Source organism: Kutzneria kofuensis, from assembly GCF_014203355.1.
GTDB lineage: Bacteria > Actinomycetota > Actinomycetes > Mycobacteriales > Pseudonocardiaceae > Kutzneria > Kutzneria kofuensis.
Map to the genome: position 1 here is coordinate 4,056,496 of NZ_JACHIR010000001.1, position 54,693 is coordinate 4,111,188.

Annotated in this window: 61 protein-coding genes, 1 tRNA gene and 1 pseudogene (2 of these 63 cut by a window edge); 28 read left to right on the forward strand and 35 right to left on the reverse strand. The window is 70.4% G+C overall.

Going from position 1 to position 54,693, the window contains the following annotated elements; genetic code table 11:
- Together BJ998_RS18690 and BJ998_RS18695 are read right to left on the reverse strand one after the other, a co-directional pair.
- On the reverse strand, positions 1-1,425 hold the 5' portion of the coding sequence (locus tag BJ998_RS18690; protein WP_184863392.1) for a gamma-glutamyltransferase family protein. Its footprint begins 372 nt before the window's first position; 1,425 of the gene's 1,797 nt are visible here — the first part of the coding sequence; the start codon lies at positions 1,423-1,425; its stop codon lies off the left edge, out of view.
- A 7-nt stretch (positions 1,426-1,432) separates the two neighbouring features.
- Entirely contained in the window at positions 1,433-2,746 is a 1,314-nt protein-coding gene (locus BJ998_RS18695; protein ID WP_184863394.1) for a UDP-glucose dehydrogenase family protein, read from the reverse strand.
- Between the two features lie 133 nt (positions 2,747-2,879).
- Here BJ998_RS18695 and BJ998_RS18700 point away from each other — a divergent pair, with 133 nt between their 5' ends.
- Together BJ998_RS18700 and BJ998_RS18705 are read left to right on the forward strand one after the other, a co-directional pair.
- Positions 2,880-3,842 (forward strand): aldo/keto reductase, encoded by a 963-nt coding sequence (locus BJ998_RS18700; protein ID WP_184863396.1) that lies wholly within the window; start codon positions 2,880-2,882, stop codon positions 3,840-3,842.
- 228 nt (positions 3,843-4,070) lie between these two features.
- Entirely contained in the window at positions 4,071-4,829 is a 759-nt protein-coding gene (locus BJ998_RS18705; RefSeq protein WP_184863398.1) for an SDR family NAD(P)-dependent oxidoreductase, read from the forward strand.
- Between the two features lie 68 nt (positions 4,830-4,897).
- On the opposite strand, the gene BJ998_RS18710 is transcribed toward BJ998_RS18705, so the two are convergent.
- The gene (locus BJ998_RS18710; protein WP_184863400.1) at positions 4,898-6,535 is read right to left on the reverse strand and encodes a TM0106 family RecB-like putative nuclease; all 1,638 of its coding nucleotides are present in this window, start codon (positions 6,533-6,535) and stop codon (positions 4,898-4,900) included.
- 78 nt (positions 6,536-6,613) lie between these two features.
- Here BJ998_RS18710 and BJ998_RS18715 point away from each other — a divergent pair, with 78 nt between their 5' ends.
- Positions 6,614-7,051 carry a DUF6474 family protein gene (locus BJ998_RS18715; protein ID WP_184863402.1) on the forward strand — a complete coding sequence of 146 codons (438 nt, stop codon included), beginning with the start codon at positions 6,614-6,616 and terminating at the stop codon, positions 7,049-7,051.
- Here the strand turns inward: BJ998_RS18715 and BJ998_RS18720 are convergent.
- Positions 7,048-7,482, reverse strand: coding sequence for a DUF6069 family protein (locus BJ998_RS18720; RefSeq protein WP_221338054.1), 435 nt, complete (start codon positions 7,480-7,482; stop codon positions 7,048-7,050). The genes BJ998_RS18715 and BJ998_RS18720 overlap by 4 nt on opposite strands.
- 120 nt (positions 7,483-7,602) lie before the next feature.
- Between BJ998_RS18720 and BJ998_RS18725 the strand changes: the two genes are divergently transcribed.
- Positions 7,603-8,259 carry a TetR/AcrR family transcriptional regulator gene (locus BJ998_RS18725; RefSeq protein ID WP_184863404.1) on the forward strand — a complete coding sequence of 219 codons (657 nt, stop codon included), beginning with the start codon at positions 7,603-7,605 and terminating at the stop codon, positions 8,257-8,259.
- Here the strand turns inward: BJ998_RS18725 and BJ998_RS18730 are convergent.
- The 4 genes from BJ998_RS18730 to BJ998_RS18745 are packed head-to-tail and all read right to left on the reverse strand — an operon-like array spanning position 8,256 to position 11,718.
- A complete protein-coding gene (locus BJ998_RS18730; protein WP_184863406.1) occupies positions 8,256-9,218 on the reverse strand; it encodes a glycine betaine ABC transporter substrate-binding protein in 963 nt (320 codons plus the stop codon). The two genes, BJ998_RS18725 and BJ998_RS18730, sit on opposite strands and share 4 nt — an antisense overlap.
- The gene (locus BJ998_RS18735) at positions 9,215-9,952 is read right to left on the reverse strand and encodes an ABC transporter permease (protein ID WP_184863408.1); all 738 of its coding nucleotides are present in this window, start codon (positions 9,950-9,952) and stop codon (positions 9,215-9,217) included. The genes BJ998_RS18730 and BJ998_RS18735 overlap by 4 nt, the downstream gene beginning before the upstream one ends.
- Entirely contained in the window at positions 9,945-11,078 is a 1,134-nt protein-coding gene (locus BJ998_RS18740; protein ID WP_312890193.1) for an ABC transporter ATP-binding protein, read from the reverse strand. Before BJ998_RS18740 ends, BJ998_RS18735 begins: the two co-directional genes overlap by 8 nt.
- Positions 11,071-11,718, reverse strand: a complete 648-nt coding sequence (locus tag BJ998_RS18745; RefSeq protein WP_184863410.1) for an ABC transporter permease — start codon at positions 11,716-11,718, stop codon at positions 11,071-11,073. The genes BJ998_RS18740 and BJ998_RS18745 overlap by 8 nt, the downstream gene beginning before the upstream one ends.
- A 77-nt stretch (positions 11,719-11,795) precedes the next feature.
- Here BJ998_RS18745 and BJ998_RS18750 point away from each other — a divergent pair, with 77 nt between their 5' ends.
- The 4 genes from BJ998_RS18750 to BJ998_RS18765 are packed head-to-tail and all read left to right on the forward strand — an operon-like array spanning position 11,796 to position 14,709.
- Positions 11,796-12,317 (forward strand): hypothetical protein, encoded by a 522-nt coding sequence (locus BJ998_RS18750; RefSeq protein WP_312890194.1) that lies wholly within the window; start codon positions 11,796-11,798, stop codon positions 12,315-12,317.
- Positions 12,318-12,362: 45 nt separating this feature from the next.
- Complete coding sequence (locus BJ998_RS18755; RefSeq protein ID WP_184863412.1) at positions 12,363-13,142, forward strand: YcnI family copper-binding membrane protein; 780 nt, start codon at positions 12,363-12,365, stop codon at positions 13,140-13,142.
- Positions 13,139-13,678 (forward strand): copper resistance CopC family protein, encoded by a 540-nt coding sequence (locus BJ998_RS18760; protein ID WP_184863414.1) that lies wholly within the window; start codon positions 13,139-13,141, stop codon positions 13,676-13,678. The genes BJ998_RS18755 and BJ998_RS18760 overlap by 4 nt, the downstream gene beginning before the upstream one ends.
- Positions 13,675-14,709, forward strand: a complete 1,035-nt coding sequence (locus BJ998_RS18765; protein ID WP_184863416.1) for a CopD family protein — start codon at positions 13,675-13,677, stop codon at positions 14,707-14,709. The genes BJ998_RS18760 and BJ998_RS18765 overlap by 4 nt, the downstream gene beginning before the upstream one ends.
- On the opposite strand, the gene BJ998_RS18770 is transcribed toward BJ998_RS18765, so the two are convergent.
- Positions 14,687-15,010: a tetratricopeptide repeat protein gene (locus BJ998_RS18770; RefSeq protein WP_184863418.1), complete on the reverse strand. Its 324-nt coding sequence runs from the start codon at positions 15,008-15,010 to the stop codon at positions 14,687-14,689. The genes BJ998_RS18765 and BJ998_RS18770 overlap by 23 nt on opposite strands.
- Positions 15,011-15,097: 87 nt before the next feature.
- Positions 15,098-15,877, reverse strand: coding sequence for an alpha/beta fold hydrolase (locus BJ998_RS18775; protein ID WP_221338055.1), 780 nt, complete (start codon positions 15,875-15,877; stop codon positions 15,098-15,100).
- Between the two features lie 80 nt (positions 15,878-15,957).
- On the opposite strand from BJ998_RS18775, the gene BJ998_RS18780 reads away from it, so the two are divergent.
- Positions 15,958-16,800, forward strand: a complete 843-nt coding sequence (locus BJ998_RS18780; RefSeq protein ID WP_184863420.1) for a macrolide 2'-phosphotransferase — start codon at positions 15,958-15,960, stop codon at positions 16,798-16,800.
- On the opposite strand, the gene BJ998_RS18785 is transcribed toward BJ998_RS18780, so the two are convergent.
- From BJ998_RS18785 to BJ998_RS18795, 3 genes are all read right to left on the reverse strand, one after another.
- A complete protein-coding gene (locus BJ998_RS18785; protein ID WP_312890195.1) occupies positions 16,784-17,095 on the reverse strand; it encodes a hypothetical protein in 312 nt (103 codons plus the stop codon). The genes BJ998_RS18780 and BJ998_RS18785 overlap by 17 nt on opposite strands.
- Before the next feature lie 82 nt (positions 17,096-17,177).
- On the reverse strand, positions 17,178-18,083 hold the full coding sequence (locus BJ998_RS18790) for a phosphotransferase (RefSeq protein WP_312890196.1): 906 nt from the start codon (positions 18,081-18,083) through the stop codon (positions 17,178-17,180).
- 4 nt (positions 18,084-18,087) lie between these two features.
- A complete protein-coding gene (locus tag BJ998_RS18795; protein WP_512699328.1) occupies positions 18,088-19,464 on the reverse strand; it encodes an NsdA family TPR-like regulatory protein in 1,377 nt (458 codons plus the stop codon).
- Between the two features lie 215 nt (positions 19,465-19,679).
- Here BJ998_RS18795 and BJ998_RS18800 point away from each other — a divergent pair, with 215 nt between their 5' ends.
- Complete coding sequence (locus BJ998_RS18800; protein ID WP_312890197.1) at positions 19,680-19,937, forward strand: hypothetical protein; 258 nt, start codon at positions 19,680-19,682, stop codon at positions 19,935-19,937.
- A 13-nt stretch (positions 19,938-19,950) separates the two neighbouring features.
- Positions 19,951-20,319 carry a hypothetical protein gene (locus BJ998_RS18805; protein WP_184863422.1) on the forward strand — a complete coding sequence of 123 codons (369 nt, stop codon included), beginning with the start codon at positions 19,951-19,953 and terminating at the stop codon, positions 20,317-20,319.
- 297 nt (positions 20,320-20,616) lie between these two features.
- Here BJ998_RS18805 and BJ998_RS18810 read toward each other — a convergent pair whose 3' ends face one another.
- Both BJ998_RS18810 and BJ998_RS18815 read right to left on the reverse strand, forming a co-directional pair.
- Positions 20,617-21,897: an MFS transporter gene (locus BJ998_RS18810; RefSeq protein ID WP_184863423.1), complete on the reverse strand. Its 1,281-nt coding sequence runs from the start codon at positions 21,895-21,897 to the stop codon at positions 20,617-20,619.
- Positions 21,897-23,210, reverse strand: a complete 1,314-nt coding sequence (locus BJ998_RS18815; RefSeq protein ID WP_184863425.1) for a GH1 family beta-glucosidase — start codon at positions 23,208-23,210, stop codon at positions 21,897-21,899. Before BJ998_RS18815 ends, BJ998_RS18810 begins: the two co-directional genes overlap by 1 nt.
- Positions 23,211-23,318: 108 nt before the next feature.
- On the opposite strand from BJ998_RS18815, the gene BJ998_RS18820 reads away from it, so the two are divergent.
- Positions 23,319-23,987 (forward strand): TetR/AcrR family transcriptional regulator, encoded by a 669-nt coding sequence (locus BJ998_RS18820; RefSeq protein ID WP_184863427.1) that lies wholly within the window; start codon positions 23,319-23,321, stop codon positions 23,985-23,987.
- A 1-nt stretch (position 23,988) separates the two neighbouring features.
- Here the strand turns inward: BJ998_RS18820 and BJ998_RS18825 are convergent, their stop codons facing one another.
- Positions 23,989-25,194 (reverse strand): amino acid deaminase/aldolase, encoded by a 1,206-nt coding sequence (locus BJ998_RS18825; RefSeq protein ID WP_184863429.1) that lies wholly within the window; start codon positions 25,192-25,194, stop codon positions 23,989-23,991.
- Between the two features lie 88 nt (positions 25,195-25,282).
- On the opposite strand from BJ998_RS18825, the gene BJ998_RS18830 reads away from it, so the two are divergent.
- Positions 25,283-26,626 (forward strand): D-arabinono-1,4-lactone oxidase, encoded by a 1,344-nt coding sequence (locus BJ998_RS18830; protein WP_184863431.1) that lies wholly within the window; start codon positions 25,283-25,285, stop codon positions 26,624-26,626.
- 227 nt (positions 26,627-26,853) lie between these two features.
- On the opposite strand, the gene BJ998_RS18835 is transcribed toward BJ998_RS18830, so the two are convergent.
- Positions 26,854-27,513, reverse strand: coding sequence for an NAD(P)H-binding protein (locus BJ998_RS18835; protein ID WP_184863433.1), 660 nt, complete (start codon positions 27,511-27,513; stop codon positions 26,854-26,856).
- A gap of 16 nt (positions 27,514-27,529) precedes the next feature.
- Positions 27,530-28,150: a hypothetical protein gene (locus BJ998_RS18840; RefSeq protein WP_184863435.1), complete on the reverse strand. Its 621-nt coding sequence runs from the start codon at positions 28,148-28,150 to the stop codon at positions 27,530-27,532.
- A 592-nt stretch (positions 28,151-28,742) separates the two neighbouring features.
- Here BJ998_RS18840 and BJ998_RS18845 point away from each other — a divergent pair.
- Positions 28,743-29,867, forward strand: coding sequence for a hypothetical protein (locus BJ998_RS18845; RefSeq protein WP_184863437.1), 1,125 nt, complete (start codon positions 28,743-28,745; stop codon positions 29,865-29,867).
- Between the two features lie 290 nt (positions 29,868-30,157).
- Here BJ998_RS18845 and BJ998_RS18850 read toward each other — a convergent pair.
- Positions 30,158-30,240 (reverse strand) — tRNA-Leu (locus BJ998_RS18850).
- Positions 30,241-30,355: 115 nt separating this feature from the next.
- On the opposite strand from BJ998_RS18850, the gene BJ998_RS18855 reads away from it, so the two are divergent.
- Genes BJ998_RS18855 through pknB form a run of 7 tightly spaced genes read left to right on the forward strand, consistent with a single transcriptional unit; the run spans position 30,356 to position 39,706 of the window.
- Positions 30,356-31,531, forward strand: coding sequence for an FHA domain-containing protein (locus tag BJ998_RS18855; RefSeq protein ID WP_184863439.1), 1,176 nt, complete (start codon positions 30,356-30,358; stop codon positions 31,529-31,531).
- 46 nt (positions 31,532-31,577) lie between these two features.
- Complete coding sequence (locus BJ998_RS18860) at positions 31,578-32,039, forward strand: FHA domain-containing protein FhaB/FipA (protein ID WP_184863441.1); 462 nt, start codon at positions 31,578-31,580, stop codon at positions 32,037-32,039.
- Positions 32,036-33,448, forward strand: coding sequence for a PP2C family protein-serine/threonine phosphatase (locus BJ998_RS18865; protein WP_184863443.1), 1,413 nt, complete (start codon positions 32,036-32,038; stop codon positions 33,446-33,448). Before BJ998_RS18860 ends, BJ998_RS18865 begins: the two co-directional genes overlap by 4 nt.
- Positions 33,448-34,899, forward strand: coding sequence for an FtsW/RodA/SpoVE family cell cycle protein (locus tag BJ998_RS18870; RefSeq protein WP_184863445.1), 1,452 nt, complete (start codon positions 33,448-33,450; stop codon positions 34,897-34,899). The genes BJ998_RS18865 and BJ998_RS18870 overlap by 1 nt, the downstream gene beginning before the upstream one ends.
- Complete coding sequence (locus BJ998_RS18875) at positions 34,896-36,386, forward strand: peptidoglycan D,D-transpeptidase FtsI family protein (RefSeq protein WP_184863447.1); 1,491 nt, start codon at positions 34,896-34,898, stop codon at positions 36,384-36,386. The genes BJ998_RS18870 and BJ998_RS18875 overlap by 4 nt, the downstream gene beginning before the upstream one ends.
- A 2-nt stretch (positions 36,387-36,388) precedes the next feature.
- The gene (locus BJ998_RS18880) at positions 36,389-37,624 is read left to right on the forward strand and encodes a serine/threonine-protein kinase (RefSeq protein ID WP_184863449.1); all 1,236 of its coding nucleotides are present in this window, start codon (positions 36,389-36,391) and stop codon (positions 37,622-37,624) included.
- A 57-nt stretch (positions 37,625-37,681) separates the two neighbouring features.
- Complete coding sequence (gene pknB, locus BJ998_RS18885) at positions 37,682-39,706, forward strand: Stk1 family PASTA domain-containing Ser/Thr kinase (RefSeq protein ID WP_184863451.1); 2,025 nt, start codon at positions 37,682-37,684, stop codon at positions 39,704-39,706.
- A 53-nt stretch (positions 39,707-39,759) separates the two neighbouring features.
- Here the strand turns inward: pknB and BJ998_RS18890 are convergent, their stop codons facing one another.
- From BJ998_RS18890 to BJ998_RS18900, 3 genes are read right to left on the reverse strand one after another with little or no spacing between them, the layout of a single operon-like run.
- A complete protein-coding gene (locus tag BJ998_RS18890) occupies positions 39,760-40,404 on the reverse strand; it encodes an aminodeoxychorismate/anthranilate synthase component II (protein WP_184863453.1) in 645 nt (214 codons plus the stop codon).
- 9 nt (positions 40,405-40,413) lie between these two features.
- Positions 40,414-40,569: a hypothetical protein gene (locus tag BJ998_RS18895; protein WP_184863455.1), complete on the reverse strand. Its 156-nt coding sequence runs from the start codon at positions 40,567-40,569 to the stop codon at positions 40,414-40,416.
- Position 40,570: 1 nt separating this feature from the next.
- A complete protein-coding gene (locus tag BJ998_RS18900; protein WP_376775873.1) occupies positions 40,571-41,572 on the reverse strand; it encodes a class E sortase in 1,002 nt (333 codons plus the stop codon).
- 132 nt (positions 41,573-41,704) lie between these two features.
- Between BJ998_RS18900 and crgA the strand changes: the two genes are divergently transcribed.
- Positions 41,705-41,971, forward strand: coding sequence for a cell division protein CrgA (gene crgA, locus BJ998_RS18905; protein ID WP_184863457.1), 267 nt, complete (start codon positions 41,705-41,707; stop codon positions 41,969-41,971).
- Positions 41,972-42,148: 177 nt separating this feature from the next.
- Positions 42,149-42,583: a PH domain-containing protein gene (locus BJ998_RS18910; protein ID WP_184863459.1), complete on the forward strand. Its 435-nt coding sequence runs from the start codon at positions 42,149-42,151 to the stop codon at positions 42,581-42,583.
- Here the strand turns inward: BJ998_RS18910 and BJ998_RS18915 are convergent.
- Positions 42,560-43,438, reverse strand: coding sequence for a rhomboid family intramembrane serine protease (locus BJ998_RS18915; protein WP_184863461.1), 879 nt, complete (start codon positions 43,436-43,438; stop codon positions 42,560-42,562). The two genes, BJ998_RS18910 and BJ998_RS18915, sit on opposite strands and share 24 nt — an antisense overlap.
- Before the next feature lies 1 nt (position 43,439).
- On the reverse strand, positions 43,440-43,970 hold the full coding sequence (locus BJ998_RS18920) for a peptidylprolyl isomerase (RefSeq protein ID WP_184863463.1): 531 nt from the start codon (positions 43,968-43,970) through the stop codon (positions 43,440-43,442).
- A 92-nt stretch (positions 43,971-44,062) separates the two neighbouring features.
- On the opposite strand from BJ998_RS18920, the gene BJ998_RS18925 reads away from it, so the two are divergent.
- From BJ998_RS18925 to BJ998_RS18935, 3 genes are all read left to right on the forward strand, one after another.
- Positions 44,063-44,602 (forward strand): hypothetical protein, encoded by a 540-nt coding sequence (locus BJ998_RS18925; RefSeq protein WP_184863465.1) that lies wholly within the window; start codon positions 44,063-44,065, stop codon positions 44,600-44,602.
- Between the two features lie 163 nt (positions 44,603-44,765).
- Positions 44,766-45,116 (forward strand): DUF485 domain-containing protein, encoded by a 351-nt coding sequence (locus tag BJ998_RS18930; RefSeq protein WP_184863467.1) that lies wholly within the window; start codon positions 44,766-44,768, stop codon positions 45,114-45,116.
- Positions 45,113-46,732, forward strand: a complete 1,620-nt coding sequence (locus BJ998_RS18935; protein WP_184863469.1) for a monocarboxylic acid transporter — start codon at positions 45,113-45,115, stop codon at positions 46,730-46,732. The genes BJ998_RS18930 and BJ998_RS18935 overlap by 4 nt, the downstream gene beginning before the upstream one ends.
- A 28-nt stretch (positions 46,733-46,760) precedes the next feature.
- On the opposite strand, the gene BJ998_RS18940 is transcribed toward BJ998_RS18935, so the two are convergent.
- Positions 46,761-47,267 carry a DUF2020 domain-containing protein gene (locus tag BJ998_RS18940; RefSeq protein WP_312890199.1) on the reverse strand — a complete coding sequence of 169 codons (507 nt, stop codon included), beginning with the start codon at positions 47,265-47,267 and terminating at the stop codon, positions 46,761-46,763.
- Positions 47,268-48,329: 1,062 nt separating this feature from the next.
- Between BJ998_RS18940 and tcmP the strand changes: the two genes are divergently transcribed.
- Positions 48,330-49,733 (forward strand): three-Cys-motif partner protein TcmP, encoded by a 1,404-nt coding sequence (gene tcmP, locus BJ998_RS18945; protein WP_221338058.1) that lies wholly within the window; start codon positions 48,330-48,332, stop codon positions 49,731-49,733.
- On the opposite strand, the gene BJ998_RS18950 is transcribed toward tcmP, so the two are convergent.
- From BJ998_RS18950 to BJ998_RS18990, 9 genes and pseudogenes are all read right to left on the reverse strand, one after another.
- Positions 49,688-50,470 carry a DUF5131 family protein gene (locus tag BJ998_RS18950; protein WP_184863473.1) on the reverse strand — a complete coding sequence of 261 codons (783 nt, stop codon included), beginning with the start codon at positions 50,468-50,470 and terminating at the stop codon, positions 49,688-49,690. The two genes, tcmP and BJ998_RS18950, sit on opposite strands and share 46 nt — an antisense overlap.
- Positions 50,471-50,654: 184 nt before the next feature.
- Positions 50,655-50,888, reverse strand: a complete 234-nt coding sequence (locus BJ998_RS18955) for a hypothetical protein (RefSeq protein ID WP_184863475.1) — start codon at positions 50,886-50,888, stop codon at positions 50,655-50,657.
- 20 nt (positions 50,889-50,908) lie between these two features.
- A complete protein-coding gene (locus BJ998_RS18960; protein WP_184863477.1) occupies positions 50,909-51,091 on the reverse strand; it encodes a hypothetical protein in 183 nt (60 codons plus the stop codon).
- Positions 51,092-51,113: 22 nt separating this feature from the next.
- Positions 51,114-51,269: a hypothetical protein gene (locus tag BJ998_RS18965; protein WP_184863479.1), complete on the reverse strand. Its 156-nt coding sequence runs from the start codon at positions 51,267-51,269 to the stop codon at positions 51,114-51,116.
- A 126-nt stretch (positions 51,270-51,395) separates the two neighbouring features.
- Entirely contained in the window at positions 51,396-52,163 is a 768-nt protein-coding gene (locus tag BJ998_RS18970) for a hypothetical protein (RefSeq protein WP_184863480.1), read from the reverse strand.
- Positions 52,164-52,397: 234 nt separating this feature from the next.
- Positions 52,398-52,586: pseudogene (locus BJ998_RS47575) on the reverse strand (WhiB family transcriptional regulator); the annotation flags it as partial.
- Between the two features lie 20 nt (positions 52,587-52,606).
- Complete coding sequence (locus BJ998_RS18980) at positions 52,607-52,960, reverse strand: hypothetical protein (protein ID WP_184863484.1); 354 nt, start codon at positions 52,958-52,960, stop codon at positions 52,607-52,609.
- A 67-nt stretch (positions 52,961-53,027) separates the two neighbouring features.
- Positions 53,028-53,321, reverse strand: a complete 294-nt coding sequence (locus BJ998_RS18985) for a hypothetical protein (RefSeq protein WP_184863486.1) — start codon at positions 53,319-53,321, stop codon at positions 53,028-53,030.
- A 20-nt stretch (positions 53,322-53,341) separates the two neighbouring features.
- Positions 53,342-53,596 carry a hypothetical protein gene (locus BJ998_RS18990; protein ID WP_184863488.1) on the reverse strand — a complete coding sequence of 85 codons (255 nt, stop codon included), beginning with the start codon at positions 53,594-53,596 and terminating at the stop codon, positions 53,342-53,344.
- Positions 53,597-53,945: 349 nt separating this feature from the next.
- Here BJ998_RS18990 and BJ998_RS18995 point away from each other — a divergent pair, with 349 nt between their 5' ends.
- Positions 53,946-54,581, forward strand: coding sequence for a hypothetical protein (locus tag BJ998_RS18995; RefSeq protein ID WP_184863490.1), 636 nt, complete (start codon positions 53,946-53,948; stop codon positions 54,579-54,581).
- Between the two features lie 34 nt (positions 54,582-54,615).
- Here the strand turns inward: BJ998_RS18995 and mobF are convergent, their stop codons facing one another.
- On the reverse strand, positions 54,616-54,693 hold the end of the coding sequence (gene mobF, locus BJ998_RS19000; protein ID WP_312890200.1) for a MobF family relaxase. The gene runs 4,383 nt beyond the window's last position; the window shows 78 of its 4,461 coding nt (coding positions 4,384-4,461); its start codon lies beyond the right edge, outside the window — the gene reads right to left on this strand; the stop codon is at positions 54,616-54,618.

The window sequence follows — 54,693 nt, forward strand, 5'->3', positions numbered from 1 at the left end:
CGCCAGCGACGGGCTCAACGTGGTGCGCGGCCGGCGACCGGGCACGAGCGACGCCGGCAGGTTCTCCTCCAGCCAGAACATCTGAGCCCGGCTGCCGAGGGCGAAGCCGAGCGACGGGATCGTCGGCGAGGACTGGAGCCAGCCGCCGGACGGCGTCGCGGAGATGACGTTGCCCCAACGGTCCACCACGTCGATGTGCACGGTGTCGCCCCGCATCTGGCCCTCGCGGGTGACCGTCGGCTCGCCGACCGCCGCGTTCATCGGCGAGTCGTCTCCGCCGATGCCCCGGCCCTCGGCGATGTACGCCGGCAGCCGCGGCGCACGGCCGCCGGGCGAGCCCGGCCGCAGCTCCAGCGACGCCCGGTCGTCGATCAACGCCAGCCGCGAAGCGGTGTACTCGGCGGAAAGCAGGTCCGCCATCGGCACATCGGCACTGTCGCCGTACCAGGCCTCGCGGTCGGCGAAGGCCAGCTTGGCGACCTCGATGGCCAGGTGCACCGTCTCGGCGGTCGGCACGCCGTCCACGTACGCGAGCCGGTCGCGCAGCTCGTGCAGCATCAGGGCCTGCTGGGCCAGGGTCGGGCCCTGGCTCCACGGCCCGCACTTGGCCAACGTCCAGTCCCCGACCTGCACGGTCACCGGGTCCTCGTACGTTGCCGACCAGGAAGCCATGTCCTGCCCGGTCAACACGCCGGCGTGGTCGCGGCCGGAGTCGTCCCGGTGCGGCTTGCGGCTGAACGCCTCGATCTCCGCGGCGACGAACCCCTGGTACCACGCCTTCCGGGCCGCCTCGATCTGCGCTTCCCGGTCGCTGCCAACGGATTCCGCCTCGCGCAGCAGCCGCTCCCAGGTGTCGGCCAGCACCGGGTTGGGGAAGAGGGTGCCGGCCTTGGGCACCTCGCCGCCGGGCAGCCACAGCTCGGCCGATGTGGGCCAGTGTTCTGTGAACAGCTGCCGGACGCCCTCGATCGTGGTCGGGATCCGTTCCACCAGAGGGAAACCGTTGCGGGCGTAGCCGATCGCGTAGTCCAGCACCTCGCGCAGCGACTTGGTGCCGTGATCGCGCAGCAGCGTCAGCCAGCCGTCCCACGCGCCCGGCACCACCGCGGCCAGCAAACCGCTGCCCGGAACCAGGTCCAGGCCGAGATCGCGATAGTGCTCGATGGTCGCCCCGGCCGGCGCGACCCCCTGGCCGCACAGCACTCGCGGCGTCGGATCGGCCGCCGTCGAGAAGATCGCCGGCATGTCGCCGCCCGGGCCGACCAGGTGCGGCTCCACCACCTGCAGCACGAAACCGGCCGCCGTGGCGGCGTCGAACGCGTTGCCGCCGGATTCCAGCACCGCCATGCCGGCGGCGGACGCGAGCCAGTGGGTGGACGCAACCATGCCGACCGTGCCGGTCAGCTCCGGGCGAGTGGTGAACATGACCCCATCAGATCACGGCGGCGAGGCTCTGGCCCACGTCCAGGTGCCCGCGGCCGACGCCCCACCAGGTCAGGCCGTGCCGGCCCAGCGCGTCGGGGTCCAGGTGGTTGCGGGTGTCGACGACAACGCAGCCGGCGGCCAGCTCGCGGATCCGGGACCAGTCCAGGCCGCGGAACTCCGGCCATTCGGTCAGCACCACGACGGTGTCGGCGTCCTTGGCCGCCTCGTACGCGTCCGACACCACCCGGATGCCGTCGACGTCGTGGTCGATGCCCGGGTCGTAGCCGGTGAGCTCCGCGCCTTCGGCCCGCAGCAGCGCCGCGACGGCGAGCGCCGGCGAGTCGCGCAGGTCGTTCGTGCCGGCCTTGAACGCCAGGCCCAGCAGTCCGATCCGACGTCCGCGCAGCCGGCCACCGGCGGCCTCGCGGATCTTGGCCACGATCAGCTGCCGCTGGTGGCTGTTGGTCTCGATGGTGGCCTGCAGCAACGAGAAGTCGTAGCCGACGGCGGCCGCGACCTGCAGCAGCGCCTGCGTGTCCTTGGGCAGGCACGAACCGCCCCAGCCGGGGCCGGGCTGCAGGAACGACTGGCCGATGCGGCGGTCGTAGCCCATGCCCTCGGTGACGTCAGCGACGTCAGCGCCCAGGCGTTCGCACAGCTCGGCGATCGCGTTGACGTAGGACAGCTTCATCGCCAGGAAGCAGTTCGCGGCGTACTTGACCATCTCGGCGCTGGCCGCGTCGGTGAGCACGGTCGGCGCGCCCAGGCGCGCGTACAGGGCGGCGACCCGCTCGGCCGCGTCCTGGATGTCGCAGCCGACGACGATCCGGTCCGGGTTCAGGAAGTCGTGCACCGCGGTGCCTTCGCGGAGGAACTCCGGGTTCGACACCACCGGCACGTCCTTGCGCTTGAGCAGGCCCGACACCCGGGCCGCGGTGCCCACCGGCACCGTCGACTTGTTCACGACGATGCTGCCGACCGGCAGGATCGTGCGCACCTCGGAGATCACCGACTCGACCGCGGCGAGGTCGGCCGCGCCGCCCTGGCCCATCGGCGTCGGCACGCACAGGAACACCACCTCGGCGTCGCCGACCGCGGCCGACGCGCCCACCACGAACTCCAGCCGGCCGCCGGCCATCCCCTCCGCGACCAGCTCGGCCAGCCCCGGCTCCAGGATCGTCACCTTGCCGGCGCGCAGCCGTTCCACCTTGGCCACGTCCACGTCCGCGCACACCACGTGGTGCCCGAGCGAGGCCAGACAGGCCCCCGTGGTCAGACCCACGTACCCGGTCCCGATCACCGCGATTCGACGAGCGAACACCTCGCACCACCCCGACCTGGTCGCAGGAGCTTCCGGTCCCGACGGTCGCAGGCGGAGTTGACGGGCCCGCTGGCTTAGGCCGTACAGGTGGTGAACACCCGGTGGCGCTACCCGAGGTTTAGGGTTTCCGCCCGTGGAGCAACGTCGCCTGGGTGATTCCGGTCTTGTCGTCAGCGCGGTCGGCCTGGGGTGCAACAACCTCGGCCGGCCCGGCACCTCGACGGAGACGCTGGCCGGCGCCCGTGCCGTGGTGGAATCCGCGCTGGACAACGGGATCACGTTCTTCGACGTCGCGGACGTGTACGGCGCGCCGCGCGGCCGCAGCGAGGAGCTGCTCGGGCAAGCGCTCTCCGGGCGTCGCGAACACGCCGTGATCGCCACCAAGTTCGGCGTGGACATGCAGGGCGTCAACGGTCCCGACTTCGGCGCCCGCGGGTCCCGGCGGTACGTGCGGCGGGCCGTCGAGTCGTCGCTGCGCCGGCTCAACACCGACTGGATCGACCTGTACCAGCTGCACCGGCCGGATCCGCGGACGCCGCTGGCGGAGACGCTGTCCGTGCTGGACGACCTCGTGCACGAGGGCAAGATCCGCTACGTCGGGCACTGCAACCTGGCCGGCTGGCAGATCGCCGACGCGGCGTGGACGGCCCAGACCGAGCACGTGGCCGCGCCGGTGTCCGCGCAGAACCACTACTCGCTGCTGGAGCGGGAGGTGGAGCGCGAGGTCCTGCCGGCGTGCCACCGGTTCGGGCTCGGGCTGCTGCCGTACTTCCCGCTGGCCAACGGCTTGCTGACGGGCAAGTACCGGCAGGACGCCGAGCCGCCGATCGGGTCCCGGCTGTCCGGCCGGGAGCGGCTGCTGTCCGAGGCGCCGTGGGACCGGATCGAGAAGCTGCGGGCGTTCGCCGAGGAGCGGGACGTGCCGATGGTGCGGCTGGCGATCGGCTGGCTGGCCGCGCAGCCCTCGGTGGCGTCGGTGATCTGCGGCGCGACGAGCCCCGAGCAGGTGCGGACCAACGCCCGCGCCGGCGAGCTCACGCTCACCCCCGCCGACCTGGACCTGCTGGACGAAATATGTCCGCCGGGTCGTCGCTGAGTGTGATGCTCGTCATCCCCCGGTAGGAGGCCGGAACAGCACCTGCGGCCGACGCGGGATCCGACCGCCGGCGCGCACCCTGGTTGACATGGAACTTCTGCAGATCGCGGGACTGTTCGTGGGTGGCGCGCTGGTGGTGTCCCTGCCGCTGCTGGTGATGCTGCGCCTGTTGCAGGACCCCTCGGACCGACACGACGTCTGATCGATCCAGCAGGTTAGCCTCGCCGGATGCAGATCTCTGACAACGCGGCGATCGTGACCGGTGGGGCGTCGGGGCTGGGCGGGGCGACCGCGCGGGCGCTGGCCGCCCGGGGCGCCAAGGTGTTCGCCCTCGACCTGCCCAAGGCCGTCGCCAACGCCGATGCCGTCGACGGCGTGACCTACGTCGAGGCGGACGTCACCAGCGCCGAGCAGGTGCAGGCCGCGGTGGACACCGTGGTCGCCGCCGGCGCGCCGCTGCGCATCACCGTGAACTGCGCGGGGGTGGGCACCGCCGGCCGGATCGTCGGCAAGAACGGCCCGCACGACCTGGACACGTACCGGAAGGTCATCGAGGTCAACCTGATCGGCACGTTCAACGTGCTGCGGCTGGCCGCCGACGCCATCGCCAAGACGCCCGCGCTGGACGACGGGCAGCGCGGCGTTGTGATCAACACGGCGTCGGTCGCCGCGTTCGACGGCCAGATCGGGCAGGCGGCGTACTCGTCGTCCAAGGGCGGCGTCGTCGGCCTGACCCTGCCGGCCGCCCGCGAGCTGGCCTCCTCCGGCATCCGCGTGATGACGATCGCGCCCGGCATCATCGACACCCCGATGCTGGCCGGCGTCTCCGAGGACTTCCGCGCCGGCCTCGCCGCCGGCGTTCCGTTCCCGAAGCGCCTCGGCCGTCCCGAGGAGTACGCACAGCTGGCCGTCGCCATCGTCGAGCACGACTACCTCAACGGCGAGGTCATCCGCATGGACGGCGCCCTGCGCATGGCGCCGCGCTAGTCAACCCCCCAACGCTCGGAAAGGACCATTCCACGCGTTCAACGTCAGGAATGGTCCTTTCACGCAGCTCAGAGGTCGCCGGCGAAGGGCAGCTCGTCCATCGCCGGCGAGCTCATCCACTCCCGCAACGCCAGCGTGGCGCGGACGTCGTCCTCGTTGTACTCGAGCAGCCGCTGCCGCTGGGACACCTCGGCGGGCGCGCCGTCCATGCCGACCGCGTCGCGGTACCAGCGCATCGAGTTCTCGCCGCCCGCCTCCGGGTCGCGCCAGTGGAAGCCGGCGACCGGCGCGATGATCTTCAGGCCCTTGCCGTGCGCGCACAGGAACTGGTCCCGGACCACACCGAACACGTCCACCCAGGCGGGGTCGCGGATGAAGGCGTTCACCTGCGCGACGGTCGGCACGCCCGGCTTGCCGGCGAAGCGCTCGGCCGAGGACAGCAGCCAGCGGTTCTCGGCCAGCTCGTTGTAGCAGTAGGCGCGGAAGGTCAGGCCGTGCGCGAGCGCCTTGTCCCGGATCCGCATCAGCCACGTCCAGAACTCGCCGAAGGACCGCGCCTCGTCGTCGTCCGGCAGCGGCTCCCAGCTGACGAACGGCCGGTAGCCCTGCCGCTCGCCGATGTCCTTGCCGGTCAGCAGGCAGCCCCACATGTACGCGCCGGCGTCGCCGAAGCTCTCCATGTCGATGTCGACCTCGACGTCCGCGCGCGGCACGCGGACCTTGCGCACCCGGCGGACCACGGTCAGGTCGCGCAGCCAGGCCCGGGCCAGCACCACGGCGTCCGACAGCGGCATGCCCACCAGCGGCGTCGCCAGCTTCGTCGCCGGATCCATCGCCGCAAGCTCGTCCACCGTGGACACGCCCAGCTTGCGCAGCGCGAAGGCATCCTCGCCGCGGACCACCAGGCTCACGTCGCGGGCCTCGTTCAGGGCCACGTCGCAGACCGGCCACCACGGGCAGCTGCGGCATTCGACGATCCGGGACGGCCTGGCCAGCGGCTCGGCGCCGGAGGCCGCCGCGTTCGCCACGGCCAGCCGGTCAGCGAAGCGCATGTCGTACTCGGACAACGCGGTCCGCGCACCCGGCCAGGTCGGGGCGTCGAGGTCGTGCCAGAGGACGACATCGGCGTCCATGCCGACCACGCCGCCGTAGGACCGACCGCTCGCGGCGAAGCCGCTCGACTGCAGCATCCGCTGGGCGTGGGCGAGCCGGAGCTGGTCACGGGGCTGCGGGCGGACCTTGCGCAGCGGGTCCGAGCGGATCCCCATCGGCGTCGGCTCGCTCAGCGGCGACGTCCGGGCGCCCGTGCCGGGGTCGGTCACCTTGTGCCGGACCACCAGCACCGGGACGTATCCCGTGCTCACGCGGACCAGCAGGTCGATGCCGCCGCGCCGGCCACCGGCTGGATCCCGCGGCAGCTGCGGCGCCCACACGAACGGCGCGCCCGCCGAGAGGGCAGCCACCGTCGCCCGCTCCCGGTCGGCCGTCTTGGCGTCGAGCGGGATCTCCGTCCAGGCCGAGCCGGCCATCGTGGCCATCCGGTCGGCGACGGCCCGGCGGTGCGCCATCGCGTCGGCGCGGCGCTGCTCGCCGGTCGGGTCCGGCGGCGCCTTGGGCGCGTCCGCCATGGCCGGGTCGTTCTCCAGGTGCACGCGCCGCCGGCAGCGGGTCACCACACCGGCGTCGAGCAGCACCGAAGACGTCACGATGAGCAGCCTAGTTCCGCCCGTCGGGCTGCGTGTCGACGGCCGGTGGATCTCCACCGGCCGGACTAGAGTCCACCTGTGGCACGCAACCGGTCGAAGCCTCGGCTCACTCCCGCTCGCGCCAAGAACCTGATCGGCCTGGCCAAGGTGGTCGGCCCGGCTGTCGTGCCCGTCGTCGCGCCCTACGCGCTGCGCGCCGCCTCGATGGCGCGGGACGCCGTGGACAAGATGCGCGCCCGCCGCCTCGGTGTCGAGGTGAAAGACCTCGCCACCTACTCCGGCCGCGGCGGCGCACTGCACGCCCGCATCGCCGGCGCCGCGCAGGCGGCCGCCGACCTGCGCGCTTCCGACGCCGCGTTCGCCGACGCGAGCGAAGCTCGGCTCACCCAGCTCGCCGCCGCCGTACGGGCCGCCGAGCGGATGCCGAATGCCCGTCGCAAGGCGGCGCACAAGGCCGTCAGCCTGGAGCTGGACCGGCTGGAAGAGGACATGCTCCGCCGGCTCGGCCTGAACTAGACCGTCCTGCGGTAGCCCACGAGCGGCAGGACCCGGCTGACTGCCGTCACGGTGACGGCCGCGACGACCACGTGCATCACCAGCAGGCCGGCGACGTTGATCGCGTCCGCCGCCCCGGTGAGCAGCAGCACGATGTCGGGGATGAACGTCAGGACCGTGACGACCGGCACCAGCACCCGCAGGGTGGCCCGCGCCCGGGCCGCGTAGCGGCGGACCGCCGCCCAGCCGATCGTGCCGGCGAGGACTCCGATCACCGTCAGCGGCGCGTATGCCACCAGGTCGAGGCCGGTTCGGGTGCCGTTCGGGTCCAGGGCGAGCGCGCCGAGCGCGACCACGGTGTTCACGGCGATCGAGACGACCGCCGCGGCGGCGATGCCGAGCGTGACGCGGGCCGCCGAGGTGTCGGCATGCGGGTGGGCATGTGTGCTCATGATCGAACTCCCTAGAAGTGGATAGCTCTGCTCCGTTTCCCCACCCGACGGTAGCAGCGAAAACGGATACGAGCTATCCACATGGACAACTCTGATCCGTTTGACAGCTACGATGAGCCCATGGTCGGGTCGAAACCACTGCGCCGGGACGCCGAGCGCAACCGGCAGCGCATCCTCGCCGCCGCGAACGCGCTGGTCGCCGAGGTCGGCCTGGACATCACCCACAACGACATCGCCCGCGCCGCCGAGGTCGGCGTCGGCACCGTCTACCGGCGCTTCCCGGACCGGCAGGAGCTCATCGACGAGCTGTTCGACGAGCGGGTGGACCGGATCATCGCCCTCGTCGACGAGGCTCGTCGGATCGAGGACCCGTGGCAGGCCCTGTGCGCGTTCGTCACCGGCAATCTCGAACTCCAGGCCGGCGACCGGGGCCTGAAGGACCTGATGGTCGGCAACGGCCGGGCCACCGAGCTGGCCAAGCGGGCCCAGCGCCGGATCGGCCCGGCGGTGCGGGAACTGGTCAAGCGAGCGCACGCCGCCGGGCAGCTGCGCCCCGACGTGGGCGTCGAGGACTTCCCGCTGATCCAGGAGATGGTCGGCGCGGTGATGGAAGCCGCCCGCCACATCGACCCCGACCTGTGGCGGCGGGCGCTGGCGCTGGTCCTGGACGGCTATCGGGCGGACGCCCGGCAGCGGGAGCCGCTGCCGGGCGCCACGCCCACGCCGGAGCAGATCGAGCAGGTGCTGACCCACTCCCGCCCGGCGCCCCGCCGCTAGGCGTTGCTGTCCGGCACGTCCCTGCTGGTCACGAAGCCTTCCCGGACCAGCCAGTCCCGAGCCACGTCGGCCGGGTCCCTGCCCTGCACGTCCACCTGGGCGTTCAGCTTCTGCATGGTCTCGTTGTCCAGCTTCGCCGACACCGGCTCGAGCACCTGCTCGATCTGCGGGTGCTCGGCCAGCACGCTGGACCGAACCGTCAACGCCGCGTTGTACTGCGGGAAGAAGTGCTGGTCGTCGTCGAGCACCTGCAGGTTCAGCGACAGGATCCGGGCGTCGGTGGTGAACACCTCGCCCCAGTTGCACGCCTTCGCGTCCTTGGTCGCCTGGTAGACCGCGCCGACGCCGAGGATCTTCACGTTGTCCGACGGGATGCCGTACTTCTTCACCATGCCCGGGAAGCCGTCGTTGCGGCTGGCGAACTCGGTCTCCAGGCAGAACGTCACCGCGGCCGGGTCGAGCCTGGCCAGCTGCGACAGCGTGTGCACGCCGTACTTCTTGATCACGTCGGTGTTGGCGGCGATGGCGTACTTGTCGTTGACCGGGGACATCGCGATCCAGCTGACGCCGTTGGCCTTGTCGGCGTCGCGCACCTTGTCGAACTGCTCCCGCGGATCCACGATCACGTCGTTGTGGCCGAGGTAGCTGATCCACGCCGTACCGGTGTACTCCCAGGACAGGTCGATCTGCCCGGCCAGCATCGCGTTGCGGGCCGAGTTGGAGCCCTGGATGTTGGTCAGGTCGCTGACCTGCGCACCGGCCGCGGACAGCGCCAGCTCGGCGATGTAGCCCAGCACGATGTTCTCGGTGAAGTCCTTGGACCCGACGGCCAGGTGCACGCCGGACAGCACGGGTTTGATCGATCCCGGTCCGACCGCGACCGGCACGGTCGAGCCGGAGCTCAGGCCGCATCCCGTGAGCAGCGTCCCGACCAGGGCCAACGCCACCAGCTTCCTCATCGCAGCCCCTTCGGTCCGAGAAACTCCTCCGCCAGCCCGCCGAGCCAGTCGACGAGCAGTGCCAGCGCCATCGCCAGCACCGCGCCGACCACCAGCACCGAGTAGCGGGCCAGCTTGTCGCCGGTGTCGATCAGCACGCCGAGGCCGCCGCCGGCGACGAAAAACGCCAGCGTCGCGGTGCCCACCGCCAGCACGAGCGAGGTGCGCAGGCCGGCCAGGATCAGCGGCACGGCCAGCGGCAGCTCGATCCGGCGCAGCACCGCCGAAGCCGACATGCCGATGCCGCGGCCGGCCTCGATCAGCGCCGGGTCGACCTGCCGGATGCCGACGATGGTGTTGCGCAGCACCGGAAGCAGCGAGTACAGCGCGATCGGCAGCGCCGCGACCCAGAACCCGGTGCTGGCGGTGGCCAGGAAGAACAGCACCAGCACGCCGATCGCCGGCGCCGCCTGCCCGATGTTGGCCAGCGTCAGCACGACCGGGGCGGCGAACCGGGCCCAGCGCCTGGTCAGCACGACGCCGAGCGGCACGCCGATCAGCACCACGATGGCCGTGACGGCGACCGCCAGCAGCAGGTGCTGCCAGGTGAGGTCCAGCAGCGTCGAGAGGTTGAGGTTGCGCTGCTCGATGTCGTCCAGCCGCCGGGTGGCCGCCCACACCAGCACGCCGGCGACCACCACGAGCACCACCACCGGCTGCGCGAACATCCGGATCCGGTCGGAGCGGTCAGCCATGCTCGTGCTCCTCGCGCAGCTTGCGGACGGTGTCCATCACGGTGTCGATGCCGACCGCGCCGACGTACTCGCCGCGCGTGCCGACGACCGGCACCGAGCCGCCCTCGGCGAGGATCGCCTCCAGCGCGTCCTGCACCGTGGACTGCCGGGTGACCAGGTCGTTCACCGGGCGGCCGACCGTGCCCAGCGACCCGTCGTTGAGGTCCCGGAGGTGCACCCAGCGCTTCGGCCGGCGCCGGCTGTCCAGCACGAGCGCGTACTTCCGGTTCTTCGCGTCCAGCCGAGCCCGCACGTCCTCGGGCCGCTCGTCGATGATCGCGGTCTCGGTCTCGTCCAGCTCGATGTCCCGAACCCGCAGCAATGTCAGCTGCTTGAGCGACGCGCCGGCGCCGACGAAGCCGGCCACGGTGTCGTTGGCCGGGGCGGCCAGGATGGCTTCCGGGGTGTCGAACTGAAGGATGCTCGACCGCGGCCCCAGCACCGCGATCCGGTCGCCCAGCTTCACGGCCTCGTCGAAGTCGTGGGTGACGAACACGATCGTCTTGTGCAGCTCGGACTGCAGCGACAGCAGCTCGTCCTGCAGGTTGCCGCGGGTGATCGGGTCGACCGCGCCGAACGGCTCGTCCATCAGCAGCACCGGTGGATCGGCGGCCAGTGCCCGCGCGACGCCGACACGCTGCTGCTGGCCGCCGGACAGCTGCCGCGGGAACCGGTCGTGGAACTCGCCCGCGTCCAGCCCGACCAGCTCCAGCATCTCGTCCACCCGCGCGGACGTCTTCGCCTTCGGCCAGCCGAGCAGGCCCGGCACCAGGCCGATGTTCTGCCCGACGGTCAGGTGCGGGAACAGCCCCGCCTGCTGGATCGCGTAGCCGATGCCGCGGCGCAGCTCGTCCGCGTCGAGCGAGAGCGCGTCCTGGCCGCCGATGGTGATCCGGCCGGACGAGGGCTCGATCAGCCGGTTGATCATCTTCATGGTGGTGGTCTTGCCGCAGCCGGACGGTCCCACGAACACCACGATCTCGCCGGCCGCGATGTTCATGCTGAAGTCCTCGACCGCCGCCTTCCCGGCGCCCGGGTAGCGCTTGGTCACGTGTTCGAGCTGGATGTCGACGGCCTGGTCAGTCACGGATGCCCCTCGATGTGGTCAGCCGGCCGACGAGCACGTAGACGCCGTCCAGCAGCAGTGCGATCACGATCACGCCGACGGTGCCGACCAGCGCGAGGTCGACGGCGTTGGCGCTGCCCACCCGGGACAGCCCGCTGAAGATCAGGTTGCCGAGCCCGGGACCCTTCACGTACGCGGCGATGGCCGCGATGCCCATCAGCAGCTGGGTGCTGACCCGCATGCCGGCGAGGATCGCCGGCCAGGCCAGCCGCAGTTCGACGCCGGTCAGCACGCGCAGCCGACCCATGCCGATGCCGCGCGCCGCGTCCACCACGGCCGGGTCGACCCCGTTCAGCCCGACGACCGTGTTCCGCACGATCGGCAGCAGCGCGTACAGGACGAGCGCGACCATCGTCGGCGGCACGCCCAACCCCAGCACCGGGATGAGCAGGCCCAGCAGCGCGAACGACGGGATTGTCAGGATCGCGCTGGTCAGCGCCGTCGCCACCGCGGAGCCGACGGGACTTCGGTAGACGGCGACGCCCAGCCCGACCCCGAGCACGGTCGCGAGCAGTGTGGCCTGAACCACGGCACTGGCGTGCAGGTAGGAGTCCATCAGCAAGGCCTGCCAGCGTGCGGTCACGTACGTCCACAGAGCCATGACATGACGGGTACCCAAATGGAGTAGTGGTAAACCACCATTCGGAACGAAGCCGAGGAGCCCTTACGCTCACCCACGTGTCCCGACGGCAGCAACTCACCGGCCCCGTGCGCGTGCTGCGCGGCGCCATGCTGGCCGTCAGTTCGACCACCCTGGCGGTGACCGCGCACGGCGTCGCGGGCGGGGGCTGGCCGGAAACGCTGCCGGTGCTGCCGTTGAGCCTGCTCATCGCGCTGGCCGGCACCGCACTCGCGGACCGCTGGCGCAGCAGCTGGACGATCATCGGCGCGCTCGGCGCCACCGAGTTGGCCCAGCACGTGTTGTTGTCCGTGATGCACGGTGAATCGCTGTTCGGCTCCGGCCTGATGACGTCCGCACACGGGGTCGCGCTGGTGCTGACCGCCGTGCTGCTGGCCAAGGCCGACGCCGCGATCGTCGCGGTCGCGGGCGCGGTGCGCCGGCTGCTGCCGGTCGTGCCGTCCTTCCCGCATCCCGACCGGATCGCCGCCGCGCCGGTGCCTGCCCTGCCGGCCGGTCACGTCCTCGACGTGCTGCTGCGCCGGGCGCTCGGCCGCCGCGGTCCCCCGGTTCTCTCCTGAATCCCCTACACCCCAGTCATTTCCCATTCAGGAGAGAACACAGCCATGTCCACAACTCGCTTCGCGCTGCGTGTCGGCGGCGTGCTCGCCGCCGCCGCGGTGGTCGCGCTGGCCGGCGCCCCGGGCGCGTCCGCGCACGTCACCGCCAACGTCACGACCGCCGTCCAGGGCAGCTACGCCAAGATCACCTTCCGGGTCCCCAACGAGGAGGACAACGCCGGCACCGTGAAGGTGCAGGTCACCTTCCCCGACTCGTACCCGATCCCGGGCGCGTCGGTGAAGCCGGTGCCCGGCTGGAAGTCGCAGATCGACGTCGAGCCGCTGGCCAAGCCGGTCAAGGAGAACAACTCCGACGTGAAGAACGCGGTCAAGACGATCACCTGGACCGCCGACCCCGGCACCCGGGTCAACCCCGGCGAGTTCCAGGAGTTCGACGTGTCGGCCGGGCCGATGCCCGACGACACCGACGAGCTGCTGTTCCCGGCCGTGCAGACCTACGACAACGGCGTCGTCGTGAACTGGACCGACCAGCCGGCGGCGGCCGGTCAGCCCAAGCCCGAGCACCCGGCGCCGTCGATCAAGCTGCAGACCAAGCCGAACGCTCCCGGCGCGATGGACATGTCGTCCATGGGATCGACCGGCGGCGTCACCGACACCGCGTCCAGCACGACCGTCTCCGACAACACCGCCCGCTGGCTCGGCGGCGCCGGCCTGCTGGTCGGCGCGATCGGCGTCGGTTTCGGCGTCGGCGCCGTGCTGCGCAGCCGTCGCCCGGCGACGGCGTCCGTGGCCACCCCCAAGGAAGACGGAGGCAAGTCGGAGTGAAGCGGCTGCTGGCGTGCCTGCTGCTGGCGGCAGGCGGCATGCTCGGGCTGGCCGGGCCCGCGTTCGCGCACAACGTCCTGGTCGGCAGCGACCCGAAGGACGGCGCGTCGGTCGAGGTCGGGCCGTCGACCGTGAGCCTGACCTTCGACCTGCCGATCCAGCAGGGTGACTTCGACGTGATCACCGTCAACGGGCCGGACAACACCCGCTGGGAGGCGGGGTCGGCCAAGGTGGACAGCAACGTGATCACCGCGCCGGTGCGGCCGCTCGGCGCGGCCGGCGTGTACACCATCGGCTACCGGATCCTGTCGGCCGACGGGCATCCGGTGTCCGGCTCGGTGAAGTTCACCCTGACCAAGGCCGGCAACGGCACGCCGGCAACGCCCACCGCCGCGCCCGGTCCGCAGTCGTCGGGCGGCTCCGGCGACGGATCCGTGCCGGTGTGGCCGTGGATCGTCGGCGGCGTCCTGCTGCTCGGCCTCGGCGTCTTCGTGGCGCTGCGGATGGGTCGGGTGCCGGAGGACAGCTCGAAGTGACCACTCCCCGGACCATCGCGCGGCACAACTACGGGCTCGCCGTCGGCCTGCTGCTCGCGGCCGTCGCCGGCGCGCTGATCGGGACCTCGCTCACCGGCGAGGCCGCGGCGCCCGGTGTTGTCGAGCCCGGCGCGATGGTCCGGTTCGGGCTGCCCGTCGTTCGGGTGCTGCTGGACGTGTCGTCCCTGGTGACGGTCGGGCTGAGCCTGCTGCCCATGCTGCTCGGCTTCGACCGTCCCAAGCAGACCGAACCCGTCCTCGACGTCGCTCGGCGGGCGGCCGTCGTCAGCTCCGCCGCCTGGGCCGTCACCGCCCTGCTGTCGCTGGTGTTCGCCGCCGCCGACCTTCGTCCCGGCGAGATCCCCACCGTCGGCGCCATCGTCGAGTACGTCTCGTCCATCGGCGCCGGCCAGGCTCTGGTGATCAGCGCCCTGATCGCCCTCGTCTACCTGTTCTTCGCCTTCTTGGCCCTGCGCCACGGCGAGAAGGTCCCCGCCGAGCTTCGGATCGTGCTCTCCGTCTTCGGCCTGCTCCCCATCCCCGTCACCGGCCACGCCTCCAACTTCGGCCTGGCCTGGGGCGGCCATGGCCTGACCATGGTGTCCATGGAGCTGCACGTCATGGGCGCCGCCGGCTGGACCGGTGGTCTCCTCGCACTCGGCGTGCTCGTGCTCACCAACCGGTCGCTACTCGCTCGCGCCCTGCCCAAGTTCTCCCGGCTCGCCACGGTCTGCCTCATCGCCGTCGGCCTCACCGGCCTGGTCAACGGGGCCATCACCCTCGTCGAGACCCCCGGCGTCAGCATCTGGACCGGCCTGTTCGTCACCCACTACGGCTGGATCGTCCTCGGCAAGATCCTCTGCTTCGCCGCCCTGGGCCTGCTCGGCGCCAACATCCGCTTCCGCCTCATGCCCCAGGTCGTCCAGCACCAGCGGGTCCCCGCCCTGCTCGGCTGGTTCACCTTCGAGATCGCCGTGATGGGACTCGCCTACGGCCTGGCCGTCGTCCTCACCCGCGCCCCGGTCGCATGACCTCGGCGGCTTCCTCGGCGCAGGCGGCGGCCTCGTCGTCCAGGCCGATTCCGGCGTAGTAGCTGCTCAGGGTGGTCAAAGCGTCGGCGAGCTCGGAGCGGTGGTCGGCGACGAGGCGCCAGGTCTCGACGGCTTCCTCGGCGGTCGCCACGGCGTCGGGGTATTCGCCGTGGTCGTTGTAGGCGACGCCGAGCCGGGTCAAGGCCGTGGCCAGGTCGGTGCGACGCGAGGGGTCCTCGGCCGCGCGGGCACGACACTTCTCGACCGTCTCCTGCAACGCCGCGACCGTCTCCGCACTCATGCCGGCCTCCCCGCGACGGATCATAGGGTGCGTAACCCGCCGGGCGTCCCGCAAAACCGGGGCTGGGATGTCGAATGCGTCGAAACCTCAGGCGCTGCCTTGCAGCAGGACGGCGGCGACCTGCTCGGGGTCGTCGCTCATGGGCACATGACCACAGCCGGGAAGCGACAGGTGTCGGGCGTTGGGAAGGGCCCGGCGAGCGCGTTTGGCCTGGTACGGCGGAAGCATGGCGTCCTTGCTGCCCCAGGCGACGGTGATGGGGATGTCGTCGGGGATCTGCTCGGCGAACCGCGTCCCCTCCCGCACGATGAGCTTGTACGAAGGCCAGGCGACCTTGAACGCCTCGAAGTCGCCGAGGGCCTGGGAAGGGTCGAGCCTGCTGGGGCGGGCGACGATGGCGGCGTACATCAGGCCACGGCCGGCGGTGTGGTGGACAAGGCGCGGCACGGCGGGCTCGAGGGCCCGGCCGACGCCACGCATGGTGCCGAAGACGGCCCGCGTGTAGGCGAAGTCCCAGCTGGCACGCCAGAAGCCGGCGGGCGACAGGGCGGTCACCGAGCGGACGGCGTTCAGGGCGGCCAGTTCCAGGGCCAGGCGGCCGCCGAGGGAGTTGCCGGCGACGTGCGGGCGCGGCACGCCGAGCCGGTCGAAAAGGTTGATCAACTCGTCCAGCGTCTGGGCGAGGGCGGTGCGGCCGTCGTGGGCCAGCGGGCCGGACTCGCCGTGACCGGGCAGGTCGATCAAGATCAGCTCGCGGTGCGGGGCGAGCAGGTCCACCACCGGCGCCCACGCCTGCCGGCGATGGGTGACACCGTGCAGCAGGACCAGCGGCGCGCCGGATCCGACGCGGTCGTAAGCCAGGCTCACAACACCCACCTCCCCAGAACCTACTGACAGTAAGAATACCTATCGGTAACTCGATTGCCAGACCCCGTTAGCGTGGACCCGTGCCCCCGACAGCCGAATCAATGCTCCGCGAGGCCAAGGAAAACGGCCTCGACCTGCACGATCAGCACGAGATCGACGAGTCGGGCTGGGACTTTCTGGTCCTGCACGCGACGGCGACGGACGGCACGAGGTGGATCCTCCGCGCGCCCCGCCGGCCGGGTGAACACCTCCACGCCGAGGCTGCGCTGCTCGACCACGTCCGCCCGGTGCTGCCGGTCGCGGTGCCGGACTGGCGCATCCACACCGACACGTTGATCGCCTATCCCCGGCTGCCCGGCGACCAGGCCGACGAGTCGTGGCTGCCGACCGACGACACGCTCGGCCGGTGCGTGGCGATCCTGCACAGCCTGCCGACGGAGCCGATCGAAGACCTCGGCGTCGAGGCGTTCGACCCCGACCGCCAGCGGTCCTGGCTGGCCGGCAAGCTGGCGACGGCGGTCCGCGAGTTCGACATCCCGGACGACAAGCTGCGCCGCTGGCGGGACTGGCTCGACGCGACCGACCGCTGGCCGCAGGACATGGTGCTGGTCCGCGGCGACCTGCATCCGCAGCACATGCTGGTGGACGACGGCCGGCTGGTCGGCCTGATCGACTGGGCGGACGCGACGATCAGCGATCCGTCGCTGGACTTCGTCGACCCGTACCACCACCTGTCGACGGCGGCGTTCGAACGGCTGCTCACGGACTACGAGCGGCACGGCGGCCGGGTCTGGCCGGGCATGCGGGAACACATCGCGCTGCGCGCGTCGGTCGGGCCGGTGATCGGCGCGGTGTTCGGGCTGGAGAACGGTCGGGACGACCTGGTGGCGGAGTCGCTGGCCGAGCTCAGTCGCAGTCGGTGACCTGAGCGGCGGACGGCTGGGCGCGCAGTTCGCTGAGCCGGTCGAGCACGCCGTGCCCACGGCGGTCGAGTTCGCGGCGGTCGATCCAGCCGGCGGCGTAGTGCCGGTAGGCCTGGGACAGCATGACGAGTTCGGCCAGGTAATCGGCGGAGCGTCGGCGACGGTCCTCCGGCAGCGCGGTCAGCAGCGGCAGCTGACCGTCGACGACCTCGTCGAGCAGTTGCGCCGTGCGCAGCGCGCGTCGGGTGCGCCACCCCGTCCACGCGAACATCCGCGTTCCAGCCAGGCCCTTCACCGTTGCCGCCCACCTCGCCAGCGTCAGGACACGATGCCGGTTACGTCGTCCGGGTTCGGCACCGCGTTACCGGGATGTGACGCTACCGGTAAGGGACCCACCTGGTGAAGGTGTCGCCGACACGAACCGAACGAAGTCGGCGGCGCAGCTCGGAACGGATGTTCGGGTTGCTGCGGGCGATCGGCAGCACGGCGGCGGTGAGTTTGAGCTCACGCACCTCACGCAGCACCGGGAAACCATCCCACCGGGTGACGTCGAAGCCGTAGGCCTCGGCGAGGATCTCGTGCTTGTTCACGGTGTGGTGGAAGCGCAGCTGGCCGACGGCGATCGGCACCAGGTCCCACTCACGCGGCCCGACGCAGGTGGTGTCGAAGTCGCACAGCACCGTGCCGCCCGGCGTGGTGATCAGGTTGCCCAGGTGCGCGTCGCCGTGCACGACGCCCGGCGGCAGCTCGTAGCGCACCTCGGCCAGCCGGGTCTCCACGTCGTCGCACCGGCGGAGCAGGAACTCCACGTCGTCGGGGTCCCAGCCCTCGGCGTCACGGATGCGGCGGCGCAGGTCGTCGATCGGGTTCCACTCCGGCAGGCTGGCGTCCTCGACCGGGATCTCGTGCATCTGCCGCAGCAGGTCGGCGAGCTCGACGGCGGTCGGCTCGTCGCCGGTGTCGGGCACCTCCTGCCAGAACGTCGCCGAGTGCTCGCCGATGTGCAGCGGCTGGCGCACGTCGGGCAGCAGTTCGACGGCCGGCACGCCGTAGTCGGACAGCAGCTGGGCGGCGTTCACCACGTTGTCGGCCCGGTGCCGCAGCCCCGGGGTGAGCACGATCCGCACCACGACCGGGTGCCGGGCCAGCCGGAAGACAGCGTTGTTCACGAACCGGATGAGTTCCGCACCGGTCGCGTCCAGCCCGACCTCCGCGCACGCCTGACCGAGGACGGCACGTAGCCGGTCCCTGGTGGAGCGTCCGTCCGACAGCGAAGCAGTCACTTGGTCATACCGTCCGATACACCTTGATCCGCTCGGCGAGGTCGAGCGCCGCCGAGTTGTTCTTGCGCCGAGCGGCCTCCAGCTGGAGCGGCATCAACCGGTCCGAGATCCGCTTGGACTTGATCGACTCACCCAGCCTCATGGCGTGGTTGCCGATCTTCACACCCTGGTCTACGTCTCCGACGCGCATGTGGTTCTCCGCCAGCATGCTCAGTCCGAAGACGTGGGTGCGCTGCATGTTGCTCTCGTAGCCCTCGGTGCACTTGATCAGCTCGTTCACCGCGAGCGGCGCGTACTTGACGCGGTTGTCCTCGAACTTGCTCAGCGCCGACAGCGCCGAGCCGATCATCCCGTGCAGGTCGTTGACGTCGAAGAACTTGACCCAGCTCGGCGCTTCCTCGCTCTGCGCCCGCTCGAACTCGTCGCGGGTCCGGCTGATCATGCGCTGCACCTGGTCGGGGCGGTCCAGCATGCCGTAGGCCCACGCCTCGTTGGCGCACAGCACCGCGACCGTGAGCGCGGAGCCGGACCCCTGGGCGGCGATCTGGCCCAGCTGGAACATCTTCAACGCCTCGCCGGCGGCGTCGTTGTGCAGGTAGACGCGGCCCATCCGGTACAGGATGTTGGCCACCAGGCCGTTGTCGCCGCCCATCTTGGCCAGCTCCAGCGCCTTAGCGAAGTGGGTGCGGGCCGAGTCCAGCAGGCCGGTGTCGAACGAGGTCCAGCCGGCCAGGCTGTGCATGTCGGCGACCGCCTTGAACAGGCGGTGCTTGACCGGCTCGGCCGCCTCCACCTCGAGCAGCTGCCGGGTCCAGGACAGCTGGGCGACCACCGCGTCCCGGCAGAACCCGCCGCCGTACTGGTAGTCCAGCGAGCGCAGCGCCCTGGTCGCGGCCTCGATCTGCCGCACGTCGGTGGTGCCGATCCGGTTCGGCGTCGGTGTCTGGGCCGCGGTCGGCACCCACGCGCCGCTGTCCGGGCCGAGCACCTGGGCGCCCATTGTGACGGAGGCGGCGTGCTGCAGGAAGCGGCGGCGCTTGACCTCCTCGTCCTCGCGCTGCTCGGCCTCGTCGACGGAGCCGGCGACCTTGAGCGCCGTCGCCTCGTCGTAGGCGAGGCCCATGTAGCCGCGCGGGACCCCGAGTCCGTCCGCGATGCGCGCCAGCACGTCGTAGGCCATGACCTGGCGACCCTTGAGGATCTCCGAGACCTCGGACTGCGACTGGCCGGTCAGCGCCGCGATCTGCCGCTGGGACACGCCGACGCGACGCAGCTGCCGGTAGACCGAGCTGATGTCCCGGCCGGCCAGCGCGTCGCGCATCTCCTGGCGCTCCCAGTTGTCCGGCGTAACGGGCGAGCTCTGGGAACCGATGGTGTTCAATTGCGCCCCCTCACGGTCCGTTGGGCGTCCTCCGAAGAGTAAGGGCTGCTCTGCCCGGCCGAGAAGTGCTGATCGGCGAGGCTGATCGGTCGCACCGAACCCGGCCGACCGCTCATCGTGCATCTCCCACCGATCAGCGCTGTGACGCCCCACAACGTTTGATGTCGTCGCAATCTAGTTTTCCGTAAGCGGCTGCACACGGAGGGACACAGCAGGTGGAACTGATCGGACGAGTCCAGGGGCTCACCCCGGACGGGGTCGCCGACCAGACCGCAGGCGCTCTCGACGGGCGGCGCGCATGGCAGGTCCATTGCAGCGACGTGGTGAACCGGGAACGGCACCTGACGGTTGTGGTGGACAAGGGCAGGGTGGTCCTGATGGGCCCTCCTGGGGAGACCGCGGTCCTGTCCGCAGGCCAGCTCGGCCAGCTGCGGACGGTCCTGCGCGAGGCCGCCGACCAGGCGGAAAGGTGACGGTGACGTACAGGTGGACGAGATACTCGGCCAGGTGCTCCGCAACGCCGTGTGGGAACGCTTGGACATGCTGTCCGAGCTGGCCAACCGCGCGGACGCGCCGTCCCTGCTCTCCGTCGCCCGCTCCGAACTGCCCCGGCTGACCGACGGCTGGCGTGCCCTGCTGGCCGCGCACGAACCCGACGAGAAGGGCAACTGCCCGGAGTGCTCCACCCGGTGGCGGCAGCAGAAGTCGCCGTGCTCGGTGTGGCGCGCCGCGTACGAACACCTGGTCGCCGGCGGACTCGCGCCGCGACCGGCCCGACACATGCTCAGCCCGCAGCAGCCCGCACCGGCGCCGCGCGGGTCTCGTCACCGCAGCACGGTTGCGGTGGCCCACTAGCTGGCGGCGTCGGCTTCCCGGACACCCCGACCCGGGAACGCTGATCCTCCGCCACCGGCCGGCGACCCGGGGACGTCCGAACCCCCGACCGCGACGTACCGGGTCGCTGGCCAAATAACTCCACAGATTTCCGCGGGCCGGCGCTGAGTGGCGCCGAGCGCCAACCCCGAACCGGTGACGGTCCGCGGCCACCAACCCCGGTTGGGGTGCCTGTTTTCCCCGGACAGGCACCTCAACCGGTCTGTGTTCATGGCGCGCGTTCCGCGCGCAGCTCGGCCCCTTCTAAGCCCGTGCCTCTCAGCTCACGGCCTTGATCCTGGTCACCATCACGCCGCCGGCGATCGTCGCGATCGCGGACAGCACGAACAGCGCGGCGTAGCCGCCGGCCATCTGCAGCGCCAGGCCGGCCACCACGGGTGCGATGACCTGCGGCAACGCGTTCGCAATGTTGATCACGCCGACGTCCTTGGCCCGGTTCGACGCGGCCGGCAGCACCTGGGTGAGCACGGCCAGCGCGACCGCCCAGTAGACACCGAAGCCGACGCCGAGCAGCGGGGAGGCGATCAGCGACGCCACCCAGGTCGGCCAGATCGCCAGGATGACGGCGGCGGCGGCCATCACCACGGCGGAGGCGACCACGTACGGCTTGCGCCGGCCGGAGCTGTCGGACATCTTGCCGGCGACCAGCGCGCCGATGGTGAGCGCGATGCCGTAGAGCACCATCAGGATGAGCAGCCCGTCCACCGGGTCGCCCTGGTAGTGCACCGCGTCGGCGAGGAAGTACAGCAGGTAGAGCGTGCCGAGCGCGTTGCCGAGGTTGACCATGAAGTGGGTGCCCCAGCCCCAGCCGAAGTCCGGGTACTTCGCCGGGGAGATCCACAGCGCGCCGATCATCTGCCGCAGGCCGCCGCCGGGCCGGAACCGCCTCGGCAGCACGGCGTCCGGCGTGAACCGGACGAAGGCCAGCGCGCCGAGCACGACCAGCACCGCGCACGCGGCGTAGCCGCCGGCCAGGCTGGTGATCACCACCGACACCAGCGCGGCGCCGGCGACCGTGCCGAGCATCTGGCTGATGCCGATGAAGCCGCCGACCTCGGCCCGCTGCTCGACCGGCACCCGGTCGGGCAGCGCCGAGGTGAGGCTGGCCAGCATGCCGTTCAGCCCGGCCTGCACCAGCGACCAGCCGATCACCATGATCACGACGTTCGGCGCGATCGCGAGCACGACCAGGCCGACGGCGCCGAGCACCGAGCCGGCCAGCGTCCACGGGTGCCGCCGGCCCCACTGCGAGCAGGTCCGGTCGGACAGCGCGCCGATCACCGGGTTCGCGATCAGTGCCACCAGCGCGCCGATGCCGGTGACGATGCTGAACACCGCCTCCTTGTCGGCGCTGGCCAGCAGCTGCGCCTGCTCGGGCAGCAGCACCTGGATCGGCGCGTAGATGGCCAGCCACAGGCCGAGGTTGGCCAGGAACAGCAGCGTGGTCCAGCCACCGCGCACCCGAACGACGGGTTCGGTGAGCGCGCCCGGTTCGTCGTCGAACGGTCCCGGCCCGTCGACCTCAGCGGCCTGCGCCATCAGTGCTCACCTCTGATCAGGTCCCGGTACCAGGTGAAGGACGCCTTGGGGGTGCGTCGCTGGGTCTCGTAATCGACGTCGACCAGGCCGAACCGGGGCTGATAGCCCTTGGACCACTCGAAGTTGTCCAGCAGCGACCACACGAAGTAGCCGCGCACGTCGACGCCTTCGTGCATGGCCAGCCGCAGCGACCGCAGGTGCTCGGCGAGGAAGTCGATCCGGGCCCGGTCGTCGATGCCGTCGAAGCTGCACCCGTTCTCGGTGATCTGCACCGGCGGCAGCCGGTCGCCGTGCCGTTCCCGCAGCTGGACCAGGAACTGGCGCAGCCCGTCCGGCACCACCGGCGACCCGTTGGTCGTCATCGGGTAACCCTCGACCTCGCCGAGGTCGAACGGCAAGGGGTTGCCCTCGGACGGGGCGGAGACCTGGGTCGGCTCGTAGTAGTTGACGCCGTAGAAGTCGATCGGGGTGTTGATCGTCGGCAGGTCGTCGGCGAAGCCCGGCGGCAGCAGCGGGTGCATCGACTCCGGGTAGGTGCCGGCCAGCACCGGGTCGGCGAACAGCCAGTTGATCAGGTCGCTCGCCCGGGCCGCGGCCTCGTGGTCGCCGGGCACGTCGGCGGCCGGCCAGATCGGGCCGTGGTTGTTGGCGGTGCCGATCTGCCTGGCTCCGGCCGCCCGCAGCGCCTGCACCGCGAGGCCGTGCGCGAGGTTCTGGGTGTGGGCGGTCGGCACGGCGTCGAGCAGCAGGAACTGGCCGGGCGCGTACTGGCCGATGCCGTAGCCGTAGACCGTGGTGACCATCGGCTCGTTGATCGGGATCCACATCGGCACCCGGTCGGCCAGCTTGTTCCCGACGATCGACGCGTACTCGGCGAAGTGCTTGGCGGTGTCCCGGCTGAGCCACCCGCCGGCGTCCTCGATCGGCTGCGGGGTGTCCCAGTGGTAAACGGTGGCGACCGGCGTGATGCCGGCCTCGCACAGCGTGTCCACCAGCCGGTCGTAGAAGTCGAGGCCCTCGGCGTTGACCGCGCCGGTGCCTTCGGGTTGCACTCTCGGCCAGGCGATCGAGAATCGGTACGCGCCGACGCCGAGGTCGCGCAGCAGGCCGATGTCCTCCGGGTAGCGGTGGTAGTGATCGCAGGCCACCGCGCCGCTCTGCCCGGAGAACACCCGATCGGGTGTCTCGCAGAACGTGTCCCAGACCGACCTGCCCCTGCCACCCTCAGAGACGGCACCCTCCACCTGATAAGCCGAGGTGGAGACCCCCCAGAGGAAGTCATCGGGGAAGGATGGGAGGACGGGCTCGCTCATGGCACCACCTCTGAGACTTGCACTACCGCCGAGTAGACATGAAATTTGTTCGGATCGTAGGCGTGCGCGGGGTCACAGGGAAGTGCCACGCACCCGTCACGGGCGAGAATGCCTGCCACAGCCGTCAGCCAAGGAGTCCGCGTGTCCGCCGACCTGACCACCGACGTGGGTCCGCTGCGTCGCAAGCCCGTCCAGCAGCGCAGTGCCCAGCGGGTGGAGCGCATGCTCGAGGCGTGCGCCTCGCTGATCGAGGAGTTGGGCTACGACGGCGTGACGACCACGCTGATCGCCGAGCGGGCCGGCGTCGCGGTCGGCTCGCTCTACCAGTTCTTCCCGGACAAGCGCGCGGTCGTGCAGGCACTGACCCTGCGCAACCTCGAACGCTTCATGGCCAACGTGGTGCAGCGCTTCGACTCCGCCGAGCTGGAGCACTGGTGGGACGCCGTCGACTCGATGTTCGACGTGTACGTGGAGATGCACCGCTCGGTGCCCGCGTTCAGCCGGCTGCACTTCGGCGACGTGGTGGACACCCGGCTGCTCGACGAGGGCAAGGACAACAACGCGGTCATCGCCGAGGGGCTGGCCGCGCTGATCTCCGAGCGGTTCGGCCGCTCGATGGAGGAGCTCCAGCTGCCGGTCGCGGTCGCCATCGAGGCGGCGGACGGCGTGCTGAAGTTCGCCTTCCGCCGCAACGAGCGCGGTGACCAGGTGGTGGTCGACGAGGCGAAGGCCCTGATCAAGGGCTATCTGTCGACCCGGCTCGGCGACCCCGAGTGACTCAGCCGAACGCCTGGCCCTCGCCCCGGTAGGTGGGGGCCGAGCGCTCCACCTGGTAGCCCCGGATCAGATGGAACTCGCGGAACCGCTCGGCCAGCTCGCCGGCCTTGGCGTGCCGCATCCAGACCCGGTCACCGATCCGCAGCCGGTCGGCGGCCTTGCCGGTGACCGGCGTCTGCACCTCGCCCGCCGCCTCCAGCTTGGTCAGCTTCAGCCCCGCCGGCAGGTACGGCGAGGGCAGCCGGTCCTCGCCGATCGGCCCGGACGCCGGATAGCCGCCGGTGAACAGCGTCGCCACGTTCGGGCCGGGGCGGCGGACCACCGGCAGCGCGAACAGCGCCGCCGGCCTCGGTTGGAACGACCGGTAGCCGTCGAACAGGGTCGGCCCGAGCAGGCCGGATCCGGCCGCGACCTCGGTGACCGACTTCTCGGCGGACGTCAGTTCGAGGCTGCCGGTGCCGCCGCCGTTGACGAACTCCAGCGGGGCCAGCGCGCGAACCGCCGCCACCACCGCCGCCCGCCGTTCGGCCAGTTCGGCGGCCGACTTCCCCTGCATCCACCGCACCGCCATGCCGCGCAGCGGGTTGCCGGGCGGTGCGTCGCCGATGCCGGCGATCTGCCCCTCGTAAGCCATGATCCCGACCAGTGTGAAGCCCGGTCGGTCGATGATTCGCCTGGTCAGCTCGGTCGCCTGGGCCGCGGTGTGCACCGGCGAGCGCAGCGGGCCGACGTGCAGGCGGCGCGATCCGTTGAGCGGTCGCCAGGACGCGTCGAGCTCCAGGCAGACCCGGATGTCCGGGTGGCCCGGGCCGAGCGCGTCGTCGACCAGGTCGAGGTGGTCCACCGAGTCGACCATGATCGTGATCGCGCCGCGGGCCGCCTCGTCGACGGCGAGCTTCTGCAGCGTCGCCCGGTCCGTGGTCGGGTAGCCGACCAGCAGGTCGTCGCACGTGCCCTCGGCGAACAGCCACATCGCCTCGGCGAGCGAGTAGGTCATCAGGCCGGCGTATCCCGGCACCGCCAGCACGCGTTCGAGCAGCGCGCGACAGCGCACGGACTTGCTGGCGACGCGGATCGGCGTGCCGCCGGCCCGGCGCACCAGCTCGGTGGCGTTGTGATCGAAGGCGTCCAGGTCGACCAGGGCGAACGGCGGATCGAAGCCCTCGGTCGCGGAGTCGAACCGGACGCGCTGCTGCTGCGGTGACACAGTTGAACGGTACGTCGGGACGCATTGAAATGTGAATACTTTTCACCTAGCTTGTGTGCAGCGCATCACAGGGTCGCGGAGGACAGCGATGGTCGGACGTCTCCGGTTGGGCACCGATACGGCACGCCCGGCGCCGTGGCGTAACTGGGCGGGTACCGCACGGTCGCAGCCGGTGCACGTGGCGAGGCCGCGTGACGTGAGCGAGATCGCCGAGGCGGTGACCGTCGCCGCGAAGGACGGCTTCACGGTCCGGCCGCGGGGCAGCGGCCACTCGTTCACCAGCATCGCCGCCACCGACGGCGTCGCGATCGACCTCGGCGAGTGGTCCGGCGTCGTGCGCGCCGACCTGGAGAACTGCCTGGTCACCGTGCGATCCGGCACGCCGCTGCACCGGTTGAACGCCGAGCTGCACCGGCTCGGGTTGGCCATGGCCAACCTGGGCGACATCGACGCGCAGACGATCTCCGGCGCCATCTCCACCGGGACCCACGGCACCGGCGCCAAGCTCGGCGGCCTGTCCACCCAGGTCAGGGCCCTGGAACTGGTGCTGGCCGACGGTTCCGTCGTGACGTGTTCCCCGGACGAGCGCCCCGACCTGTTCAGCGCCGCCCGCGTCGGCCTCGGCGCCCTGGGCGTGATCAGCACCGTGACCCTGCAGTGCGTGCCGGCGTTCGCCCTGCGTGCCCGGGAGTTCCCGCAGCCCTTGGACGGGATCCTCGAGAAGTTCGGCGACATGTGCGACTCCGAGGACCATGTCGAGTTCCACTGGTTCCCGCACAGCGACCGGGTGCAGGTCAAGCACAACGTGCGGCTGCCCGCGGACGCGTCGATCGCGCCGCTGTCGAGGGCTCGGCAGTTCTACGAGTACGAGGTGATGGAGAACAGCGCCTTCGGCCTCGTGTGCAAGCTCGGCCGGGCCGTGCCGTCCGTGGTGCCGACCCTGAACCGCGTCTGCGCGTCCCTGTGGTCGGAGCGGTCCTACAGCGACCACTCGTTCCGTGTGTTCACCACGCCCCGGCGGGTCCGGTTCGTCGAGACCGAGTACGCCGTTCCACGTGAATCACTGCACGACGTGCTCCGCGAGTTCCGCGCCGCGATCCCCCGCCTGCGGCACCCGGTGATCGTGCCCGTCGAGGTCCGGGTCGCCGCCGCCGACGACATTCCGCTGTCCACCGCCTACGGCCGGGACAGCGCGTACATCGCCATCCACCAGTACGTCGGCATGCCCTTCCGGGAGTACTTCGACTGCTTCGAGAAGATCGCCGGCGCCGTCGGCGGGCGGCCGCACTGGGGCAAGATGCACACCCTCGACGCCTCCGTGCTGGCCCAGCGGTACCCGAAGTTCGAGGAGTTCCGCGCCGTGCGGGCCAAGGTCGACCCCAACGGCGTGTTCCGCAATGCCTATCTGGACACCGTCCTCGGCGCTCCGTGACTTTCGGTCATGGGGGCAACCCGCCCCGTGAGGCTTTAAACCTGCCCCATTCCCGCAGCTCAAGCCCTACGCAAACGCTTGTCCACAACTCGCCGAGTTATCCACAGGCAACCTCCAGTGAAGATCAACTACACCGGGTCGCGGGTAGACTGGCCGTGGGGACGCCCCCCAGGGATGGGTCGGGGGCTGTTTTGGCTAAGGACGGGTCCGGTCGGGACCTGGCAGGTCTAGGAGCGGGTGGCAACCACGGCGTCCGGGATGGGGTCGTCGCCGGCGATCAACTCCAGGGTGAGGCCGGCGGTCGCGGGTGCGTCGAGCAGCGAGACCAGCACGGCGGCGACGTCGGCACGGCTGATGGTGCCCCGCATCGTCGACGGAGTCTCCAGCCGCACCCGACCGGTGGGCGCGTCGTTGGTGAGTCCACCGGGACGCAGCACCGTCCAGTCCAGGTCGTAGCCACGCACCGCCTCCTCGGCGGCGGTCTTGGCGGCCATGTACGCGGCCCACGACTCGTCGGAGCCGGCGGCGAGCGGTCGGCCGACGCCCATGGAGCTCACGAGCAGGTAGCGGCGAACCCCGGCGAGCACGGCGGCATCGGCCAGCAGCACGGCGGCGGCGCGGTCGACGGTGTCCTTGCGGTCGGTCCCGCTGCCGGGCCCGGCGCCGGCGGCGAAGACGACGGCGTCGGCGTTCTTGAGGTGGCCGGCGAGCTCGTCGGCCGCGATGGACTCCAGGTCGCACACCACGGACTCGGCGCCGGCGGCGCGAAGGTCGTCGGCGTGGGCGGGGTTGCGCACCAACCCGACCGGACTGTCACCTCGGGCGGAGAGAAGCCGCTCCAGCTCGAGGGCGATCTGGCCGTGCCCGCCGGCGATCACTACGCGCATGTGGTCCGACACTAGTTCAGCTGGCGGTGGCCAGCACCTGCTCGTAGACGACCTCGTTGACCCAGCGGGTGACGGCGGTCTGGTCGAGGCTGACGTGCTCCGGGGTGCCGGCCAGGTCCATGGAGACGGTGCCGTCGGGGTCGGCGCTGACGATGGACAGGCCGTAGCGGCGGGCCCGCGGCAGGCAGTTGCTGAGGTAGTCGTCGGTCAGCGCGACGGAGGAGGGCAGCACCACCGCGGCGTCGCCGTGCAACGCGAACGGGACGGCGGAGGCGAGGCCGGTGCGCCAGTGCTTGGCGACGGCGAGCACACCGACGATGCGCACGGCGGCGGGCGGCACCTTGCCGGCGAGCTCGGGCCACACCCAGGTGGCGACGGTGGTGCGGTCGACGACGGGACCGACGCCGAAGCACAGCCGTTCGGCGTGCGCGTCGGGCAGGAGCTCGGCGACCACGAAGACCTTGCGGCCGAGCAGGGTCAGCTGCGGCAGCAGCACGCCCTTCCAACCGAGCCGTTCGACCGCCTTGGCGGCGAGTTCTTCGGACGGCGCCGGAAGTTCGACCGCGGGGACCGCGCGCGACGGCAGGGTCTTGGCGTTCTTGTGGACTGCTGCCGTGTTGCCAGCGGAGCGGCTCACGAACTTCGCCTCCTCATCAGCCTCGACGACTGGGCCGTCGCGATTTCTTCCGGTTACTGGAGTACCAGGTCTGACCGGCGCGGATTCAGCTGTACGCCGCTGTGTGCGGTTGGCGGCAACAAGCGGTCGGTGACCGGTCGCCAGCCCGGAATGGGACTTCGGCCCGGCGGTGCTGCCGTTCGTGTGAACGGCTCCGCCGGACGGTCGGCGGTCGGTCAGTGGTCGTTCCCAGGCCGATGCACGTGCATCTGCGCAGGAATCGGGCCCCGGTAGCGTTCACGCGAGTGGTGGAAGGCAGGCCGCTGACCAGCCGCGCAGGCCGCCGGACGGGTGAACGGCGACCGTTCGTCGCACGGCGACGGGCCCGCGCTGCGACGAACGGTCGGCATGGGCGTGGACAATCCAGCTGACCGAACCGGTACAGTCCGTCACCGGCATTCACGGATGCCAGGCCGGTCAACCTTCCGTACCCGCACCCGGCTTGCGGGTGGGGCGATCGCCGAAGGGTCACTCGGCCCACTGCTTCTTGCGCACTCGTCGAAAGTTGCCACGCGCCTTCGCCGAGCCGGGCGGTGAGGGAGCGAGGTTCCCGATGCCACACCGAATGTCCTTGGTCCGACGCCTGGCGCTGCTGCGCCGCATGTACACCGGCGAGACCGATTCGAGCCTGCTGCCCACGGTCACCTCGGGCGTCCAGCAGCTCGCCCCGGACGACCGGGCGCAGCTGCACGCGATCCTGGACAACGACAACGTGGGCCGGCTGTTCGGCGACGACGAGCTGACCCCGCCGCCGACCCACGTCCGCCGCACGATGCTGGCCGACGCCCCGACGGAGGGCCAGCGGGAGTTGGAGTCGGGCATTCTCACCGCCGCCGGCCGCGCGGTGAACTATCTGCACCTGCGCATGCCGGCGGATCTCCTCCGCCCGGCCCGCGTCTTCCGGATGGTCCGTCCGCACGCCCACGAGCTGGTCCTGCACCTGGAGGGCGGCGCCCTCGGCCCGCTGCTCGTCGAGCTGATGCCCCGCATCACCCCCGACGAGCTACTGGGCGTCCCCGGCCTCCGCGCCCGCCTGCACCGCCGCCACGTCGAGCTCTATCTCGTCGACGACGTCTCGGCGGCGGTCCACCTCTCGAACGTGTCCTACCGCCAGTGGACCGCCGCTCTCGCCTTCGCCGAGTCCCTGGTCGACATGGGCGAGCTCCGCTGGCTCGGCAACGACCCCACGCCGCTCACCGACGCCGAGCGGTCCGCCCTCGACACCCGGCACCGCTCTCCGGGCCCCGCCGCCCTGAACAGCGCGCTGCTCCGCCGCGCCTGCATCTTCGGCGACGCCCTGTGGCTCGTCCCGTGGTCCCGCGGCTGCGAGACCACTCACGTCGAGTGGGCCGGCCAACCGTCACTCGGTCGGGTGGCTCGTCTGCTTCTGCACCCGCTTTTCGGTCTGCCCGGCGACGGACATCACGTCCGCTACTTCGACGCGGCCGGTCTCACCGTCACCGATCCACACGCTCCGCGCTGCCTCATGCACCCAACGTCGACCTCGCCCGTCCTGGCCCTGCGCCCCGAGCCCGTCCCGGATGGTCCACTCGAGTTGTCCTCCCCAGGCTGGCGGGCCGCCGCCTCCCCCTGGGCCGCCTGGCAGCGCGTCCTCGCCAGGTCCAATCCCACCTTCCCCAAGCAGGCCACCGCCCCCACCCCACCCATCAATAAGTGACCGACATCACCCATTAGTAGGTTCGCGAGGTGGCAACGGGCCGCATTTTGGATGGCGGATGCCAACTAACCGAAAAAGCGCACGTCAGCGCGCCGAAGAATGAGGCGATGCGCATCGGGCGGATCAGGGGCGCACAACCAGACGCCCAGCTCAGGGGCCCGCCACCCCATCTTGGGGGTGCAGGGGGGCGAAGCCCTCCCTGCCTTGGGGTGTGGGGCGAGAGCCCCACAAAACACAACGAGAAAGCCCCGTTTCCTGCTTGCAGGAAACGGGGCTGCCCCACTTTCGAGTGGGCGAGGGGGGAGTTGAACCCCCACGTCCTTTCGGACACACGGACCTGAACCGTGCGCGTCTGCCATTCCGCCACTCGCCCTCGGTGACGGGAGAAACAGTAGCACGGGTGTGGCTCGGTCTCCTAATTGGGCCGTGTCGCACCTCGCGGGCCCGGATACGATCGAGTCAGGAAGTCCGTAGCGAGAGGAACAGCCGTGGGACGCGTGCAGCGCTTCGAGCGCCGCCTTGAGGGCGCTGTGGGCAACGCCTTCGCACGCGTGTTCGGCGGCAGCGTGGTGCCGCAGGAGGTGGCACAGTCGCTGCAACGCGAGGCCGAGCTGAACGTCAAGGAGCTCGCCGGTGACAGGCTGCTTGCGCCGAACAGTTACCGGGTGCTGCTCGGTGCAGCGGACCACGACCGTTTGGCGGGCGCGGAGCAGGACGAACAGCGCATACGGGAGCTGCTCGAGGACTGCGTTCGCGAGCACCTCGCAGAGCACGGATGGGATACCTATGGTGACGTCGTAGTCTCCCTGGAGCGCTCCGACGCGCTGCACACGGGACAGTTCCGAACCAACTCGTCCGTCGACCCTGACGTACGACGGCCAGCACCACCTCGCACCGCAGGAGACCGATCCATGAGCCAGCCACCAGGCCAGTACCCCCCGCAGGACCCCTACGGTCAGCACCAGGGTCAGCAGGGTTACGGCTATGACCAGGGCTACCCGCAGCAGGGCGGCTACCCGCAGCAAGGCGGCGGGTACGACCAGTACGGCCAGCAGCAGGGTGGCGGTTACGACCAGCACGGCTACCCGCAGCAGGGTGGCGGTTACGAGCAGGGCTACCCGCAGCAGGGCGGCGGCTATCCGCAGCAGGGTGGCGGTTACGAGCAGGGCTACCCCCAGCAGGGTGGTGGCTACGAGCAGGGCTACCCGCAGCAGGGCGGCGGCTATCCGCAGCAGGGCGGCGGCTACGACCCGTACGGCCAGCAGGGCGGCTACCCCCAGCAGGGCGGCGGCTACGACCAGTACGGGCAGCAGGGCGGCTACGGCCAGCAGGACCCGTACGGCGCCCCTCCCGGCCCGCCGCCGGGCCCCCGCCAGATCACCGCGATGCTTCAGCTGGACGACGGCTCGAACCGCACGTACAACCTGAAGCAGGGCGGCAACGTGGTGGGTCGCGGCCAGGACGCGGACTTCCGGCTGCCCGACACGGGGGTCTCCAGGAGGCACCTGGAGATCACCTGGGATGGTCAGAGTGCGATGCTCGCGGACCTCGGCTCCACGAACGGCAGCACGGTGAACGGCACTCCGGTGCAGACCTGGCAGCTCGCGGACGGCGACGTCGTCCGGGTCGGCCACTCGTCACTCGTGTTCCGCACGCAGGGCTGAGGCGGTCGCGGGCGGGTACGAGGTCAGGCAGGAGCGGTCACTACAGGTGCCAGAGCTGGTGTTGCAGCTGACCAGAGCAGGGTTTCTCGCCCTGCTCTGGTTGTTCGTGCTGGCCGCGCTGCGCGTGGTCCGATCAGACATCTATGCCGCGTCGGGGTTGAGAGTCGCGGTGCCCGGCGGGTTCCGCAAGGGTGGCAAGCAACCGGCCAAGGGGAAGACGGCTCGGCAGCTCGTTGTCACTCATGGGGCGCTCACGGGCACCCGCATCTCACTTGACGGGAGACCGATCCTGATCGGCCGGGCCGACGACTCGACCCTCGTTCTCGACGACGATTTCGCCTCGACGAGACACGCGAGGCTGTCGCTGCGAGGCAGCGACTGGTACGTGGAGGATCTTGGCTCCACGAACGGAACATACCTAGACCGGGCGAAGGTCACGGCACCCCTCCGGGTCCCGCTCGGTGCCCCGATCCGCATCGGCAAGACAGTGATCGAGCTGCGCACATGACCCTCGTCCTCCGCTACGCCGCCCGCAGTGACCGGGGCCTGGTTCGAGCCAACAACCAGGACTCCGTGTACGCGGGCCCGCGTCTCCTCGCCCTTGCCGACGGCATGGGCGGCCACGCCGCCGGTGAGGTGGCCAGCAAGGTGGTTGTCGCCGCCCTGGCCCCGCTCGACGACGACGAGCCCGGCGACGACCTGCTCGACCAGCTCCGCGGCGCGGTGCTGGAGGGCAATGGCGCCATCGCCGAGCTGGTGTCGCACGACCCGGATCTCGACGGCATGGGCACCACGCTGACCGCGGTGCTGTTCTCCGGCAACCGGCTCGGCCTGGTGCACGTCGGCGACTCGCGGGCCTACCTGCTGCGCGGCGGCCAGTTCACCCAGATCACGCACGACGACACGTTCGTCCAGTCGCTGATCGACGAGGGCCGGATCACCGAGGAGGAGGCCAACGTGCACCCGCAGCGCTCGCTGCTGCTGCGCGCGTTGACCGGCCACGAGGTGGAGCCGAGTCTGGCCGTCCGCGAGGCCCGCGCCGGCGACCGGTACCTGCTGTGCTCGGACGGGCTGTGCTCGTACGTCAGCCACGAGACGCTGGCCGAGGCGATCCTGATCCCGGACCCGCAGGCCTGCGCGGACCGGATGATCGAGCTGGCGCTCAAGGCCGGTGGCCCGGACAACGTGACGGTGATCATCGCCGACGTGGTGGACGTCGACTACGGCGACGACGCGCCGATCGTCGGCGGGGCCGCCGGGGACGGCAGCAACGACCAACCGCCGCCGGATTCACCGGCGTCCCGCGCCGGCGCGATAACCGCGCCACGGACGCCACCGCCACAGCCAATGGCGCAGGTAGCACCGACACCGGACCCCAAGGCGAGGAATCGCAAGCGGGTCCGGTTACTCGTCTGGATCGTGGCGGTCCTGATCGTGCTGGGGCTGGGCGCGGGCGGCACCGTGTGGTGGGTGCTCGGCCAGTACTACGTGGGCGCCACCGAGGACAACCATGTCGCGATCTTCGAGGGTGTGCGCGGGGGCCCGGTGCTGGGCATTCCGCTGCACCGGGTCGCGGAGAGCTCGTGCCTGGACCCGCAGGAGGCCGGCTGCAACTCGCTGACGCTGGACATGCTCCAGGAGTCGGCGCGGGAGGACGTGCGCAAGGGCGTCATCCCGGAGAAGCCGGGTGTGGACGGCGCGCGGGAGGCGGTGCGGCGGCTGTGGCTGGGCGCGCTGCTGCCGGCGTGCACCGCGGACACCGCCACCACGGGCACGTCCACGACCACGACCGCCGCGGCGGGCACCAGCGCGTCTGGTGCGCCGGGTGGCGCCGGCCCCACGTCGACGACTACCACGGCACCCACGCTGACCAGCGCACCGCAGCAGCCGGGCAAGAACTGTAGGAAGGTGGGCTGATGGCCCTCCCGCCCGGTGTACTGGGCGCGGCGACGACGCACATGAGTGCGCCGGGGTCGTCGCCCGCCACACCGACCCGCCGCGGCACCGAGCTCGCGCTGCTCGGTTTCGTTGCGGGGCTGGTCGCGCTCGCGTTCGTGCTGATCTCGGAGAACCAGTTCCAGACCCTCAAGCCGGAGGTGCTGTTCTACGTCGCCGGCTACGCGGCGCTGTTCGGGGTGGCGCACCTGGCGGTGCGCAAGCTCGCGCCGTACGCGGATCCGCTGATCCTGCCGTGCGCGTCGCTGCTCAACGGCCTGAGCATCGCCATGCTGTACCGGCTGGACACGCCGCTGGCCCAGCAGGCCTTCCAGGCCGGGCACGGCTACTCCAACGCCGCCCCCAAGCAGCTGATCTGGACCGCGCTGTCGCTGGCCGCGATGGTCGCGGTGCTGTGGGCCGTGAAGGACCACCGCACGCTGTCCCGCTACGGCTACACCTTCGGCCTGGTCGGCCTGGTGCTGCTGGTGCTGCCGGGCGTGCTGCCGTGCAGCATCTCGTGCGTCGGCGGCGCCAAGCTGTGGATCATCATCGGCCCGGTGTCGATCCAGCCCGGCGAGTTCGCCAAGGTGCTGATCATCCTGTTCGTGGCCGCGTTCCTGGTGGCCAAGCGGGACCTGTTCACCATCGCCGGTCGCAAGTTCCTCGGCCTCGAACTGCCCCGGCCGCGGGACCTGGGGCCGCTGCTGATCGCGTGGGCGGTCGCGATCCTGGTGTTGATGATCGAGACCGAACTCGGCGCCTCGCTGATGTTCTTCGGCACGGTGCTGGCCATGGTCTATCTGGCCACCGAGCGATCCGCCTGGGTGTGGATCGGCGTAGTGCTGTTCATGGGTGGCGCCACGCTGGCCTACCGGCTGTTCACACACGTGCAGACGCGCTTCGCGAACTGGCTCGACCCGTTCGCCGACGCGCAGGGCGACGGCTACCAGATGGTGCAGTCGCTGTTCAGCCTGGGCAGCGGCGGCATCGCCGGCGCCGGGCTCGGCGCCGGCCACCCGGAGCTGGTGCCGGTGGTCAGCAGCGACTTCATCGTGTCCGCGTTCGGCGAGGAGCTGGGCTTCATCGGCCTGGCCGCGATGCTGATCGTCTACATGATGCTGGCGATGCGGGGCCTGCGCAGCGGCCTGGCCGTCCGCGACACCTTCGGCAAGCTGCTCGCCGGCGGCCTGTCCTTCCTGCTGATGTGGCAGATGTTCGTGGTCATCGGCGGCATCAGCAAGCTCATCCCGGAGACGGGCCTGACCGCGCCGTTCCTGTCCGCGGGCGGCTCGTCCCTGCTGGCCAGCTACATCATGGTGGCGCTGCTGCTGCGGATCTCCGACGCCGCGCGCCGCCCGCAGGCCAGCCGTCCCAAGCCGCAGGCGCCGATCGCCGAGGCAAGCACCGTCCTCGTGGAGCGACCGACGTGAACAAGCCACTTCGCCGGGTCGGCCTCACCATGATGGTGATGGTCCTGCTGTTGCTGGCCAACCTCACGTACGTGCAGGTCATCAACGCCGACACGTACGCGAACAACCCGGCGAACCGGCGCAGCGTGATGGAGGAGTACGGCCGGCAGCGCGGCCAGATCGTCAGCGCCTCCGGCACCATCCTGGCCAACTCGGTGGAGACCAAGGACGCCCAGCACTACCTGCGGGTGTACAAGAACGGCCCCGAGTACGCGCCGGTCACCGGCTACTACTCGTCGATCTTCGGCGCCACCGGCATCGAGCGGGCCGAGGACGACGTGCTCAACGGCTCGTCGTCGAAGCTGTTCGTGCGCCGGCTGTCCGACCTGATCACGGGCCGGGACCCGCGCGGCGGCAACGTGCAGCTGACCATCGACCCGAAGGCCCAGGACGCCGCCTACGCCGGCATGACGGCGAAGAACTTCACCGGCGCCGTGGTCGCGATCAAGCCGTCGACCGGCGAGATCCTGGCGATGGTGAGCACGCCGTCGTTCGACCCGAACCCGCTGGCCGCGCACGACAACACCACCCAGCGCGACACCATCACCAAGCTGGACGACGACCCGAACAAGCCGGCGCTGAACCGGGCCACCCAGGAGACGCTGCCGCCGGGTTCCACGTTCAAGCTGGTGGTGGCGTCGGCGGCGCTGGCCAACGGCATCGACGACGCGAACACCAAGAACCTGCCGGCCGATCCGACGATCACGCTGCCGGGCACCAGCACCACGCTGTCCAACTTCGCGAACGAGACCTGCCCCGAAAGCACGAACGGCCAGGTCTCGGTGTCGATCGCCATCGAGTACTCCTGCAACACCGCGTTCTCCACGCTGGCCGGCAAGGTCGGCAAGGACAACCTGATCGCGCAGGCGGCCAAGTTCGGCATCGGGCAGACCGACCTGACCGTGCCGCTGCCGGTGGCCACCTCGACCGTCGGCTCCATCCCGGACGAGGCGGCGCTCTTCCAGAGCGGCATCGGGCAGCGGGACGTGAAGCTGACCCCGCTGCAGGACGCGATGGTGGCCGCGACCATCGCCAACGGCGGTGTGCGCATGCAGCCGCAGCTGGTGAAGAACATCCTGGCCCCGGACATGTCGCCGATCTCCACGTTCTCGGCGCAGGAGGCCCCGGGTGGCCCGGCGCTGTCCAAGGACGTCGCCGAGCAGGTCAAGCAGATGATGCTGCTGTCCGAGCAGCACACCGCGGGCGGCGGCAAGCAGGCCAACGTCAAGATCGCGTCCAAGACCGGCACCGCCGAGCACGGCACCGATCCGAAGAACACGCCGCCGCACGCCTGGTACGTGGCGTTCGCGCCGGCGGACAACCCGCAGATCGCCGTGTGCGTGGTCGTGGAGAACGGCGGTGACCGCGGCCTCGCCGCGACCGGCAGTTCCGTGGCCGCGGGCGTCGGCCGTGCGACCATCAACGCCTACCTTGCCGGGGGAGGCTGAGGATGCTCACCACCGGGCAGTTGCTCGCCGACCGGTACCGGCTGGCACGGCGCATCGCCGTCGGCGGCATGGGCGAGGTGTGGGAGGCGACCGACTCCCGGCTGGACCGCGCCGTCGCGGTGAAGGTGCTCAAGCCCGAGCTGTCCGGCGACCCCGAGTTCCTGCACCGGTTCCGCACCGAGGCGCGGACCACCGCCTCGCTCAACCACCCGGGCATCGCGGCCGTGCACGACTACGGCGAGACGGCGTCCGAGCCGGACGGTCCCGAGGACACCGCGTACCTGGTGATGGAGCTGGTGAGCGGCGAGCCGCTGGCGGCGATCCTGTCCAACCACGGCCGGCTGGCCCCGGACCGGACGCTGGACATGCTGCAGCAGTGCGGGGCGGCGCTGCAGGCCGCGCACGAGCGGGGCTACGTGCACCGGGACGTGAAGCCCGGCAACATCCTGGTCGGCCCGAACGGCAAGGTGAAGCTGACCGACTTCGGCATCGCCAAGGCCGCCGACGCCGCGCCGGTGACCCGGTCCGGCATGGTGATGGGCACCGCCCACTACATCGCCCCCGAGCAGGCCGTCGGGCAGGAGGCGGAGCCGGCGAGCGACGTGTACTCGCTGGCCGTCGTCGGTTACGAGTGCCTGGCCGGCCGGCGGCCGTTCCTGTCGGAGAACGCCGTCACCGTCGCGATGATGCACATCCGGGAGGTGCCGCCGCCGCTGCCGCCGGACGTGCCGCCCGGCGTGCGGGCGCTGATCGAGGCGACGCTGGTGAAGGACCCGCGGCAGCGCTACCGCAACGGCGGCGAGTTCGCCGCCGCGGTCGGCGCGGTGCGGGCCGGGTTGCCGCTGCCGACCCCGTCGGGTCTGGTGATGGCGATTCCGATGCAGCAGCAGCGGCCGTTGCCGGGCGGTCCGCCGACGTATCCGCCGGGGGCCATTCCGGTGGTTCCGCCTCAGGTCCCGCCATCGGGTGCTCCGATGGGGTCCGGCACCGGTACCTTTCTGCTGGGACCGCAGCCTCAGCCCAGACCGAACCGGACCGGGCTGTGGGTCCTGCTGGCGTTGTTGGTGGTGATTCTGGTGGGCCTGCTCGCGGTCTGGGGGATTCGCGAATGGCAGCGCTCGGGTGCGGGGACCGAGGGCACCGGAAGGCCGACCACGGCCAAGCTCACGGGCGACCGCCCGGCACAGGACCGATGTCTGGGGACGGTCACCTGTGCGGGGCGGGGTCCTGGTGGCTGAGGCGGGCGGCAGGAGCATGATGGGACGACTGTTGACGAGGAACGAGACGACGCACCGATGAGCACTCCGCGACTGCTCTCCAACCGTTACGAACTGGGCGAGACCCTCGGCTACGGTGGGATGTCGGAGGTCCACAAAGGCCGCGACGTCCGTCTCGGCCGGGACGTCGCCGTCAAGGTGCTGCGCGCCGACCTCGCCAGGGATCCGCAGTTCCAGGAGCGCTTCCGCCGCGAGGCGCAGAACGCCGCCGCGCTCAACCACCCCGCGATCGTCGCCGTGTACGACACCGGCGAGACCAAGACCGAGTACGGCCCGCTGCCCTACATCGTCATGGAGTACGTGGACGGGCGCACCCTGCGGGACATCATCAAGACCCAGGGGCCGCTGTCCGGCAAGCGGGCCATGGAGGTGATGGCCGACGTCTGCGCGGCGCTGGACTTCAGCCACCGCCACGGCATCATCCACCGCGACGTCAAGCCGGCCAACGTCATGATCACCAAGACCGGTGCGGTCAAGGTGATGGACTTCGGCATCGCCCGTGCCATCCATGACGGGCAGGCCGCCGTCACGCAGACCGCCGCCGTCATCGGCACCGCGCAGTACCTGTCGCCGGAGCAGGCGCGGGGCGAGGCGGTCGACGCCCGGTCCGACGTCTACGCCGCCGGCTGCGTGCTGTTCGAGCTGATGACCGGCCAGCCGCCGTTCACCGGCGACTCCCCGGTCGCCGTCGCCTACCAGCACGTGCGGGAGGAGCCGCCGGCGCCGTCCTCGGTGAACCCGCAGGTGACGCCCGCGCTGGACTCGATCGTGCTCAAGGCCATGGCCAAGGGCCCGGCCAACCGGTACCAGTCGGCCGCCGAGATGCGCGCCGACCTGGTGCGGGTGCTGTCCGGGCAGCGACCGTCCGCACCGGCCGTGATGACCGCCGAGGACCGGACCGCGTTCATGGGCAATGCCGCGGGCGCCCGCACGCAGGTCGTCACCGGCCGGCACCGGCCCGCCCCGCCGGCCGAGGAGCCCGAGTACGACGCGTACGACTTCGAGGCCGACGAGGAGGCGGAGCGCAAGGCCCGCCGCAAGCGCGCCCTCACCATCGCCGGCGTGGTGCTCATCTGCATCGCCGTGCTGGCGCTGGCCGCGTGGCTGACCACGATGTTCCTCGGCGGCAACAACAGCGGCAACGCCAACAACGCCGACGTGCCCAAGGTCGAGGGCATGCAGCTCAGCGCGGCCCAGGCGGCGCTGCGGGACAAGGGCTTCGCCAGCCCGCAGATCTCCTATGTCGTCTGCGCCCCCAACTCGGACGGCACGCCGGCGCCGTGCACGACCGACCAGATCGGCAACGTCATCAAGCAGGACCCCCCGGCGGGCTCGAACGTGGCCAAGGCGACCACGATCAAGCTGACGGTCGGCAAGTCGCCGAACACCTTCGCGCTGCCGGACGAGTCGGGCAAGTCGCAGGAGGACGCGACCAAGGACCTGCAGAGCCGCAAGCTCGTGGTCTCGCCGAACACCACCACGGAGACGGTGGACAACCCCGACCTGATCGGGAAGGTCAGCTCGACCAACCCGCCGGTCGGCTCGCAGGTCGCCGAGGGCGCGACCATCACACTGATCATCGGCAAGGGCCCGGACCAGGTGAACGTGCCCGACGAGACCGGCCAGCCCTACTCCGTGGCCAAGAGCAACCTGGAAGCCGCGGGCTTCAAGGTCTCGCAGGCGACCAAGTCCAGTACCCAGACGAAGGACCAGGTGCTCGACCAGAGCCCGAAGGGTGGCAGCAAGGCCGCCCCGAACAGCACCGTCACGCTGACCGTGTCGCTCGGCGACCAGTTCACGATGCCGAACCTCACCGGCCTGACGGTGTCGACCGCGCGCAGCACCCTGCAGCAGCTCGGCTGGACCGGCCAGTTCAGTCAGACGGAGGGCGACTTCGACCTGACCAAGGCCGGTCAGATCGAGTCCTTCAGCCCGGACGCCAACCAGGTCGTCGGCAAGAACCAGACGATCCAGATCCAGGTCTACCGGGGACCGGGTGGGGGCACCACCACAACAACCACCCCACCAGGCGGCGGCCACTGACACAGACGAAGGGCCCGGCACCTCAGGTGCCGGGCCTTTTCGTCTGTGTGGGCTCAGACGGTCGCGGCCGCCGCGGCGAGGCGGCGCATGCCGGCCTCGAGTTCGTTGACACGCTCGGGGGCGACGGGGAAGCCGGCGGCGCCCATCCAGTTGGCCAGCATCCGGTGCCCACCGTCGGTGAGCACGGACTCCGGGTGGAACTGCACACCCTCGATGGGCAGCTCCCGGTGCCGCATGGCCATCACGATGCCGGTCTCGGTGCGGCCGGTGACCTCCAGTTCGGCCGGCACGGTCTCGGGCAGCACGGTCAGCGAGTGGTACCGGGTCGCCACGAACGGCGACGGCACTCCGTCGAGTACGCCGACGCCGGCGTGCTCGACGAGGCTGGTCTTGCCGTGCAGCAGCTCGGGGGCCCGGTCCACGGTGCCGCCGAACACGACGCCGATGGCCTGGTGGCCGAGGCAGACGCCGAGCACCGGCACCCGCTTGTCGGCGCAGTACCGGATGACGTCCATGCTGGCGCCGGCCCGCTCGGGCGTGCTGGGGCCGGGACTGATGAGCACCCCGTCCACGGCGTCGACGTCGGACAGCTGCACGACGTCGTTGCGCCGCACGACGCACTCGGCGCCGAGCTGCGCCAGGTACTGCACGAGGTTGTAGACGAAGCTGTCGTAGTTGTCGACGACCAGGACGCGCATGATGTGAAACTACCCCGTCGTCACCTGGTTGAAGGGCAGGAGCGGCTCTACCCACGGGAATACGACGAGCATCAGCAGCGCGACTATGCCAAGTACGAGCACTACGGCCTCGGCGACCTTGGCCGCGGTCGGTCCCGGCAGGTGCCGCCAGATCCAGCCGTACACGTCAGTCGGTCTCCTTGAGCTCCGGCGGGACCTTGTCCGGTTGCTTCGGGTCCTTGGCGTACTGGTTGGTGAGCACGGCGTGCAGGATCAGCCGGTGTGACGCGGAGAACTTCGGGGTGCAGGTGGTCAGCGTCATCAGCGAGGCCTCCTGCCCGGCCGGCAGCTGCAGGTCCTGCTTGTGCGGCACGGGGGCGATGACGTCGCCCCGGGACGGCAGCACGGTCTCCTGCCCGACCAGGCCCGCGTACGGGCCGCCGAGCGGCGCCACGCCCTTGCACTGCGGCTGCGCGCCCTTGCCGGCGGCCCAGCCGGAGACCTCGTCGCTGGTGGGCAGCATCCGGTAGACGAACCAGTCGGTGACCGTCTCCACGACGATGGCGTCGCAGGAGCTGATCAGGTCCAGGTCGTTGAACGGCGCGCCCTTGCCGACCCGGTGGCCGGCCACGGCGAAGTCGCCGGGCTGGCCGGGCAGCGCGCTGCCGATGTAGTGGCCGGGGCCGATGTCCAGGTCGGCGTCGGTCGTGCCCTCGACGATGGTGAAGTGGTAGTCGGCGCCGAGCGCGGGCACGTAGAGCTTGGCGAAGCCCTGGCCCTCGGCGAGGTCGTAGTGGGTGCCGCGCTGCGGCCCGCCGACCGTGTCCTGGTCCTTCCACTTGGTGTCGAGCGAGGACGTGGCCTGGTTCTGCTTGCCGGCGGAGATCAGGTCGGTCCAGTACACCTCGTAGACGACGAACAGCAGGATCACCAGGCCGGCGGTGATGAACAGCTCGCCGAACGACCGGACGACCGTGCGCGCGGTGTCCTTGGGCGGCGGGGGCGACTCCAGCGGTTCGTCATCGATGCGGCCGGTGTCGTCCTCCTCCGGCTCGTGGGCGAACCGGCCGCCCAGCGGCTCGGTGTCCAGCACATCGATCTTCGGGAGGAACGTGGTGGGCTGTTCGGGGGCAGGCCGGGGACGCCAGCCGGGTGGGCGTCCCGCTGCCGGCGGCGGGTCGTAGCTCACGTGAACGCCTCCTGTGCCCCTGACCTCAACTAGTGGTTCGCTGGCATCCTCGTTTACGTTAACGTGTTACCCCTGGCAGTGGTTGCCCGCGCAGCCACCGATGCCTCAGCGCGCGAGGTCAGGCGAGGAAAGATGCCCAAGTCGAAGGTCCGCAAGAAGACCGTCTACACGCCACCGACGGATCGGCGCACGCCGGTCAAGGTGAAGGCGGTCGGCCCCTCCCACCCGGTGTACGTGACGATCATGCTCGGCATGATGGTGCTGGGTCTGGCCTGGTTGGTGGCCTATTACCTGGTGCCGACCGGCATCCCGGTCATGGAGTCGCTGGGGTCGTGGAACTTCCTGATCGGCTTCGCGCTGATGATCATCGGGCTGCTGATGACGATGCGGTGGCGCTGACCGCTCACCACCTGTGACCACGACCCGGGCGTGACACGTCCGGGTCGTTGTCTGTTACCCCGTCGTTCAGCCAGTTCACCGCACGGTCATCGAACGACACGCGTGTAAGTCATCCCCAGTGGGGACAACTCCTGTGGACAACTTTGCGCAAAAAAGCACAAGCGCCGGAGCATGCACATGACCGAGCCCACGACGACCGAACACCGCTGGGCCCCGCAGACGCCGCTGGTCGGCATCGGCTGGGTGCTGACCGCGATCGCCGTCCTGCTGGTGGTGGTGGTCGGCGAGGACCCGGGCGGCCGGGTGCTGCTGACCATCGCGGCGCTGGGGCTGGCCGTGATCTCGCTGTTCGGCACGGTCGCGCGGCCCCGGCTGCGCGCCGACGAGCAGGGCGTGACGGTCCGCGGCCTGTTCTCCAGCCGCAGCTGGACCTGGCCCGAGGTGCGGATCCGGCTCGCGCACGGCCGGCGGCTCGGCCGCGTCACCTCCACGGTCGAGCTGACGGTGCTGCACGACGACGGCCTGATCGTGTTCGGCAAGCTGGACCTCGGTGAGGACCCGGCTGACGTCGTCGAGCAGCTCCAGGCGCTACGCCCCTGGCCCCAGGGCTGACGCCAGCTGCGCCACCCTGGTCACGTAGATCAGGACGAGCACCACGAACAGCGCCGCCAGCACGCCGCCCTGCCACCACGCTCGGTTCTTCTGGGGCGCGTACACGATGGCGGCCATCGCGATCGCACCCACGACCAGGCCACCGAAGTGTCCCTGGATGGAGATGCCCGAGATGCTGAACGTGAGGAACACGTTCACCGCGAGGGTGATCAAGATGGGCCGCGGGTCCAGCTTGAGTCGCAGCACGGCGACCAGGTAGCAGCCCATCAGGCCGTAGAGCGCGGTGGACGCTCCCGCCACCGGGCCGTTCGGGTCGGCGAACAGCATCACGCCGATCGAACCGCCGAACAGCGACAGGAAGTACACCGCGGCGAACCGGATCTTGCCGAGCACCCGCTCCATGTCCCGGCCCAGCATCCACAGCGACAGCATGTTGACCGCGATGTGGATGAAGCCGATGTGCATGAAGCCGGCTGTGAGCACCCGCCACCACTGACCGCCGGCGGCGGCGTTCGGCCACAGCACCCACTCGTCGAACAGCGGCGAGTCGTAGTTGAAGGCGAAGCTGCCGGCCTGCACCGCGGTGACCGCGTAGAGCAGCACGTTGGCCGCGATCAGCAGGTAGACCAGCACCGGCCGGCGGGCCAGCCGTGCCCCCGCGACGGTCACCGGGGCACGGGTGGTCCGGTTGCCCTGGTTGACGCACTCGACGCACTGCTGGCCGACGGCCGCGTCGCGCAGGCACTCCGGGCAGGTCGGCCGGTCACACCGGGTGCAGCGCAGCCCGGTGTGCCGGCCTGGGTGCCGGTAGCACGCGGGCAGCGCGTCGATCGGCTGCCCGTACGGCGCGGTCATGTCAGCCGCGGTCGATCGTGATCTTCTCGATGGCGATGTCGGTCAACGGCCGGTCGCTGCGGTCGGTGGCCGCGTTGGCGATCGCGTCGACGACCTTGCGGGACTCCTCGTCGCGCACCTCGCCGAAGATGGTGTGCCGGCGGTTCAGGTGCGGGGTCGGGCCCACCGTGATGAAGAACTGCGAGCCGTTGGTGCCGGGCCCGGCGTTGGCCATGGCCAGCAGGTACGGCTTGTTGAACACCAGCTCGGAGTGGAACTCGTCCTCGAACTGGTAGCCCGGGCCGCCGCGGCCGGTCCCGGTCGGGTCGCCGCCCTGGATCATGAAGCCGGAGATCACGCGGTGGAAGACGGCCCCGTCGTAGAACGGGCCCGACTTCTCGCCGCGGGCGTTCTGGGTCGAGTAGTCCTTGGTGCCCTCGGCCAGCCCGACGAAGTTGCGGACCGTCTTCGGGGCGTGGTTGGGGAAGAGGTAGAGGCGGATGTCGCCCTGCGTGGTGTGCAGGGTCGCCCCGACGATGTCGTTGTCAGCCACGACGCCATCGTGCCATCCACGGCGGGATCGCGGCGGGAGGGGCAGACTGGATCGGTCAGATCGGTACCGATCGGCAGGGCTTGGAGCAGCAGATGGACGAGGTCGAGACCATGGCCGAGGCCGGCGCGAAGGCTGGCGAGGCGGTCGGCCGGGCGGTGCGCGCCGCTCGTCGCCGAGCCGCCCGCGCGGGCCAGGCCGGCATCGAGAAGACACACGAACTGGTGGAATTCGCCAACGAGGAGTTCAAGCCGACCCGCAAGGCCGCCCGGAAGATGGCCAAGCAGGCGCGCCGGGACCTCAAGCGCACCACGGGCCAGGCGCGCAAGGATCTCAAGCGGACCACCGGCAAGGCGCGGGCCGAGGCCGTGCGCAACGCCAACCAGCTCCGCAAGCAGGCCCGCAAGGTCGCCGAGGACCTCGCGAACACCATCGATCCGCGGCCCAAGCGGCGACGGCGCTGGCCGTGGCTGGTCGGGCTGGTGGTCGCGGGCGGCGCGGCGGCGTTCGTGGTGCTGTCCCGGCGGCCGCGCGAGGTGCGGCTGCAGGACGTGCGCGACGAGTCGCCGGGCGCGGTGCACGTGCCGGAACCGGCCCGTAACGGCCAGGAGGCCCCGCGGACCGCGGACAAGTGAGCCGGGCGGCGTCCCGCCCCGGCGGGACGCCGTTCGTCGCGGAAACGACACCGTTCCCGGGCCTGGGCCGGCCCGCTGGTCGCTTATGCCCGATTGTGTGCTGCCTATGTGACCTGCATCTCCTAGGTTGCGGCGGGTAACTACCCCCGTCCGGGAGGTTGCCGTGGGCACCACCGAAGACTCCGCCGCCGCGCCGACGCCGCCGGCCGCGACCGACTGGAGCGAGGTCCAGGCCAGTCCTGACTTCGCCGAGCTGCGCCGCCGGCTGCGCGGCTTCGTGTTCCCGATGGCCGGGCTGTTCCTGGCCTGGTATCTGCTCTACGTCCTGCTCGCCGACTACGCCCACGGCTTCATGTCGACAAAGCTGTTCGGCAACATCACCGTCGGCCTGCTGTTCGGCCTGCTCCAGTTCGTCTCGACGTTCGTGATCACGGGTCTGTACGTCCGGTTCGCCAACCGGGTCGTCGACCCGGCCGCGGAGAAGATCCGGCACGAGATCGAGGGGGAGCAGTGAGGACTTCCGTGGTGGCGCAGGGCGTCGAGGGCAGCAACTCGACGCTGAACATCTCCATCTTCGCCGTGTTCGTGCTGATCACGCTGGTGATCGTGTTCCGGGCCAGCCGGAGCACGAAGACGGCCACCGACTTCTACGCGGCCGGCCACGCGTTCACCGGCCCGCAGAACGGCATCGCGCTGTCCGGCGACTACCTGTCGGCCGCGTCGTTCCTCGGCATCGCCGGCGCGATCGCGATCTACGGCTACGACGGCTTCCTGTACTCGATCGGCTTCCTGGTGGCGTGGCTGGTCGCGCTGCTGCTGGTCGCCGAGCTGCTGCGCAACACCGGCCGGTTCACCATGGCCGACGTGCTCAGCTTCCGGATGAAGCAGGGCCCGGTGCGCACCGCGGCCGCCATCTCCACGCTGGCCGTGTCGTTCTTCTACCTGCTGGCGCAGATGAACGGCGCCGGCGGCCTGGTGGCCCTGCTGCTCGGCGTGTCCAGCACGGCCGGCCAGGCGCTGGTGGTCGCCGTCGTCGGCGTCATCATGATCGTCTACGTGCTGGTCGGCGGCATGCGCGGCACCACATGGGTGCAGATCATCAAGGCGGTCCTGCTGATCGTCGGCGCGTTCGTGATGACCGTGTGGGTGCTCGGCCGCTACGGCTTCAACCTGTCCGCCCTGCTCGGTGACGCCGTCGCGCACGGCGGCAAGACCGGCGAGGCCCTGCTCGGCCCGGGCAAGCAGTACGGCGCCACCGGCACCTCGCGGCTGGACTTCCTGTCGCTGGGCATTGCCCTGGTGCTCGGCACCGCCGGCCTGCCGCACGTGCTGATGCGCTTCTACACCGTGCCGTCGGCCAAGGAGGCCCGGCGCTCCGTGGTGTGGGCGATCGTGCTGATCGGCGTGTTCTACCTGTTCACCCTGGTGCTCGGCTACGGCGCCGGCGCGCTCGTCGGCCCCGAGAAGATCAACGCCGCCCCCGGCAAGGTCAACTCGGCCGCCCCGCTGCTGGCCCTGGCCCTCGGTGGCCCGGTCCTGCTCGGCCTGATCGCCGCCGTCGCCTTCGCCACCATCCTCGCCGTCGTCGCCGGCCTCACCATCACCGCGTCGGCGTCGTTCGCCCACGACATCTACGTCAACGTCATCAAGAAGGGCGACCGCGAGAGCGCCAAGGCCGAGGTCAAGGTCGCGCGGTGGGCCGCCGTCGTCATCGGCCTACTGGCCATCGTCGGCGGCATCGCCACCAACGGCCAGAACGTGGCCTTCCTGGTGGCGCTGGCCTTCGCGATCGCCGCCGCCGCCAACCTGCCGACGATCCTCTACTCCCTGTTCTGGAAGCGTTTCACCACCGCCGGCGCCCTGTGGAGCATCTACGGCGGTGTCGCCATCACCGTCGTGCTGATCGTCTTCTCTCCGGTGGTGTCCGGCGCGAAGACGTCGATCTTCCCCACCGCCCACTTCGACTGGTTCCCGCTCAGCAACCCCGGCCTGGTCTCCATCCCCCTGTCGTTCCTGCTCGGCTACCTAGGCACCGTCCTGGGCAAGGACAGGGCCGACACCGGCAAGTACGCCGAGATGGAGGTCCGCGCCCTGACCGGCGCGCACGCCGCCCAGGCCGTCCACCACTGATCCGGACCCGGCTACCCGATCGCCGCCCTCACAACCCGAGGGCGGCGATCGTCTGCTTCACCACCTGCTTGGCCTTGATCGTCTGCTTCTGGTCCGTCACCGCGACGACCGCCGTGCCGCCCTTGGACACCGCGTACACCGCCCCCTTGGCCGTCGCCTCCGACCCACCAGCCCATCCCCCGGGCAGTTCCGCCTTGTCCGACGTCTCGATCGGCGCCGCCTTGTTCACCAGCGCCGTGGCGGAGCCGGCGTCGCCGACGTAGACCTGCACCGTCAGCTGCTTGTCGTTGCCGAAGCTGTAGAAGAAGCACGCCGGATGCGGCTTGTCCGCCGAGATCTGGACCTTCGTGACCTTCTCCCCGTTGGCATCCGCCACGAAGTCCGAGCTCAGATACGGACACTGCCCCGTGCTGGCCGGCACCGGATCCCCCGGCGCGGTCGCGCTGGTCGAGGTCGGCGCACTACTGGTTGTCGACGACGGTGTTGTCGTGCTGGGGGCCGCCTGCGGCTGCGGCGACGAGCACCCCCCGAGCACCACACCAGCGGCTAGGACCCCAATGCACAACGCAGCGTTCCTCATAGGGCCGACAGTCAACCAGAGCCCCCACGGGCACTTGCGACCCGTCCCGAGGGCGACGGCGAAGCCGAGCCCGAAGGGGGGTCCAGGGGGGCGAAGCCCCTCCTGGCTTGGGGTCTGGGGCGAGAGCCCCAGAAAGCAGACGAGCGAGGTGGCGAGAGCGGGAACCGCTCCGCACACCTCGCCCACTCGCGAGTGGAGACAAGGGGAATCGAACCCCTAACCCCCGCCTTGCAAAGGTGCGGTTCCACCACGCATTTCACTGCTCGTGCAGGTCAGAGCGCACCATCCCGTGCCTGTCGTGCATCGGACGGCCTCAAACGAGTGACTTTCGCAACCATGGTGATTGCCAGCTGGTTCACCGAGGACGACCTGATCGACCACTAAAGATGGTCAGCAAGAGAAGCACGCCGGGCAGTACTACACAGTGGATCTTGGGTAACTTGCAAGTCTTCGTTCGGCTAGGGAGTATGGCCCTGCGTCGCCGGCACTGCCCGGCGAGGCGAGGCTGGCTCGATGCTAGGCACCGAGCCAGCCAGCGCTTATCGACTCAGCACGTCCACGAGCTTCGACGCCAAGCGGACGAGCTGGATCAGCAGGTCGACGGTCCTGGACGGGGCAGAGTGGCTGCTCTCCCCGCCAGGCCGTTGAGACCTCGATCTGCGTTGCTGGTTGTGCTGCCTGTTAGCACGTTCTGACACTGCTACCTCCCCTTGTGCCGGCTGTTCGCGGAACGGGCCAGGCTCGGCACTTGTTCTGACCCGTGCACCCGGTCAGAACAAGAGAGGTGAAGCCATCTGTCGTGCGCCTTCTCTGACTGGCTGCCAGAGCTGATCGGAGAGTACAGCGCAGGCGCGACAAGGGCGGCGGGCCTAAACGCCCCGACTTGACGACGAGCGACTTACCGCCCGTTAAGACGTCCATAGCGGACCTGTTTCCGCAGCTCAGACCGTATTTAACAACATTAAGCATGGTCTAAACCATCGATCCGAGTTGCCCACATGCCATCGAGTCGAACCTATGTTCGAGTTATCCACAGATGTGGATCAACTTGTTGACAACCGCAGCCTGCGCCGACGCCTCGCGCTACGTTCGTCCGAGCGTGTGCAGGGCGTATCCAATAAGGACGGTCCGGCCTACGCTGGATCGAGCTTGCGACGGTCGATCCCGCTGCTCGGAGGTGGGCCGATGAATGCGAGTCGGACGTTCTTCCGGGAACGCCGGGCCCAGGCCGTGTTCAAGCACGGCATCCTCTCCCGGTACCCCGTGGTGTTCGCGGCCAAGACCGGCTGGCGCGGACGCCCGGTGGCCTATCTCGACGGCTACGCAGGCCGCGGCGAGTACGAAGACGGCTCCCCCGGATCCCCCTTGCTGCTGTCCGAGAAGGCCGAAGGAGTAGCGGCGTTCCGCGATGTGACCGGCATCTACGTGGAGAGGAACCACGCGGACTTCCTCAACCTGCAGGAGGTCATGGCCCGACGCGGAAGGCCGGGAGACGTCGTCCTTGAGGGAGACCTGCGGGACCTTCTGCCGGAAATCGTGACCAGGTGCCAGGGGCACGCACTGTTCGCGTTCCTGGACCCCTTTGGCACGGCGCTGGACCGCTCGCAGCTGGTCAACCAACTGCTGAACCGGCCGGGTCAGGCGCCCACGGAGGTCTTGCTGCACATCAGCGTCACCACCGTGGCCCGTATCGGTGGCCTGCTCCGCAAGCGCCGCGAAGGCGGCCAGCAACTCAAACCGGCCGAACAGAAGACCATCGAGCACGCGGACCGGTTCCTGGGCGGCACGTGGTGGCAGCACGACTTCGAGCCCGTCGAAGGCAGTGCTGACCGGGGAAACGCAACCGAAGCGGCGCTGCGCGTCGCCGCGACCTACCAGCAGGGCATACGCGCCGCCACTGGCTGCATGTCGGTGAGCATGCCGATCCGCCACAAGCCGAACCAGCTGCCGAAGTACCTGCTGGTCCTGTTCACGAGGCACCCTGACGGGTTGTGGTACTTCGCGGACGCGGTGGGTAAGGCTGGTCGGGAGTGGGAAGCCGCGTGGCGCAACACCGAGTACATGCAGGCAAAGGCACGGGTCAACGAGTCCGAGCAGCAGTCGCTGTTCGGCGCCGACGACTTGCTACCCGATCCAGAGCCGTTCGACATCGATGCATACGTCCGCATAAACCGGGCGTCGTGGGAACGGATCATTGAACAGAACATCCAGCGGCTGCTGGAGGCCGAGGGGCCGTTCGTGCTCGCGAAACGCCTCGACGAAGTGTATGCTGGGGTGTTCGGCGCCGCTGATGGCCCGCAGGTACGAGCAGCTGTGAAGTCGCTGCACCGAAGCGGAGTCATCCAGAACACCGGTGTCGGCGACACCTTCCACCGTCAGACGATCCTCCCGGCCAGGCCGCCCTCGAAAGCTACGGCCTGACGAGCCTTGGGGTACTCGCTCCAGGTGCGGCCGTCGAGCACCCGGCCGCCCGACTTCGCGGTACGGCCGCCCCACTGCTTGAAGAAGAACGGCACGCCAGCCTTAACGGAGACGTCACGCACCGAGCGGACCCAGCCGGCGTCGACGGGACGCGCGTTGCGGCCGCTTTCCCCGCCGGCGATGACCCAATGGATGTCGGTGAGGTTGAGCCCGTCCAGCGGGCCCAGCAGCGGCTCGCAGGAAAGGAACCGCACCGCAGCCGGCACAGCACGCAAGTCGTCAACGCGGTCGAGAACCTCGTTGTTCTCCACACTGACGCCCATCCACAGATTGGGTGGCCAGTCCAGCTGGTCGGCGAGCCGCCGCAACCGGTGCGCGCGCTTGGTTAGCAGTTGGTAGGTGTGCTGCGGCGTGTCGGCAATGACAGCGAACACGTCCCGCACGAACGCGAGCGGCACCTTCGCGTGGAACAGGTCGCTCATCGAGTTCACGAAGATCATCCGCGGCGCTCGCCAGTGTCGAGGCACGTCAAGGGCCGCAGGGTGCAGCGCCAGCCCGAACCCAGCTCCGGAGGTCCGCGGGTCGCCGTCGTGCTGGTACTTGCTAGCGCCCATCCGCTTCAGCCGACTCGCGAGGGTGAGCGCGTAGCAGTTGTCGCAGCCAGCGGAGACCCGGTCGCAGCCCGTGGTCGGGTTCCACGTGGCCTGCGTCCACTCGATAGGGGATCGATCTGACATCGGGGTTCATCCTCTCGCATCACTGACTGCGGTGCACAGAGCCTGTCTGCCCTCGCCCAAGCGGGTGCACTGCCGCACACGCAGTGCTCCGTGGCGTTGGGCTGGCCTCCACGTGCCGTGACGCCCCGCCCGGAGGTGTGCCAGGGTCTCCGAGCGGGGCGGCGAAGAATGTCGTCGTCTGCGGCTACCGCTGAGGAAACGGGATGATCTGCGCGGTGCCGTCATCACCGTCCCGCGTGGGCTCGCGGGGTTCCAGTCGACGGGCCATCCGCAGGGCGACCTCGTAGGCGTCGCGTGCGGCACGCAGCACGGCCTGGTCCTGTTTCTGCCGGTCGCCTATCGTCGCGTCGATCGCGGAAATGATCTCCGTGAGCTGGGCGCGGTACTCCGGCACCGTCAAGTCGTCCTCGCTGGCCACCGCACTATCTTGGCGGTGGCTCAGCCGACGCCGCCGGCAGCCTGCCGCCAACGCTCGCGGTGCGCCGCCGCGATCTCGTGGTAACCGCTGCCCTCCGCCCGGTCAATCGCCGTCATCTTGTCGGCCAACGCCTGCACACGGTCGAAATCGCGGTCGACGATTGCGTCAGCCAACTGCGCCTGCAACTGCTTCTTGGTCGCCATGACGTCGTGTCCTCCGGCCTCGTCAGTGGCGCCGGCGGGCGCGGTCGCCGTGGGTGTTGGCGATGGCCTGGCGCTGGTCGTCCGTGCCGTTGACGAACAGGTCGACGAGCTGCTGGGCGGCCTCCTGCTGCCGGTCGATGGGCTCGGGGGTGTACACGTGGTCAGAACTGGTAGACATGGTCTGCTCCTGCTGAGGGAGTGGCCCGGTCGGTGTGCGGTTCTTCGCGGGATTGGCACGCCGGCCGGGTGGCCCGGATAGGCCCGGCAACCCCCGAAACACCAGGTCTCGGGGATCACCGAGGGCTCAGCCGGACGTGTTCAGCTCGCGGACCTTGGCCGCGAGGAACGCGGCGGGGTCCTGAGCACGCAACGCGAACGCCCGGTCATCGGCATCCAACGCCTGCAGCACCTCCACGGGCGACAGACCAGTAGCTGCGGCACACTCCTGGATCCGATAGACCAGCGCCCCGAACGCGTCACTGCCGTGCACCTGCGCGGCGAACTCGGCGGAGAACACTTCCCGCAGGGCGCCCGCTTCGCTCGGGTCGCTGCTGGTCGGTGTGGGCTCGGTTGCGTCGGTATTCGCGGTGTCACCGTCGATGGCCTGGGGCTGGTCGTCGGGGTCCACGGCGGCGTCGCGCAACAGGTCACTAAGGGCGTGACTGCGCAGGTCGGACAGCGCGAAGTCGATCTCCTCGACGGCACGCAACAGCTCGGCGGCTTCCCGGCTCCGCAGCGGCCCGCGGCGGCCGTAGTGGAAGGTGTCCTCGGTGGCCTGCAACAGGTACACGGCCAGCTGGATGGCGTCGGTGCGGGTGAGCCGCACAGGGTGCTGGCCGGTGCGGGTGGCCTTGTAGTTGGTGTCGATCTCCACCAGTTCGCGCTCGCCGTGGCTGTCGGCGTAGTAGACGTCCTCGCCGTCGGGCTCCGTGTCGGACGCCTGCACGCTGATCGTGCTGACGGTGACGGTGTTCGGCCAGTCGTCGGGGCTGCCGGTGGTCCAGCCCTCCAGCGATGCGGTGAACGGCAGGATCGGTTGAGCAGAGGGCGTGGTCGGGTCGAACGGGTTCATGACGTGGGCTCCCTTGCGCGACCCTGCGGTCAGGGCTCGCCGTCGGCGGCTGGTCGTCTAGCTCGCTGCTGGGTGGTCGGTCTGCGGGTCGCTGAGGTAGGCGTTGACCCGGCGGAAGTCGGTGTGCAGGGTCCGGGCGATCTCGGCCCTGGTGCTGCCGGTGGCGTGCATGCGGCGGGCGGTGTCGCGCTTGTCGGCGTCGCGCAGCTGAGCGCGGCTTGGCAGGTTCCGGTCGCGGCGAAGCTTGCGGCGCTCCCGTTCGGACAGTCCTCCCCAGACGCCGTGGCGCTCGTCGTGGGACAGGGCGTAGGCCAGGCACTCCGGCTTCACGTCGCAGCCCTGGCAGATCCGCTTGGCGTCGCGGGTGGGTCCGCCCTTGGCCGGGAAGAACGCCTCGGGATCGGTCTGGGCACACAGCCCGCGGGCCATGAACTCGTCGCCGCTCATGGCCGATCCTCGGCGGGTGCGGTGTCCTGCTCGAACGCGTCCCGGTCAGTCACGCCCCACAGCTCGATGTCCACGCCGTCGACCAGGCCGTGGTAGGTGTCGGTGCCGGCAACCGCCAGCGAGTGGGCGGTGAGACCAAGCAGGTCGGCCCACGCCTCCAGCGCCTCGGCCGCCTCGTCGTCGGAGTACTCGGCGCCGGCTTGCCCGCTGATGTGCCAGTCCTCCAGTCGGATCGACCAGGTCAGCGGGGCGCATCCGGCCGCCTGGCCGAGCTGGTTGAGCTGTGCGGTGATGCCCGCGATCATGCCGGCGTGGATCGCCTCGGTGACGCGGCTGTGAATCCTGCTCATGACATGCCTCCCCTGAGGGCCTTGGGCTGGCCGCCCCCGCGCGGGAGGCGGCCGGCCCGGGTGCGGGTCAGTACTCGTGGTCGAAGTCGCGGATGAGCTGGACGGCGAACAGCAGCCCGGCGCGGAAGTCCTCGCTCACACCGTCGGCGGCGAACCGGTCGCGCAGCTGCTGAGCCCGAGGGTCGGTCGCCGTGGCGAGGTCCTCAACGATGTGCTCGTCGGCGCTGCTGGTCGGGAACCACCCCGACTGCCGGGACTCAGCGAGGTAGTGGGCCTGGATGCCGTAGGCCAGGTACTCGCGGGTGTCGGTCACGACCTGCGACTCGAACTCGATCAGCGCCTTGTCCTCGATCGTCGCCACGGTGCCGGCTCCCTTCGCGGTCAGTGCCTGCTGGTGGTGTTCGGCTGAACGGTCAGGTGGCCGGCGGTGAACGCGGCAGCGATGGGCATCACGCTCGTGACCTCGACGGCGCGGGGCCGGGCCGCGGCGAGCACCAGCACACCGTCGGGGGTGTCCAGCGCCTCGGCCACGGCTTGCCTGGCGACGTGCTGGGCGTCGCGTTCGTCCAGTCCTTCAGCGATCACGAACACCGTCAGCGCGACCTGGTAGCGGCTGATCTCCTTGTTTTGGGCCATCTCTCGTGCCTCCCGTGTGGACGGTGGTTCCGCCTGGGTCGGGGTGGTTGTTCGTGGCCCGATAGGCGGGGCGACGGCTGTGCCCGTCGCCCTTAAAGGCGCCGCGCGCGGCCCGAGAGGCTCGCCGTCAAGGGATCAGGCCGAAAGATCTTGGACGCACGCTTTTCGCGGCCAAGATGTTTTGGACCCCTTGACGGGGAGACGGGCCGTGCTAAGCCGGGCCACGAAAAGAACAGGGCCGACCGAAGGGAGGCACCTTCATCCCTTCACATGGCCGGCGCGGCCTTGAGCGCGAACCCACCCCCGCGCGTGACGCGAGATGGCTAGTCCCCGGGCTGATACTCGGTCGATGACGTCGTGGTGGAAGCCGGTGACACCGGAGTGGGTCAAGCCAACCAAGGCGCAGGTCGACGACCTGCACTGGTTGTCGTACCGCGTGTTCCGTGAGCAGGACACCCCGGCGACCGCGGGCATCGTCGCCACCCTGGCGTGGGTGCGCGGCGGGCGGCCCGCGCCGATCACCGAGCGGGACACCCAGCCGGTGTCCGCTGGCGCGGCCCAGTTCGAGCAGTGGGCCGCCGTCGCGGTGATGGATCCCGACGGCCCCTGCCCACCCCTGGAGCTGCTCGCCGCCCAGTCCGGCGTGCCCTACCTGCCGCCGCAAGCGACCAACCCCAAGTGGGCCCACAGCACGTGGCGGACGCTGCTGTGGCTGGCCGGCGCCACCAACGCCGCATCCCCGATCCCGGTGCCGCGCCGGCATCCGGACGGCACGGCCCTGACCGAAGACGACTTCCTCCGCGAGTTGCTGGCCGACCCGCGCTGCTCGCTGCCCGAGGCCCGTGCCCAAGCCCGAATCGACGCGGCCGCCCACGCCCAGCGCAACCGTGGCCTGGTCGCCCTGATCGACCAGACCCAGCGCGAGCTCGGCGCGCAGGCCGGCCCAACAGAACAGCTCTACACCTACCGGCCCAACCGGCACTGACGTCCACACCGCCCGCTGACGGGCGATCCCCCGGCTACCCACGGCGCGCCGCCATGTCCAGGGTCGGCTCGTCCTCCACCGCCCGCTGCGCCGCGGCGTCCAGCTCGGCGGT

Excerpts from the sequence above, each read along its gene's own strand:
- BJ998_RS18705 (WP_184863398.1), top strand. The coding sequence starts at position 4,071 with ATGCAGATCTCTGACAACGCGGCGATCGTGACCGGTGGGGCGTCGGGG.
- BJ998_RS18720 (WP_221338054.1), bottom strand. The coding sequence starts at position 7,482 with ATGAGCACACATGCCCACCCGCATGCCGACACCTCGGCGGCCCGCGTC.
- BJ998_RS18725 (WP_184863404.1), top strand. The coding sequence starts at position 7,603 with ATGGTCGGGTCGAAACCACTGCGCCGGGACGCCGAGCGCAACCGGCAG.
- BJ998_RS18730 (WP_184863406.1), bottom strand. The coding sequence starts at position 9,218 with ATGAGGAAGCTGGTGGCGTTGGCCCTGGTCGGGACGCTGCTCACGGGA.
- BJ998_RS18735 (WP_184863408.1), bottom strand. The coding sequence starts at position 9,952 with ATGGCTGACCGCTCCGACCGGATCCGGATGTTCGCGCAGCCGGTGGTG.
- BJ998_RS18745 (WP_184863410.1), bottom strand. The coding sequence starts at position 11,718 with ATGGCTCTGTGGACGTACGTGACCGCACGCTGGCAGGCCTTGCTGATG.
- BJ998_RS18755 (WP_184863412.1), top strand. The coding sequence starts at position 12,363 with ATGTCCACAACTCGCTTCGCGCTGCGTGTCGGCGGCGTGCTCGCCGCC.
- BJ998_RS18770 (WP_184863418.1), bottom strand. The coding sequence starts at position 15,010 with ATGAGTGCGGAGACGGTCGCGGCGTTGCAGGAGACGGTCGAGAAGTGT.
- BJ998_RS18810 (WP_184863423.1), bottom strand. The coding sequence starts at position 21,897 with ATGGCGCAGGCCGCTGAGGTCGACGGGCCGGGACCGTTCGACGACGAA.
- BJ998_RS18815 (WP_184863425.1), bottom strand. The coding sequence starts at position 23,210 with ATGAGCGAGCCCGTCCTCCCATCCTTCCCCGATGACTTCCTCTGGGGG.
- BJ998_RS18820 (WP_184863427.1), top strand. The coding sequence starts at position 23,319 with ATGCCTGCCACAGCCGTCAGCCAAGGAGTCCGCGTGTCCGCCGACCTG.
- BJ998_RS18830 (WP_184863431.1), top strand. The coding sequence starts at position 25,283 with ATGGTCGGACGTCTCCGGTTGGGCACCGATACGGCACGCCCGGCGCCG.
- BJ998_RS18835 (WP_184863433.1), bottom strand. The coding sequence starts at position 27,513 with ATGCGCGTAGTGATCGCCGGCGGGCACGGCCAGATCGCCCTCGAGCTG.
- BJ998_RS18845 (WP_184863437.1), top strand. The coding sequence starts at position 28,743 with ATGCCACACCGAATGTCCTTGGTCCGACGCCTGGCGCTGCTGCGCCGC.
- BJ998_RS18865 (WP_184863443.1), top strand. The coding sequence starts at position 32,036 with ATGACCCTCGTCCTCCGCTACGCCGCCCGCAGTGACCGGGGCCTGGTT.
- BJ998_RS18870 (WP_184863445.1), top strand. The coding sequence starts at position 33,448 with ATGGCCCTCCCGCCCGGTGTACTGGGCGCGGCGACGACGCACATGAGT.
- BJ998_RS18880 (WP_184863449.1), top strand. The coding sequence starts at position 36,389 with ATGCTCACCACCGGGCAGTTGCTCGCCGACCGGTACCGGCTGGCACGG.
- pknB (WP_184863451.1), top strand. The coding sequence starts at position 37,682 with ATGAGCACTCCGCGACTGCTCTCCAACCGTTACGAACTGGGCGAGACC.
- BJ998_RS18890 (WP_184863453.1), bottom strand. The coding sequence starts at position 40,404 with ATGCGCGTCCTGGTCGTCGACAACTACGACAGCTTCGTCTACAACCTC.
- crgA (WP_184863457.1), top strand. The coding sequence starts at position 41,705 with ATGCCCAAGTCGAAGGTCCGCAAGAAGACCGTCTACACGCCACCGACG.
- BJ998_RS18910 (WP_184863459.1), top strand. The coding sequence starts at position 42,149 with ATGACCGAGCCCACGACGACCGAACACCGCTGGGCCCCGCAGACGCCG.
- BJ998_RS18915 (WP_184863461.1), bottom strand. The coding sequence starts at position 43,438 with ATGACCGCGCCGTACGGGCAGCCGATCGACGCGCTGCCCGCGTGCTAC.
- BJ998_RS18925 (WP_184863465.1), top strand. The coding sequence starts at position 44,063 with ATGGACGAGGTCGAGACCATGGCCGAGGCCGGCGCGAAGGCTGGCGAG.
- tcmP (WP_221338058.1), top strand. The coding sequence starts at position 48,330 with ATGTTCGAGTTATCCACAGATGTGGATCAACTTGTTGACAACCGCAGC.
- BJ998_RS18950 (WP_184863473.1), bottom strand. The coding sequence starts at position 50,470 with ATGTCAGATCGATCCCCTATCGAGTGGACGCAGGCCACGTGGAACCCG.
- BJ998_RS18960 (WP_184863477.1), bottom strand. The coding sequence starts at position 51,091 with ATGGCGACCAAGAAGCAGTTGCAGGCGCAGTTGGCTGACGCAATCGTC.
- BJ998_RS18965 (WP_184863479.1), bottom strand. The coding sequence starts at position 51,269 with ATGTCTACCAGTTCTGACCACGTGTACACCCCCGAGCCCATCGACCGG.
- BJ998_RS18970 (WP_184863480.1), bottom strand. The coding sequence starts at position 52,163 with ATGAACCCGTTCGACCCGACCACGCCCTCTGCTCAACCGATCCTGCCG.
- BJ998_RS18980 (WP_184863484.1), bottom strand. The coding sequence starts at position 52,960 with ATGAGCAGGATTCACAGCCGCGTCACCGAGGCGATCCACGCCGGCATG.
- BJ998_RS18990 (WP_184863488.1), bottom strand. The coding sequence starts at position 53,596 with ATGGCCCAAAACAAGGAGATCAGCCGCTACCAGGTCGCGCTGACGGTG.
- BJ998_RS18995 (WP_184863490.1), top strand. The coding sequence starts at position 53,946 with ATGACGTCGTGGTGGAAGCCGGTGACACCGGAGTGGGTCAAGCCAACC.